The organism is Pyxidicoccus caerfyrddinensis (genome assembly GCF_010894405.1).
Lineage (GTDB): Bacteria > Myxococcota > Myxococcia > Myxococcales > Myxococcaceae > Myxococcus > Myxococcus caerfyrddinensis.
In genome coordinates, this window is record NZ_JAAIYA010000007.1 from 226,568 (window position 1) to 284,238 (window position 57,671).

47 protein-coding genes (2 of these 47 running past the window's edge) are annotated in these 57,671 nt (G+C 70.1%); 18 read left to right on the top strand and 29 right to left on the bottom strand.

Translation table 11 applies throughout. The features are described from left to right. The 8 genes from G4D86_RS18745 to G4D86_RS18780 form a co-directional block, all read left to right on the top strand. Positions 1-152, top strand: the end of a protein-coding gene (locus tag G4D86_RS18745; protein WP_163995340.1) for a MotA/TolQ/ExbB proton channel family protein. Its footprint begins 559 nt before the window's first position; 152 of the gene's 711 nt are visible here — the last part of the coding sequence; the start codon falls outside the window, past its left edge; it ends in the stop codon at positions 150-152. A 12-nt stretch (positions 153-164) separates the two neighbouring features. Next, entirely contained in the window at positions 165-632 is a 468-nt protein-coding gene (tolR, locus tag G4D86_RS18750; protein WP_163995341.1) for a protein TolR, read from the top strand. Positions 633-635: 3 nt separating this feature from the next. After that, positions 636-1,424 carry an energy transducer TonB gene (locus G4D86_RS18755; RefSeq protein WP_163995342.1) on the top strand — a complete coding sequence of 263 codons (789 nt, stop codon included), beginning with the start codon at positions 636-638 and terminating at the stop codon, positions 1,422-1,424. Further along, complete coding sequence (gene tolB, locus G4D86_RS18760; RefSeq protein WP_163995343.1) at positions 1,421-2,713, top strand: Tol-Pal system beta propeller repeat protein TolB; 1,293 nt, start codon at positions 1,421-1,423, stop codon at positions 2,711-2,713. The genes G4D86_RS18755 and tolB overlap by 4 nt, the downstream gene beginning before the upstream one ends. Positions 2,714-2,829: 116 nt before the next feature. Beyond that, positions 2,830-3,390 carry a hypothetical protein gene (locus tag G4D86_RS18765; protein ID WP_163995344.1) on the top strand — a complete coding sequence of 187 codons (561 nt, stop codon included), beginning with the start codon at positions 2,830-2,832 and terminating at the stop codon, positions 3,388-3,390. Between the two features lie 91 nt (positions 3,391-3,481). Then, complete coding sequence (locus tag G4D86_RS18770) at positions 3,482-4,666, top strand: aminotransferase class V-fold PLP-dependent enzyme (RefSeq protein ID WP_163995345.1); 1,185 nt, start codon at positions 3,482-3,484, stop codon at positions 4,664-4,666. Positions 4,667-4,680: 14 nt separating this feature from the next. Then, on the top strand, positions 4,681-5,616 hold the full coding sequence (locus tag G4D86_RS18775; RefSeq protein WP_163995346.1) for a Ppx/GppA phosphatase family protein: 936 nt from the start codon (positions 4,681-4,683) through the stop codon (positions 5,614-5,616). Further along, positions 5,613-6,878 (top strand): spinster family MFS transporter, encoded by a 1,266-nt coding sequence (locus tag G4D86_RS18780; RefSeq protein ID WP_163995347.1) that lies wholly within the window; start codon positions 5,613-5,615, stop codon positions 6,876-6,878. Before G4D86_RS18775 ends, G4D86_RS18780 begins: the two co-directional genes overlap by 4 nt. Positions 6,879-6,882: 4 nt before the next feature. Here the strand turns inward: G4D86_RS18780 and G4D86_RS18785 are convergent, their stop codons facing one another. Next, positions 6,883-8,211, bottom strand: coding sequence for a lysophospholipid acyltransferase family protein (locus tag G4D86_RS18785; RefSeq protein ID WP_163995348.1), 1,329 nt, complete (start codon positions 8,209-8,211; stop codon positions 6,883-6,885). A gap of 567 nt (positions 8,212-8,778) precedes the next feature. Here G4D86_RS18785 and G4D86_RS18790 point away from each other — a divergent pair. Continuing rightward, the gene (locus G4D86_RS18790; RefSeq protein WP_163995349.1) at positions 8,779-9,243 is read left to right on the top strand and encodes a hypothetical protein; all 465 of its coding nucleotides are present in this window, start codon (positions 8,779-8,781) and stop codon (positions 9,241-9,243) included. A 14-nt stretch (positions 9,244-9,257) separates the two neighbouring features. Here G4D86_RS18790 and G4D86_RS18795 read toward each other — a convergent pair whose 3' ends face one another. The 22 genes from G4D86_RS18795 to pilA form a co-directional block, all read right to left on the bottom strand. After that, positions 9,258-9,773: a hypothetical protein gene (locus G4D86_RS18795; RefSeq protein WP_163995350.1), complete on the bottom strand. Its 516-nt coding sequence runs from the start codon at positions 9,771-9,773 to the stop codon at positions 9,258-9,260. A gap of 19 nt (positions 9,774-9,792) precedes the next feature. Next, complete coding sequence (locus tag G4D86_RS18800) at positions 9,793-12,873, bottom strand: POTRA domain-containing protein (protein ID WP_163995351.1); 3,081 nt, start codon at positions 12,871-12,873, stop codon at positions 9,793-9,795. Between the two features lie 11 nt (positions 12,874-12,884). Then, on the bottom strand, positions 12,885-16,814 hold the full coding sequence (locus tag G4D86_RS18805) for a translocation/assembly module TamB domain-containing protein (protein WP_163995352.1): 3,930 nt from the start codon (positions 16,812-16,814) through the stop codon (positions 12,885-12,887). A gap of 5 nt (positions 16,815-16,819) precedes the next feature. After that, entirely contained in the window at positions 16,820-17,764 is a 945-nt protein-coding gene (locus G4D86_RS18810) for an ExeA family protein (protein ID WP_163995353.1), read from the bottom strand. 24 nt (positions 17,765-17,788) lie between these two features. Beyond that, the gene (gene sgmX / locus G4D86_RS18815) at positions 17,789-20,908 is read right to left on the bottom strand and encodes a type IV pili formation protein SgmX (RefSeq protein ID WP_163995354.1); all 3,120 of its coding nucleotides are present in this window, start codon (positions 20,906-20,908) and stop codon (positions 17,789-17,791) included. A 189-nt stretch (positions 20,909-21,097) separates the two neighbouring features. Then, a complete protein-coding gene (gene accC / locus G4D86_RS18820; RefSeq protein WP_163995355.1) occupies positions 21,098-22,483 on the bottom strand; it encodes an acetyl-CoA carboxylase biotin carboxylase subunit in 1,386 nt (461 codons plus the stop codon). Positions 22,484-22,560: 77 nt separating this feature from the next. Then, positions 22,561-23,145: an acetyl-CoA carboxylase biotin carboxyl carrier protein gene (gene accB / locus G4D86_RS18825; RefSeq protein ID WP_163995356.1), complete on the bottom strand. Its 585-nt coding sequence runs from the start codon at positions 23,143-23,145 to the stop codon at positions 22,561-22,563. Positions 23,146-23,186: 41 nt separating this feature from the next. Further along, complete coding sequence (efp, locus tag G4D86_RS18830; RefSeq protein WP_163995357.1) at positions 23,187-23,765, bottom strand: elongation factor P; 579 nt, start codon at positions 23,763-23,765, stop codon at positions 23,187-23,189. A gap of 136 nt (positions 23,766-23,901) precedes the next feature. Next, entirely contained in the window at positions 23,902-24,264 is a 363-nt protein-coding gene (locus G4D86_RS18835; protein ID WP_163995358.1) for a roadblock/LC7 domain-containing protein, read from the bottom strand. A 48-nt stretch (positions 24,265-24,312) separates the two neighbouring features. Continuing rightward, positions 24,313-24,996 (bottom strand): hypothetical protein, encoded by a 684-nt coding sequence (locus G4D86_RS18840; protein ID WP_163995359.1) that lies wholly within the window; start codon positions 24,994-24,996, stop codon positions 24,313-24,315. 36 nt (positions 24,997-25,032) lie between these two features. After that, positions 25,033-27,831: a type IV pilus secretin PilQ gene (locus G4D86_RS18845; RefSeq protein ID WP_163995360.1), complete on the bottom strand. Its 2,799-nt coding sequence runs from the start codon at positions 27,829-27,831 to the stop codon at positions 25,033-25,035. 57 nt (positions 27,832-27,888) lie between these two features. Continuing rightward, positions 27,889-28,452, bottom strand: a complete 564-nt coding sequence (locus G4D86_RS18850; RefSeq protein ID WP_205519631.1) for a pilus assembly protein PilP — start codon at positions 28,450-28,452, stop codon at positions 27,889-27,891. A 43-nt stretch (positions 28,453-28,495) separates the two neighbouring features. Beyond that, the gene (locus tag G4D86_RS18855) at positions 28,496-29,095 is read right to left on the bottom strand and encodes a type IV pilus inner membrane component PilO (protein ID WP_163995362.1); all 600 of its coding nucleotides are present in this window, start codon (positions 29,093-29,095) and stop codon (positions 28,496-28,498) included. Positions 29,096-29,108: 13 nt separating this feature from the next. Further along, positions 29,109-29,792, bottom strand: coding sequence for a PilN domain-containing protein (locus G4D86_RS18860; RefSeq protein WP_163995363.1), 684 nt, complete (start codon positions 29,790-29,792; stop codon positions 29,109-29,111). A gap of 28 nt (positions 29,793-29,820) precedes the next feature. Continuing rightward, the gene (gene pilM / locus G4D86_RS18865; protein WP_205519632.1) at positions 29,821-30,903 is read right to left on the bottom strand and encodes a type IV pilus assembly protein PilM; all 1,083 of its coding nucleotides are present in this window, start codon (positions 30,901-30,903) and stop codon (positions 29,821-29,823) included. Between the two features lie 220 nt (positions 30,904-31,123). Continuing rightward, on the bottom strand, positions 31,124-32,563 hold the full coding sequence (locus G4D86_RS18870) for a sigma-54-dependent transcriptional regulator (RefSeq protein WP_163995364.1): 1,440 nt from the start codon (positions 32,561-32,563) through the stop codon (positions 31,124-31,126). 75 nt (positions 32,564-32,638) lie between these two features. Further along, the gene (locus G4D86_RS18875; protein ID WP_163995365.1) at positions 32,639-33,760 is read right to left on the bottom strand and encodes a sensor histidine kinase; all 1,122 of its coding nucleotides are present in this window, start codon (positions 33,758-33,760) and stop codon (positions 32,639-32,641) included. After that, complete coding sequence (locus G4D86_RS18880) at positions 33,757-34,794, bottom strand: prepilin peptidase (RefSeq protein WP_163995366.1); 1,038 nt, start codon at positions 34,792-34,794, stop codon at positions 33,757-33,759. Before G4D86_RS18880 ends, G4D86_RS18875 begins: the two co-directional genes overlap by 4 nt. Positions 34,795-34,820: 26 nt before the next feature. Further along, positions 34,821-35,588 (bottom strand): ABC transporter permease, encoded by a 768-nt coding sequence (locus G4D86_RS18885; protein ID WP_163995367.1) that lies wholly within the window; start codon positions 35,586-35,588, stop codon positions 34,821-34,823. Further along, positions 35,588-36,595, bottom strand: coding sequence for an ABC transporter ATP-binding protein (locus G4D86_RS18890; protein ID WP_420821861.1), 1,008 nt, complete (start codon positions 36,593-36,595; stop codon positions 35,588-35,590). Before G4D86_RS18890 ends, G4D86_RS18885 begins: the two co-directional genes overlap by 1 nt. Next, entirely contained in the window at positions 36,592-37,503 is a 912-nt protein-coding gene (locus G4D86_RS18895) for an ABC transporter (RefSeq protein WP_240360334.1), read from the bottom strand. The genes G4D86_RS18890 and G4D86_RS18895 overlap by 4 nt, the downstream gene beginning before the upstream one ends. A 90-nt stretch (positions 37,504-37,593) precedes the next feature. Continuing rightward, positions 37,594-38,235 carry a type IV pilin protein PilA gene (pilA, locus tag G4D86_RS18900; RefSeq protein ID WP_163995369.1) on the bottom strand — a complete coding sequence of 214 codons (642 nt, stop codon included), beginning with the start codon at positions 38,233-38,235 and terminating at the stop codon, positions 37,594-37,596. Between the two features lie 387 nt (positions 38,236-38,622). On the opposite strand from pilA, the gene G4D86_RS18905 reads away from it, so the two are divergent. Genes G4D86_RS18905 through G4D86_RS18915 form a run of 3 tightly spaced genes read left to right on the top strand, consistent with a single transcriptional unit; the run spans position 38,623 to position 42,685 of the window. After that, a complete protein-coding gene (locus tag G4D86_RS18905) occupies positions 38,623-39,255 on the top strand; it encodes a fused MFS/spermidine synthase (protein WP_163995370.1) in 633 nt (210 codons plus the stop codon). Then, the gene (locus G4D86_RS18910) at positions 39,252-40,769 is read left to right on the top strand and encodes a fused MFS/spermidine synthase (RefSeq protein WP_163995371.1); all 1,518 of its coding nucleotides are present in this window, start codon (positions 39,252-39,254) and stop codon (positions 40,767-40,769) included. Before G4D86_RS18905 ends, G4D86_RS18910 begins: the two co-directional genes overlap by 4 nt. Next, positions 40,760-42,685, top strand: coding sequence for a sulfatase (locus G4D86_RS18915; protein WP_163995372.1), 1,926 nt, complete (start codon positions 40,760-40,762; stop codon positions 42,683-42,685). Before G4D86_RS18910 ends, G4D86_RS18915 begins: the two co-directional genes overlap by 10 nt. Before the next feature lie 46 nt (positions 42,686-42,731). On the opposite strand, the gene G4D86_RS18920 is transcribed toward G4D86_RS18915, so the two are convergent. From G4D86_RS18920 to G4D86_RS18945, 6 genes are all read right to left on the bottom strand, one after another. Next, positions 42,732-44,162, bottom strand: a complete 1,431-nt coding sequence (locus G4D86_RS18920) for a sigma-54-dependent transcriptional regulator (protein WP_476705409.1) — start codon at positions 44,160-44,162, stop codon at positions 42,732-42,734. Beyond that, complete coding sequence (locus G4D86_RS18925) at positions 44,159-45,727, bottom strand: two-component system sensor histidine kinase NtrB (RefSeq protein ID WP_240360335.1); 1,569 nt, start codon at positions 45,725-45,727, stop codon at positions 44,159-44,161. Before G4D86_RS18925 ends, G4D86_RS18920 begins: the two co-directional genes overlap by 4 nt. Positions 45,728-45,752: 25 nt before the next feature. Next, positions 45,753-47,009 (bottom strand): type IV pilus assembly protein PilC, encoded by a 1,257-nt coding sequence (gene pilC, locus G4D86_RS18930; RefSeq protein WP_163995373.1) that lies wholly within the window; start codon positions 47,007-47,009, stop codon positions 45,753-45,755. Positions 47,010-47,066: 57 nt separating this feature from the next. Next, positions 47,067-48,188 (bottom strand): type IV pilus twitching motility protein PilT, encoded by a 1,122-nt coding sequence (locus tag G4D86_RS18935; RefSeq protein WP_163995374.1) that lies wholly within the window; start codon positions 48,186-48,188, stop codon positions 47,067-47,069. Between the two features lie 39 nt (positions 48,189-48,227). Continuing rightward, positions 48,228-49,928: a type IV-A pilus assembly ATPase PilB gene (pilB, locus tag G4D86_RS18940; protein ID WP_163995375.1), complete on the bottom strand. Its 1,701-nt coding sequence runs from the start codon at positions 49,926-49,928 to the stop codon at positions 48,228-48,230. A 209-nt stretch (positions 49,929-50,137) separates the two neighbouring features. After that, on the bottom strand, positions 50,138-51,064 hold the full coding sequence (locus G4D86_RS18945) for a bifunctional riboflavin kinase/FAD synthetase (protein WP_163995376.1): 927 nt from the start codon (positions 51,062-51,064) through the stop codon (positions 50,138-50,140). A 92-nt stretch (positions 51,065-51,156) separates the two neighbouring features. Between G4D86_RS18945 and trmB the strand changes: the two genes are divergently transcribed. From trmB to G4D86_RS18975, 6 genes are all read left to right on the top strand, one after another. Then, entirely contained in the window at positions 51,157-51,777 is a 621-nt protein-coding gene (trmB, locus tag G4D86_RS18950; protein ID WP_163995377.1) for a tRNA (guanine(46)-N(7))-methyltransferase TrmB, read from the top strand. A 108-nt stretch (positions 51,778-51,885) separates the two neighbouring features. After that, a complete protein-coding gene (locus G4D86_RS18955) occupies positions 51,886-52,929 on the top strand; it encodes a diguanylate cyclase (RefSeq protein ID WP_163995378.1) in 1,044 nt (347 codons plus the stop codon). 59 nt (positions 52,930-52,988) lie between these two features. Continuing rightward, positions 52,989-53,405: a hypothetical protein gene (locus G4D86_RS18960; protein ID WP_163995379.1), complete on the top strand. Its 417-nt coding sequence runs from the start codon at positions 52,989-52,991 to the stop codon at positions 53,403-53,405. 442 nt (positions 53,406-53,847) lie between these two features. After that, positions 53,848-54,729, top strand: a complete 882-nt coding sequence (locus G4D86_RS52945; RefSeq protein WP_275899123.1) for a hypothetical protein — start codon at positions 53,848-53,850, stop codon at positions 54,727-54,729. A gap of 52 nt (positions 54,730-54,781) precedes the next feature. Then, complete coding sequence (locus G4D86_RS18970; protein ID WP_163995381.1) at positions 54,782-55,213, top strand: cupredoxin domain-containing protein; 432 nt, start codon at positions 54,782-54,784, stop codon at positions 55,211-55,213. 54 nt (positions 55,214-55,267) lie between these two features. Then, positions 55,268-57,671: the 5' portion of a helicase C-terminal domain-containing protein gene (locus G4D86_RS18975; RefSeq protein WP_163995382.1), read on the top strand. 557 nt of this gene lie beyond the right edge of the window; 2,404 of the gene's 2,961 nt are visible here — the first part of the coding sequence; its start codon is at positions 55,268-55,270; its stop codon lies beyond the right edge, outside the window.

A 57,671-nucleotide genomic window follows, 5' to 3' on the forward strand; every position in this document is an offset into this window, starting at 1 on the left:
CGCTGTTCGCCACGGCGGCGGGCCTGTTCGCGGCGATTCCGGCGGTGGTGGCCTACAACTCGTTCGTCAGCCGCATCAAGGTGTTCGACACGGAGATGGCGAACTTCTCCGCGGACTTCCTCAACATCATCAAGCGGCACTTCTTCCGCTAGGCGAGGACTGCCATGGGAATGGGCGGAGGCAACCGCGGCGGTGGCCGCACCACCATGAGCGAGATCAACGTCACGCCCATGGTGGACGTGATGCTGGTGCTGCTCATCATCTTCATGGTGACGGCGCCCCTCATCCAGCAGGGCGTGAAGGTCAACCTGCCGGAGACGAAGGCCGCGCCGGTGGAGGCCACCGAGAAGAAGCTGGTGCTGTCCATCGACGCCGGGCGCAAGGTCTACATCGGTGATGCCGAAGTCGCGCTGGAGGAGCTGGCGGAGAAGCTGACCGCCAACGCGAAGGCCCAGGCCGACAAGGAAGTCTATCTCCACGCGGACCGGGACGTGCCGTACGGCGTGGTGGTGGAGGTGATGGCGGCGGCGCAGCGCGCGGGCATCAACAACGTGGGGATGATCACGGACCCTTCGGGTGGGGCCAAGACGTCCAACGAGAAGAAGGGCAAGTCGAAGGAGGCGAAGCGCTAGCCCATGACGGACTCCGCGGTGGCCCACAGCCTGCTCGTCTCGCGTCCCACGCGGCTGTCGCGCTTCGTGGGGGCCTCCGTCGTGGGGCACATCGCCGTGCTGCTGGCGGCCGTGCTGTACGCGCGCTTCAATGCCGGCCCGACGGTGGACCTGGATGCCAAGCCCATTCGCGCCACGCTGGTGCGGCTGGGCAAGCCCCGGGACTCCAAGCTGCTGCCGCGCAAGGAGCAACTGCCGCCTCCGCCCAAGCAGGTGGACGCGCCCAAGCCCGCCCCGGACGCGCCACCTCCGCCTTCGTCGGCCGCGGTAGCGGTGCCCATTCCGGGCGTAAAGCCCGAGCCTTCTTCCGCACCGAAGCCCACGCCCGTGAAGGGTGAGACGTCGGGCGAGGACCGGCGCAAGCGGCTGTTCGGCGCCTTCGACAAGACGGCCAAGGCGGCCGAGCCCGAGGAGGCCGAGGGCGCCGAGGATGGCGACCCGGACGGCGACTCGGCCACGGCCGAGGGCGAGCGCTACTTCGGCCTGCTCCAGTCGCAGGTGCGCCGGCACTACAGCGTGGCGGACACCATCCCCGAGTCCGAGCGCCTCCACCTCAAGGCCATGGTGGCGGTACGCCTGGGCCGCTCCGGCGAGGTGCTGGACGTGAGCCTCACCAAGGCCAGTGGCAACGACCTCTTCGACTCCGCCGTCGTCACCGCCGTGCGCAAGGCAGCGCCGTTCTCGCCTCCGCCGGACCACCTCCGAGACGCTCTGCAGAAGAGCGGCGTCAACCTGGTGTTCAACGCCCTATGAAAGCCCTGCTCCTTTCCCTGGTCCTCCTCCCGCTCGCGGCGCTCGCCCAGGCGCCGACGATTGAAATCTCCGGCGCCAACTTCCGCCCGCTGCCGGTGGCCGTACCCGCGCCGGTGACGCAGAACGAGGGTGGCAAGAAGCTGGCGCCCGCCTTCGACACGGCCTTCAGCTTCGACCTCGCCGCCTCCGGCATCCTCCAGGTGCTGGACCGCAAGGGCTTCACCGCGGACGCGACGGAGGGCATGACGGCCGGCAGCATCAACTTCAGCCGCTGGGCGGATGTGGGCGCCGAGGCGCTCGTGAAGGTGTCGCTGGCGCAGGACGGTGGCGTGCTGCGCGGTGAAATGCGCCTGTTCAACGTGGGCACCGGCCGTGAGGACTTGAAGGTGTCCAAGGACGCCCCGGCGGACAACGCGTCGCTGCTCGCGCACCGGCTGGCGGACGCGCTCTACCGGCACTACACCCGCGAGCCCAGCCCGTTCCTGTCGCGCATCACCTACGTGCGCAAGTCCGGCCAGAATCGCGACGTCGTGGTGTCGGACTGGGACGGCGGCAACGCGCAGTCGCTCACCAAGGGCGGCATCAACATCCTCCCCGCGCTGAGCCCGGACGGTGCGCAGGTGGCCTTCACCACGTACCGCAAGGGCCAGCCGGACCTCTTCGTGCAGAAGCCGGGCGGCGAGGCCCGCTCGCTCGTCTCCGCGGGGCAGATGGTGACCGGCGCGGCGTACTCGCCGGACGGCAAGCGCCTGGCCTACGCGGTGGCGGACGGGGAGAGCGCGCAAATCTACGTGGCCAACGCGGACGGCAGCGGCGCGAAGGCCGTCACCGACACGCCCTATGGGCTCAACACCAGCCCCGCCTGGTCGCCGGACGGCAAGCGGCTCGCCTTCGTGTCCAACCGGGGCGGCAGCCCGCAAGTCTATGTGATGAACGTGGACGGCTCTGGCGTGCGGCGGCTCACCTTCCAGGGCAACTACAACCAGACGCCGGACTGGTCCCCGCGCGGAGACCTCATCGCCTTCACCGCGCGCGACGAGCGCAACGCCTTCGACCTCTTCACCGTCAACGTGGAGACGGGCAAGGTGACGCGCCTGACGCAGGACCAGGCCAACAACGAGGAGCCGGCCTTCTCTCCCAACGGGCGGCTCATCGTCTTCACCTCCACGCGCAACGGCGGCTCGCAGCTGTTCGTGATGACGGCGGACGGCAACAACCAGCTCCCGCTGCGCGCCGAGAAGGGCGCCCTGCAGACGCCCGACTGGGCGCCGCTCGCGCAGGCGGAGTAGCCCCGAGGCACTGGCATCGGGCCCCACCCTGGGTGGGAGCCCGGTGCGCCCCTCGACGCCGGGGCGGGGAGCGGGTGTAGCCTTTCCGCTCTCCGCTTCCGCTCGAGGTCGCCGTGATGAAGCCCGCTTCCCTGTTGTGGGTTGCCGCCGTGACGTTGCTGGGCGCATGCGCCACCGTCCCGCCGCCCACTCCCGCGCCTCCGCCGTCCGTCACCTACACCTCGTTCGGTGATGCCCAGCTGTCGAAGGACGCGCACGTGGTGCAGCGCTATACGGGCGACTACATGAAGCGGAACCCGGGCACGCGCACCGAGAACCGCCTCGCGCGCATGCGCACGCCTCCGGGCGAGGAGCTGCCCGTGCGCGTCCTCATCGACGCACTGCCCGAAGGCATCGAGGCCCGTGAAGGCAGCCTCCGCGTCTCCGAGGGCTCTCCCCATGTGCTGCTCGGGTCCGTGGTGCTGCGCGCGCCCGGGGCCTTCGCCATGTCCCGCGAGGAAATCGTCGAGGAGCTGAAGCACCTCGCGCTGGAGGCCGGTGGCAATGTCGTCGTCGTGAGCTTCCTCGGGGGAAACCAGCAGGAGGCACCCGGTGCCACCGGCTACGTGCTCAAGTCCGACCTCTCGCAGGTGGACTTCCGGAAGAGCCGCCCGGGCAAGCTGCCCGTGGAGATCTGACGGAGTGGCGGCAGGCGGAGTGGCCGCCCTGCGAGCACGCCCCGTCTCCGCGCGTTGACAGGGGGCGCCGCGTCGGGTCGAGTGCCCGCGCATGAGCACCTCCTTCCGCACGCACTGGAGCCTGGACCCCGAGGTCCTCTTCCTCAACCACGGCTCCTTCGGCGCCTGCCCCACCGCCGTGCTGCAGGCGCAGTCCGAGCTGCGCACGCGCATGGAGGCCGAGCCGGTGCGCTTCCTCCACCGCGAAGTCGAGCCCCTGCTGGACGCGGCCCGCGAGGCCCTGGCCACCTTCGTCGGCGCGGACGCGGACGACCTGGCCTTCGTCCCCAACGCCACCTCGGGCGTCAACACGGTGCTGCGCTCGCTGCGCTTCGCCCCCGGTGACGAGCTGCTCACCACCGACCACGAGTACAACGCCAGCCGCAACGCGCTGGAGTACGCGGCCTCGCGCTGGGGCGCGAAGGTGGTGGTGGCGAAGCTGCCGTGGCCCATTCCGTCGCCCGACGCGGTGGTGGACGCGGTGCTGGCGCACGTGACGCCGCGCACGCGCCTGCTGCTGGTGGACCATGTCTCCAGCCAGACGGCGGTGGTGATGCCGGTGGCGCGGCTCGTCGCCGCCCTCCGGGAGCGGGGCGTGGAGACGCTGGTGGACGCCGCGCACGCGCCGGGCATGCTGCCCCTGTCCCTGCGCTCGCTGGGCGCGGGCTACTACACGGGCAACTGCCACAAGTGGATGTGCGCGCCCAAGGGCGCGGCCTTCCTCCACGTGCGGCGTGACTTGCAGGCGGAGCTCAAGCCGCTGGCGGTGAGCCATGGCCACAACTCGGGACGGACGGACCGGTCGCGGTTCCGGCTGGACTTCGACTGGACGGGGACGCTGGACCCTTCCGCCGCGCTCTGCGTCCCGCACGCGATTCGCGTGGTGGGTGGCCTGCTACCCGGCGGCTGGCCGGCGGTGATGCAGTCCAACCGGGAGAAGGCGCTGGCCGCGCGCAAGCACCTATGCGCCCGGCTGAAAGTAGAACCCGACTGCCCGGAGGAGATGGTGGGCAGCATGGCGACGGTGCGACTGCCGGACGGCTTCCCCGTGCCCCCCCAGCCTCCGCTCTACGTGGACCCACTCCACCTGCGCCTCTTCGATGAGCACCGAATCGAAGTGCCCATCGTCCCCTGGCCGAAGGCGCCCGCGCGTCACGTGCGCGTCTCCGCGCAGCTCTACAACACACACAATGAGTACCAGGCCCTGGGCGATGCTTTGGAAGCGCTGCTGCGTTGAGTAGGCTCCCGCGCATGCCGCGTTTCGCCACCATCGACGTCGGAACCAACTCGGTGCTGTTGCTGGTCGCCGAGCGCACCCCCGAAGGCCGTTTCGAAGCCGTGCGCGAGCGCGCGGAAATCACCCGACTGGGACGGGGCGTGGACGCGACGCGACGCCTGTCGCCGGAAGGGATGGAGGCCACGCTCGCCGTGCTGGAAGCCTTCGCCCGCGAGGCGCGCGAATTGGGCGCACAGGACATCGCCGTCTCGGCCACCAGCGCGGCGCGCGACGCGGAGAACGGCGCGGAGTTCCTCGAAGCGGCGAAGACGCGCGCGGGCGTGACGGTGGAAATCATCTCCGGCCAGCTGGAGGCGGAGCTGTCCTTCGCCGCCGTCCACGCGGACTTCGCGTCGGAGGCGGCCGGCCCGCTGCTGGTGCTGGACATCGGCGGCGGCTCCACGGAGTTCATCTACGGCAACCCCGCCGGGCACGTGGACTTCCGGCACAGCTTCGACGTGGGCGCGGTGCGGCTCACTGAGCGCTTCGTGCGCTCGGACCCGATGAGCGCCGAGGACCGCGCCCGCATCGAGGCGCACCTGCGCGACACCTTCAAGTCGCTGCCGTCGCCGCCGCCCGGCGCGGTGCTGGTGGGCGTGGCCGGCACCGTCACCACGCTCTACGCCGTCGAGTACGGCATCGACCCGTATGACGCCGAGGAGGTCCACGGCGGCACCATGTCGGTGTCCGAGCTGGCGGCGCTGGCGGACCGGCTGTGCGAGATGCCGCTGGAGCTGCGCCGCACCCTGCCCGGCATGCAGCCCAAGCGCGCGGACGTGATTTCAGCGGGTGCGCTCATCCTCCTCGAGTCGGTGAAGGCGCTGGGCCTGGACGCATGCCGCGTGAGTGACAGGGGCCTGCGCTGGGGATTGCTCGCGCACCGCTTCGGAGCCGGAGCCACCTCGACATGAACGCCACTTCCGCCACGGCCTCGCCGGCGGTGCCCACCGCGCCCGCGGCGAACGCCGGCTTCGCGCTGTTCATCCTCACGCTCATCAACCTCGTCAACTACCTCGACCGGTACATCGTCGCGGTGGCGCTGCCGGACATCCAGAAGGAGTTCGGCATCAACGACACGCAGTCCGGCCTGCTGGGCACCATGTTCATGGTGGTGTTCATGCTGGCCTCGCCGCTGGGTGGCTACCTGGGAGACAGGTATCCCCGGAAGCTGCTGGTGGCGGGCGGCGTGCTGCTGTGGAGCCTGGCCACCGGAGCCAGCGGACTGGCCACGTCGTTCATCACGCTGCTGGTGGCTCGCTCGGTGATTGGCATTGGTGAAGCGGGCTATGGCGCGGTGGCACCGAGCATCATCTCGGACCTGTACCCGCGCGACATGCGCACGCGCATCCTCGCGTTCTTCTACACGGCGATTCCGGTGGGCGTGGCCGCGGGGTACGGGCTGGGCGGGTGGCTGACGGAGCGCTACTCGTGGCACGTGGCCTTCTACGTGGGCGGCGTGCCGGGGCTGGCGCTGGGACTGATGGCCTTCTTCATGCCCGAGCCCCAGCGCGGCGCCATGGACGGGCCGGACGCACAGACGAAGATGCCCTTCCTCGTCGGGCTGAAGGGGCTGGGGAAGAACCCGGCGTTCTGGGCGGTGACGGCGGGCTACACGCTGATGACGTTCTCCATTGGCGGGCTGGGCTTCTGGATGCCCACGTACCTGGTGCGCGAGCGGGGCATGGCCCAGGGCGACACGGGCACCACCTTCGGCGCGATTACGCTCGTGGCGGGACTGGTGGGGACGCTGGTCGGCGGGTGGCTGGGCGACAAGCTGGACCGCAAGCGCGAGGGCGGCGGGCTGTGGATGTCGGGCATCGGGCTGCTGCTGGCGGCGCCGGCCATGTACCTGGCCACGAACATCCAGAGCACCGTGTTGACGTTCGCCGTGATTGGCGTGGCGCAGTTCCTCATCTTCCTCAACAGCGGCCCCATCAACGCGGCCATCGTCAACTGCGTGCCGCCTGCGTTCCGCGCCTTCGCCATGGGGCTGAACGTGCTCTTCATCCACATGCTGGGCGACGCGATTTCCCCCACGCTCATCGGAAGCATCGCGGACGCGTACAGCCTGCACACCGCCATCGAGCTCAACGCCCTGCCCGTGCTGCTGGGCGGTATGGCCTTGCTGGTAGGCGCGAAGATGTTCCGCGAGGCCGTTCCGCGCGCGCGGTGACGTCTCAGGGCGCCACGGGGGCGGCCGTGCCTTCGAGCTTCGGCCGGTACTCGCCGGCCAGGCGCTCCACCTCCGAGGCCAGCCGCTCGCCGTCAGCGAGTAGCAGCGCCTTGAGGCGCGCGCGATTGCCCAGGGTGAAGAACACGCTGATGTCGCGACGGAGCGACTCCCAGCGCTCGGCGAAGTAGAGGGTGAAAAGGGCCAGCGGCGGCACCGAGAGGAAGGTGGCCACGCCCCAGGGCACTCCGGCCCACCAGCCCGCCGCCACCGTCAGCGCGCCCCACCACACGAGGGCCACCACGAAGGCGGTGAGGAACTTCACCGTGGCCTGCACGTCCAGCTCCGCCTTGCGGCTGGCGGTGCGGGGCAGCTGGTACGGAAGCCAGAACAGCACCACCCCGAGCGCGAACAGCGGCAGCCCCAGCACCAGCGCGAGCAGGTTCTTCACGACGAAGGGCACCACGTTGCCGGGCCGGTACACGAGCGCGAGGTCCTTCGGGCCCGCCGCCTGCACCAACTCCATGCGGTGCTTGAAGGACGCGAGGTGGGCGCGGATGCCCTCGAAACGCTCGGGCTCCTGCGCGCGGAAGAGCTGCACGCCGCGAGCCCACAGTCGCAGCCGCTCCGCATCCAGCGCCCCACCCTGCTTGAAGGCGTAGAGCTGCTCGGCGAGCTGCACCAGCGGCAGGTCCGCCCACTGCTCCAGGTTGAGCGTGACGGCGCGAAGGCCTTCCGCGATGCGCTCGGTGAGGCCCCGCACGGCGTCGGGCTCGGATGCGGCGTCCTTCGGGAGGAAGGCCTGCACGTCGATGGCGGGGCCCACGTCGATGAGCACCTCGCTGCGGAAGACGTGCTTCTCCGCGTAGGTGAGGCCCACGGGGACGATGCGGACGGGAGCGCCCTCCTTCGCCGCGTTGAGGGCGATGCGCGCGGCACCGGTCTTCAGCTCCGCGAGCCCGGGCTCCGAGTGGCTCTTGCCCTCGGGGAAGATGGTGATGGCGCGGCCGTGCACGAGCGCGCCCTTCGCGGCGTCCAGCGTCCCTTCGTTGCCGCCCATCTTCGAGGGGTCATCCTGCTTGCGGTACACGGGGAGCGCGTCGAGCCCCCTGAGCAGCCAGCCGATGACGGGCATCTTGAACAGCGGCGCCTTGGCGAGGAACGTCACCTTGCGGCGCGTGAGGATGAACACCAGCGCGGGGTCGATGAGCCCGTTGGGGTGGTTGCCCACGAAGAGCACGGAGCCTTCCGGCTCCGTCGCCAGGGCATTCACCTTCACCCGGTAGAAGAGCCGCAGGAACAGCGCGACCACCGCACGTACGCACGCGTAGAACACGGTGGGGACTGTAGCGCAGGCAGAGGAGACATTCCCCGGGGCCTCCCGCTACCACTGCCCGCTTCGGGACTTCCCCATGAGTCCTGCCGGCCTCCCGTGGAGCCCCTGCTACGCTGGGAGCATGCGCGTATCCCTGCGAGTCGCACTCTGCTGCTTTTGGCTCGCGGGCTGTGCCAGTGGCTCACGTCCACTCCGACAGAGCGTAGGCCCCGGTCCGGGGCCGGGTTGCGCGAGCTCGCTGGACTGCTCATGCAAGAACGGCTCGGAGGCGGCCTGTGAGCAGTTCGGGACGGCACCCAAGACGCCAAAGCCAAAGGCACCCAAGCCACCCAATCCGGGCCCGGTCATTCCGCCACAAGCGGCGGAAGGCCAGGGTGAGGGAGACAGTAAGCCCTACGACCGCTGCACGGACCTGTACACGAAGTGTATGGAGCAAGCGAAGGTGGCTAACCGCCCGAACTCGGGTGACTGGGGAGGGACCGTCTGCCAACAGTGCCTCAAGCTCTGCAGGGACCGTGGCTACTGGCCAACCAGGACGATAGGCGGAAGAAAATGCCCCGAAGTCGAATGAGCCCTCAGCGAAGACTCGAACTGGAATTCACTGACGCGAGTATTCGTCTGGAGATTTCCCTGCGCAATCAGGGGCACGAACCCTTCAGGGCCGAAATGCTCCGGTTCCTCCGGAGAATGCAGGCCCGGGCGCACTCGACCTTCGTGAAGCGAGAAATGGCAAGGCGGATTGAAGAGGCCATTTTGTCCAGGGCCTGCATGCTGCCCGAGCCGGAGGCGACCCTGCTTGCTGAGCTCAAACGCATGACCCGGCTTGGGTTCTCCAGCGTCGAAAAGAGAGTACACATCGCCGCCATGCTCGGCAGGTGGATTCAACTTGGCAAGCTGGATTCGCCCGTGGTCCGGCCGTTCATCGCGGAGGCTGCTTCACGGGTTCAACGGGTGCGCAAGGGCCGCTACAGGAGGGCCCTGCAGGAATCCATCGAGCTCGCCATGGTCCGCACCGGCATGAAGCCGGGCTGAACCCCGCCACGGACTCACGGATACCGGTCCACCACCTGGATGATGCCCGTGTTGTCCTGCACGACGGAGAAGCCCTTCATCGGGCTCGGGTAGGCAATCAGCCCCTCGCCGTCCCTGTCCCACCGTGCGTCGAGCAGGACTCCGCAGAAGGGCACGGACATCGCCCCGCTCTCTGGCAGGAAGATGCGGTCATACCGGCCGAACACCCGGTGCTTCGTCACGTACAGGCGCCCGCCGATTCGTGCCCCCGGCAGCTTCTTCTCTCCATCCTCCCGGGGCAGCGCAATCACGAAGCTGTAGTTGTATCGCGCCGGCCCCGGGTGGTCCTGGATGGCGTCCACGATGACGGGGACCTTGTCTCCCGGCTTCAACCCCAGCCGCTCCATCTGCAACAACGCCCCGCGTGGGCAGTCGCCTTCGGGTGGCATCCACTTCGGACGCTCCGCCTTCACGCCCTCGCCCTGGGTGTGCCGGCAGCCCGCGAGGAGCCCCAGCACCACCCACGCCGCCATGTATACCGGCCCGCGCATGCGCACCCGTGTGCCTCCTTCAGAACGTGCCGATGCTGAAGTGGAACTGCGTGGTCGCCTCGTTCACCGCTTCGTCCGGGTCCAGGTTGAAGCCCACGTCGAACGCCAGCGGACCCACCGGCGTCACGTACCGCAGCCCCGCGCCCGCCGCGTACCGCAGCCGCCCCGGGTCGAACGACGTCCGGTCCAACCACAGGTTGCCCGCCTCGAAGAACAGGCCCAAATCCAACGACGTCAGCGCCGGCAGCCGCAGCTCCGCCTTGCCCAGCGTGAAGAGCTCACCACCCTGGCTCGCCGGCACCTGCCCCGCCAGCACCGCCTTCAACTCCGCCGAGCACCCCGCCGGCGTAATCAGCGCCCGGCACTCCCGCAGCCGCTGCTGCAGGGCGCCGCGCACGTCCTCCGGCAGCACCCCGTCCTCGCGGAAGCCGCGCAGGCTGGACGAGCCGCCCAGGTAGAACAGCTTCGAGCCGATGGCCTGCGCGTCCTTCTCCAGCGGGATGATGGTGCCCGCGCGCGCCGACAGCGCCATGCTCGCCCGCCGTCCCAGGGGGATGTAGCCGCTCAGGTTGCTCGACAGCTTCACGCCGTCAATCGGGTACCCCTCCACGCGGTTGCCCGCCACGTCCGTGGGCTTCACGCTCAACCCCCGCGTGAATTCCGCGCTCGAGATGAACACCACGCCCCTGCGCGGGTTCGCCGGGTCGTCCCGGAAGTCCAGCGTCGCCGAGGGCCGCAGCGAGTGCAGCGCGAAGTCTCCGAACGGGTAGCGCAGCCGCTCCTGGTCCGCGCGGTTGAGCAGCTCCAGCACGCCCGCGCGCGAGCGCAGCCGGTTGTTCTCCACCTCGTACGACAGCGACACGTTCAGCCAAGGCGCCGCTGCCCAGTCCAGCGCCGCCGCCGCGGCGAAACGCGTGGACACGTACGACGGCCGGTGCACGCGCTCGCCAATCAGGTCCAGCCGCGCGCCCACCTCCAGCGGCAGCATGAAGAACAGGCGGGGCTGCGCCAGCGCCAGGTTGCCGCGCCCGCCCAGCCCGTTCAGCCCCTGCAATTCCGCATCGCAGCCCGGAGCCGTACCGCCGTCCACGCCCGGCTGCGAGCAGGCGATGCGCCGGTCCGCGGACAGCGCCTCCGCGCTCCAGCCCGCGTAGTTCACCTTCCCGCGCGCCAGCAGGCTCAGGCCCATGCCGTCCAGGTTGCGGTAGGCCGTGTCCAGCGCGATTCGCGGACCGTCCACGAGGAAGTAGCCGCCGGACACCTCGCCATCCAGCCGGGGCCGCTCCTGCACCGTCACCAGGACGTCCTTCGTCTCCTCACGCCGCGTGGGGTCCGCCAGTGAAACGTCCACCTGCCGGAACACCCCCAGCCGCGCCAACCGCCGCTGGCCCTCCGTCAATCGGTCCAACGCAACGGGCTTGCCCTCCTCCAGGGCCAGGTTCGCCAGCACCAGGTCCGGGTCCGTCCGCGTCAGCCCCTGCACGAGAATCTTCCCCACCCGCACCTGCGGCCCCGGGTCCGTGCGGAACACCACCGTCGCCGCCTGCCCGTCCTCGCCCACGCTCGTCTCGGTGGTGGTCCGTCCGAAGAGGTAGCCCCACTGGGCCAGTCCGTGCTCCAACGCCTGCCGTGCCTCCTCGACCTTGTCGAAGCTCAGGGCCTGGCCCTTGCGCAGCGACAGGCCCACCGGCACCAGGGACACGTCCTTCGGAACGCCCTCGAAGCGCAGGTCCGTGACGCGCGCCTGAGGGCCCTCCTCCACGTCGAAGTCGGCCACCGCCGTGTGGCCCGTCACGTCCACCGTCAGCCCGCGGAACGACACCGCCGAGGAGAGGTAGCCCCGCTCCCGGTACAGCTCGTTCATCGCATCCACGGCGTCCAGCCACGCGTCCTCCACGTACACCGTGGACGGGTCCGGCGGCGGCTCCAGCGAGCCCTGCTCCGGGCCGAGGCGCCCCTCGGCGTCCAGCGGGTCATCCAGCAGGCGCAGGTCCAGCTCCGGGCGTGGCACTCCCGCGCGCACACGCTCCGTCAGCAGCGCGCGCAACTGCTCCGACTCCAGCCCCTGGTTGCCGTGGAAGCGCACCTCCGTCACGCGCAGCGGGTGTCCCTCCTCCACGTCGAAGGCCAGCGCGGCCAGCTCTCCGTCCGGCCGCACCACCTCACGCGGCCGCACGTGCACGTCATGGAAGCCGCGGTGCCGGTAGAAGGCCTCCACCCGCCGCGCCAGCCGGCCCGCCACCACCTCGTCCAGCGACTCCGCCACGTCGTGCGCCAGCACCCGCTCCAGCAGCGTCGCCGGGAAGCGGCGGTTACCATGGAAGCGCACCAGGTACCGGGGCCCCGCCGACAGCGGCACCGCCACCGTGGCCGCGCTGCCCTCCACCAGCACCGAGGGCGTTCCCACCTGCGCGCGCCAGTGGCCCGCCTCGCGCAGCAGCGTGCGCAGTCGCTCCAGGCCCGCGTCCAGGCGCACCCGGTCGAACACCTCGCCGGGCCGCATCTCCAGCACCTCCAGCAGCCGGGGCAACGCGAAGCCCGGGCTGCCGGAGAACGTCACCATCCGCACCCGCGTGGGCACGCCCTCGTCCACGGTGAGCGACACCGAGACTCCGTCCGTCACCGGCTCCTGCCGCACCGTCACCTTCGCCGAGTCATAGCCCTTGCGCTGGTACGCCTGGAGGACGGAGGACACCGCGCCCTCCAGCTCCTCCGCGTCCAGCGGCCCGCCCTCGAGCAGGCCGCTCGCCTCGATGAGCTCGCCCTCGGACAGCACCGCGTTGCCCAGGAAGCGCAGCCGCGCCAGCCGCGCCACCGGCGTGAGCTGGAACACCAACCGCACGCCGCCCGGCACCTCCACGGTGCGCGCCACCACGTCCGTGAAGCGGCCCGTAGCCCACAGTCGCTCCAGCGAGCGCCGCACCGCGCCGGGCGCCAGCGTCTGCCCCTTGCGCACGGCCACGAGCCCCGTGAGTCCCTGCGCGTCCGCGCCGCCCGGCAGGTGCAGCTCCACGGCCACGACTACCGGCTGGGACTCACCCTCGGGCTGCGCCGCCGCCGCGCCCGCCACGAGGACGCACAGCAGCAGCACCCACGCCATGAGGGCGCGGGCTACTCGACCTCCCAGCTCAGCTTCAGCTCGAGCCCGAGGTTGCCAAACGAGGCTTCGCTGTTCTCGTTGTCCCACTGGGCCTGAGCGGAGAGTCGGTCGTCGAAGCGGTACTCGGCGCGCGCCCGCGTGCCGCGCCCGCTCACCGGTTGTGTCATGCCGATTTTAAGCTGCTCGCTCAGGAACTTCGACTCCAGTTGTGCGGTCGGCTCCGCCTGCCGGGTGGCGTCGTTGTAGGTGGTGGCGATTTGTAGCGACAAATCCCGCAACACCGGGTTGCTGGGGAGGAAGCGCTGGAGCTGCCGGTCCAGGCCCGACACGTTGAAGAGGGCCTCGGCCGCCAGGCCGGCGCTCGCCGTGGCCGCCGTGTCCCGGTCCGACGAGGTGAAGCCCAGGGTGAGCAGCGAGACGATGTCCCCCTCCACCAGCGCCGGCTCCGAGGAGAGCAGAATCTGCGGGTCCGCCGGCTTGCCGAAGGCGTGCAGCTTCACCGTGTACTCGCGCACCTGCGTCTGGGCCTGGACCTCGAAGACGGGGTCGATGCCGGTGGCGTCCTGGAACTCGACCTGCCCCTGGTTGATGGTGAAGGGGTTGTTGCGGAAGAAGGCCTGGCTGCCCTCCGCCAGCTCCACCCGCCCCAGCAGGCCCGGCCGCAGGTCCGTGCCCGTCAGCCGCACGTCGCCCAGCAGGCGGGCCTTCGCCAGGTTGTTGTCCACCCGGACGTCGCCGAAGTGCACGTTGACGTCCCAGATGACGAGCGGCTTCGGGGGCTCCCCCGTGGAGGACGTCACCGGCGCCGAGGGCGTGTAGGTGCGCTTCTGGAGGGACTTGAGCATCGACTCCACGTCCAGGGCCTTCTGGTAGCGCATCTTGACGATGTCCAGCCCGCCCGTGACGGTGAAGCCGTGGGGCGGACCGCTCACCTGGAGCAACCCGGAGAAGGTGGCGGGCAAATCCTCCGTGAGGCGGTAGGGCACCTCGTCGAGCTGCACCGTGAGGCCCAGCCGCGTCGGCAGGAAGCGCTCCAGCCGCACGTCGCCGCGCGCGGACACGCGCCCCTCGTTGAGCTGCCCCTGCAGGTGCTCCAGCAGCACGCGCTGGCCGGTCAGCTCCAGGCGCCCGGACATACCGCGCACGTTGACGGGCCAGTCCCGCAGCGCCAGCCGTAGGTCCAGCAGCTCCGCGGTGCCCACCACGGACGGTGACGCCGGCGTGCCGGTGACCTCCGCATCCACGGTGACGCGGCCGGTGGCGCGCTCCACCATGGAGGGCAGGAGCGACTCCAGCATGCGGACGTCCCAACCGCCGCGCAGGGTGACGTCCATGCCACGCGGCCCCATCCACCCGCCCAGCGACAGGTCCACGTACGGCCCCAGGAAGCGGAAGGGCTGCACGTCCAACCGTCCCCCCGCGTAGGCCAGGACGATGGGGACCGTGTTCTCCCCGTGCACGTCGTCGCGCGAGAGCACCAGCTTGTCCACCGTGGCGCTCACCTCCGAGCCGGCGGGCTCCAGCAACTGCCCCTTCGCGCTCAGCGTGCCGGAGAGCGAGCCGGACACGCCGGCCCACAGCGGCTCGGCGGGCAGCAGCGGGCGGATCTCCGGCAGCGACAGCGAGCCCTGCGCTTCATAGGGCCAGTTGTCCTTCACCTTGAAGCCCAGCCGCCCGGTGGCGTCCTGGAACGGATGGCCCCGCACCTCGAAGTCCTTGCCCACCAGGCGCCCGGTGAGGTCCATGGCGCCCAGGTTGCGGTCGGCGAAGGTGACGCGCGGCGCGCGCAGCGTGGCGTCCACCACCGGCACGTCGGCGGTGCCGGACACCTTGCCGTCCATCACCATGGTGCCTTCGATGCCCATGCGCTCGGCCAGCTCCGGCCCCACCGTCTCCGCCAGCGACAGGCCGTCGCCGCCGAAGCGGTAGTCCAGCCCGCCCGCGAAGGTGAAGGTGCCGTCCGCCCACGTGCGGCCCAGCGGGCCCTTCAGCACGGTGCGCTCCAGCACCATCGCCTTGCCGTCCACGAAGCGCAGGCGCATGGCGCCGTCGCCCAGGCGGCGGTCGTAGTAGGTGGTGTCCTTCACGTCGAAGGCCACCAGCCCCTCCAGCTTCTCCACCGGGCTGTCCACCTCCACGCGCCCGGTGGCCGTGCCGCCCAGCGTCCCCCGCATCACCTCCAGCGAAGGGCTCAGTCCCGCCACCACGTCCACCAGGTCCTCGGTGCGCCCCTGCGGGACATTCACCTCCAGCCGCAGGCCGAGCAGCCGCCCGAAGGACACCCCCGCCTTGCCGTAGTACTGCGTGCGCCCCTTCTGGCCGGTGAAGGCGGGGAAGGCCAGCACCCCGTCCGAGTACCCCAGCTTCCCCTGCAAGACGCCCAGCGAGAGGTTCCAGAAGACGAAGTCGCGCATGGACAGGCCCGCCTCCACCTTCACCTCCGAGGCCGGGCCCGTCACCGAGTACGTCGCGCTCCCCCGCCCCGCCCACTGCAGGCCGGCGATGTGGCCGAAGTCCGCGAGGTCCAGGTCGCCGTGGCCGTGGATGTCCAGCCCCAGCCCGTCGCCGATGAGCAGCCCCACGTCGCCGTGCACGCGCGAGCGGCCCGACTCCGCGGTGACGTGATTGAACGACACGCGGTCCGACTGAATCTTCACCTGCGCCTGGGCGCGGCCCTTGTCGAACTCGAGGATGGTGAGCCCCGTGTCCTCCGGCGCGTCGTACGCGCGCGTGGCCAGCACGAAGGGGCCGGTGCGCAAGTCCAACGGGCCTGCCAGCGAGAAGCGCGGCAGCAGATTGCCGTTGAGCTGCGCGTCCAGCGTGGCCGGGAAGTCCACCCATGAGCCCTTCACGCCCGCCCTGTCGAGGATGCGCCCCAGTGAAGCGTCCTCGGTGGACAGCGACACCTCCAGCGGGAAGTGCGGCGTCAGCCCGAGCCGCGCCGTGGCGCGAACCTTCCCCGCGCCCACCGGCACCACCAGGTCCTCCACCCGCACCTCGTCGCCCGAGTACGACAGGCGCGCGGTGAGGTTGGTGGGGCCGAAGCGGTCATACCCGAGCCCGCTGCCGGACAGCTCCAGCGACACCGCGGGCGCGGACGGCTTGCCTGCAATCGACACGCGGGACCAGAGGTGGCCGGTGGCCGGCTTCGGCACCAGGTGCGCCTGGGACAGCGTGCGCAGCGGGAGGAACACCTGCGCGTCCAGCGCCAGGTTCGGGTCGCACAGGTTCTCCACGCGGCCGGACACCGTGGTGGTGATGTCGTCGAGCGACACCTCCGCGCGCTCCAGCTCCAGCAGCGCCTCGTCCGGGTCCACCGCGCCCGCCACGGCGAGCTGTCCCAGCGCCAGCTCCTGCCCGTCCGGCCCCAGCCGCACCAGCCCGCGCCGCGCCTCCACGTCCAGCTCGATGACGCCCCAGCGCTCCGCCCAGCGCACGTCCAGCTCGCCCACCTCCACACGCCGGCCCTGCGGCAGCGCCAGCCGCAGCTCCGCCCCGGTGATGTCCAGCTTCGCCACCCGCAGCCGCTCCAGCGGGTCCAGGAAGCAGCCCTCGGACTTCTTCGCGGGCTGCGCCGACGGCTGCGACAAGTCGAGCGTCACGCGGGGCCGCTGGGCCCGCACCAGCGCCAGCGACAACCGGCCGGAGAGCGGACGCAGGAAGCCCAGCTGCACCTCCGCCATGTCCGCCGCGACGAGCGGCGTGTCCGTGCCCGGAAGGAAGAGCGAGAAGCCGTGCACGAGGACGCGCGAGTTCAGCGGGTCCAGCTCACACCGGCCGATGCCCACGTCCAGCCCCAGCACGTCCGGCAGGTTCCGCCGCGCCAGCGTGCAGGCCACGTCCCACGACACCTGCATCCGCAACAGCAGGATGCTCCCCGACAGCAGGAGGAGCACCACCAGCAGCGCCCTGCGCGCACTGTTGCGATTCGGGGAGGACAAAGCCCCTACAGCTTACCCAGCCCTTCGAGGTAGCGGTCGATCTCCGCCAGGTCCACCTTGCTGTTCGCCGTCCGGGGCAGCGCCGTGACGGAAGCACCCGCTCGCTCGCCTGCCCCACTGGCGGGCGTGTTCACGCCCTGCAGGCCCAGGTTCTTCCCGATGCGGTGCACCAGCTCCCCGGAGACGGTCTCCTGCCGCGCGAGGAAGGCCTCGAAGAGGGCGTTGTCGCACAGGGTGTTGATGACGCGGGGCGAACCCGACGAGTGCTCGTGCACCGCGAGCAGCGCCTCCGGAGAGAAGGGCATGCGCGGGCACCCGGCGAGCCGCAGGCGGTGCTTGACGTACGCCTCCGTGGACTCGGCGGTGAAGGGCTCCAGCTTGTAGCGCATGGCCACCCGCTGCGCGAGCGGCGGGTCCAGCTTCAGGTTCTTCTCAATCTCGGGCAGGCCGAAGAAGACGAAGGAGATGAGCTTGCGCTCCGGCACTTCCAGGTTCAGCAGTCCCCGGAACTCCTCCATCAGCTCCCGCGTCTCCAGCATCTGCGCCTCGTCGATGAGGACGACGGCCTTCTTGCCGGACTCATAGATTTGCAGGAGGCGCTGGTAGAGCTGCGACAGGAGCGCGAGCTTCTCCTGCGCGGGGTTCTCCACGCCCAGCTGCAGGGCGATGCGCCTCAGCAGCCAGTTGGCGGTGATGCCGGAGTGGATGATGACCAGCAGCGCGGCCTCGTACTCGGACTCGGGCAGCGAGTCGAGCATGCGGCGCGCCAGCGTCGTCTTCCCCGCGCCGATGTCCCCGATGAGGATGGACAGGCCCTTCATGTAGCTCACCGCGTGCATCAGCCGGGTGAGCGCCTGCGAGTGCTGCGCGGAGTTGTAATAGAAGCGACTCACCGGAGCGTTGGAGAAGGGCTCCTGGGTCAGCTCGAAGAAGTCGAGGTAGGTCGTCATGGGCTCGCCGGACCTCGGGGGTGACTACAGGTAGCCGACCTTGCGCGCCTTGGACGCGCCAGCCGCCGGCATCGGGGTGGGCGCCACGGCCGCCGCGGGAGCGGGGGTGCCGTTCGCCTTCGCTCCATTGCCCGCGTGCGACGGCAGCGGGTCGTCCTCCGGCTCCACCGAGGCAGCCAGCCGGTTCATCTGCGACGACACGTCGCGGTACTTCGCGTCCACCGCGGAGACACGCTGGTAGTGGTACAGCGCCTTGCCCGGCTCGCCCAGCGCCTCGTAGGCCGCCGCCAGCTCGAAGCCGAGCGCCTTCGTCTGCTCCGCCGTGGCCTGCGCGCTGGACAGGCCCTCGCGGAAGACCTCCACCGCCGCCGCGGCGTCACCGCGCAGCAGCTGCAGCATCCCCATCATGGTGATGCAGTCCAGCTCGCGCTTCGTCCCCGCGCTGCCCTGACGGGCCACGTCGAACTCGTGGAGCGCGTCGTCGAGCAGGCCCATTTCCTTGTAGGCGATGCCCAGGTCGTAGTGCGTGTCCACGTCCTCGGGCTTCACCACCTTGGCGAGGCCCTTCTTGAACTCGGAGAACACCTCCTCCACCGAGTACTGGAAGTCCTCCTCCACCGGCGCGGCGGCCGGGGAGTCGTCGCCCAGGTTGTCGATTTCGCCGGCCAGCTCCGCCGCCAGGTCGAACGCGTCGCGCTCGCCTTCCGCGTCGAGCACGGGCTGCACGTGCGGCACGGACACCGGCTCCGCGGGGGCCTCCTCGGCCTCCACGCCACCGCCGGCCTCGAGCGCCTCCAGCCGCGCCATCAGCTCGCTGGCGCGTGCGTGGCCCGGGAAGGCAATCATCACCGTCTCGAGGATTTCCCGCGCCTCCTCCAGCAGGCCCTGGTCGAGGAAGAAGGACGCCTCGTCGCACTCCTCCGCCGCCGGCTCCTCCTCCTCGGGCACGGCCTCGGCTTCCGCCTCGGGCGCATCCTCCAGCGCCGGCTCCGAGACGGCCTCGGCTTCCGCCTCGGGCTCGTCCGCGAGCGCGGGGATGGCGTGCGAGGCGGTGGGCTCCTCGTAGTCCAGCGGGTCGCCCAGCGCCGTCGCCGTGACTTCGGCCTCGTCCTCCTCCAGCATGGACGGGTCCAGCGCGGCGATGCCCACGCGCGTGGGCATGTCCTCCATGTCCAGCGGAGGCGGCTCCGCGAAGGCCTCGTCCGCCAGCGCCTCGTCCTCCTCCAGCGCGGGCAGCTGCCGGGTCTGCGGCACGGCCTCCTGGAGCAGCGCCCGCGTGGGCGCGCGAATCATGGTGGGCGGCGGGTCGTCCTCGTCCCCGAGCGACAGCGCCTCCATGGACGTGGCCGTGGCCTCGCCCCCCAGCGACTCGTCCTCGAGCGAGTAGCTCGACGTCGCGCCCAGGTCGTCATCCGGGGCGACGAGCGGCTCGTCGTCCACGAGCGACATGCCGGGCTCGTCGGTCAGCACCAGCCCGTCGTCCTCGGCCACCAGCGTCTCGTCCGAGTACGCCGCCGCCGCCAGGTCCTCCGGCGCGGGCGTGCCGTACATGTCGTGCTCGCTGGAGACGGCCTCGCCGACGAGCGCCTCCTCGCTGACGACGGCGGAGTCACCGTCGTCGTCGATGACCTCGTCGGAGTCGCTCGAGGGCAGCGTGGTCAGCGCCAGCTCGTCCCCGGGCGGGTGCAGCAGCGCGTCTTCCGGCGGAGGGGCGACGAGAATCTCGTCATCGCTGGAGTCGACGAGGATGGCGTCCTCACCCACCGACTCCACCACCGCCACCGACGGAGCCGCCGCCACCGGGCCGTCCGTGCGCAGCACCGACAGGAACGCGGGCACCTCCGGATGCGCCGGGTTCTCGTTGAGGATGGTGGCCAGGTACGGCTGCGCGCGCTGCACGTCCGCGGCGCGCGTGCACAGCCGCAGCACGTTGAGCAGCTGCTCGGACGCCTGCGCCGCGTTCCCCGAGGCGACGTAGATTTGATACGCCTTCTCGTGCGCGTCCAGGTTCTCCGGGTCGACCGTGAAGACCTTGCGCAGGTGCTCCAGCGCTTTGTCGTGGAGCCCGTACTTGACGTAGACGTCCGTCTCGGTGAGCAGCTTGGCCAGCTGCTCCCGGTTCATGCCCGACGCGGGCGGCGGCGCCACCGGGGCGGGCGTGGGCTGCGGCGCGGGCGTGGCCGCCTGCGGCGCGGCGCGCGGCGAAGGCGTGGGCTGCGGGGCCGCCGCGACAGGCTGGTGCTCCACGGGCGCCGAGGCGGGCGCGCGGCGCGCCTGCAGATCCGGATCCTCGGGGTCCAGCACCTCAATCTGCGTCCAGACGGCCTCGGCCTCGGTGAGCCGGCCGCGCTCCTGGTGGATCTTCGCCAGCTCCTTGTAGACGGACACCGTCTTGGAGGTCTGCCCCAGCCCCTGGAACGCCTGGGCGAGCAGCGTGAGCGTCTCCACGTCCCGGCCGTCCGCCTTGAAGCACACCTGCAGCTTCGCGAGCGCGCGCTTCTGGTCGCCGCGCTGCAGGTAGGAGACGGCCAGCTCCTTGGCCAGCGGCAGGTTCTCCGGCTCCAGCGTGGACAGCCGCTCCGCCACACGGAGCCAGTCTTCCGCGCGGGCATTGCGCTTGAGGTACTCGGCGGCGCGCTTGAACTCCTGCGCGGCCTCGCGCGTCATGTTCTCCCGCGCGTACAGCTCCGCCAGCTTGATCTTCGACGCCACGTTCTCCGGGTCGAGATCCACCATCTTCTTCAAGGTATCGAGCGACGCCTTGGTGTCGCCGGCCTTGTCGTAGTGGTTGGCGACAATCTGGAAGTACGCCATCGCCTCGGACATCAGCCCGAGCTGCTGGTGGAGCTCCGCCAGCTTGAGGTTCACCTCCAGCAGGTTCGGATTGAGCTTGAGGACCTGCTTGTAGAGGGCGACGGCCTTGAGGAAGAAGCCGTCGGAGGAGTAGCTCTCCGCGACCTTGGTGAAGAAGTGCGCCGCCTGGGCGTTGTCGTTCTTCTTCTGGTACAGCTCCCCCATCTTCTGGAGGACCCGGATGTCCTTCGGGTCGACCTCCAGGACCTTCTGGTACTCCTTGATGGCCTTGTCGTAGGCGCCCTTCGCGACCAGCTTCGCGGCGGCTTCGATGATCTTGTTCTTGTCCATCGAGCGGTGGGCTTCCAACAGGCCGAAACCCCTTGAACTTCGCGGGTTTCCATCCTCAGTGGTGGGGAGTGTCGGAGGCTAACGGAAAGCTCCGACGCGGGTCAAGAAACAGCCCGGCTCCCCCCGGTGCCAGATCACCTGCTCGCGCGGCCCCCCGACAGGCAGGAGGCCGTAGTAGGTGGACGTGCGCTACGGCGTCTCTTCAACGGCCTTCTTCAGCCGGCGGGTGCCCGTCTCGCTCGCCAGGAGGCGCTCCACGAAGCGGGTGTCGTAATGGCCTTCCTGGAAGGACTCCTCCGCCAGCGCGGCCCGGTGGAAGGGGATGTTGGTGCGGATGCCCTCCACCACGTACTCGCCCAGCGCGCGCTGCATGCGGCGGATGGCCGTCTCGCGGTCCTCGGCGTGGACGATGAGCTTGGCCAGCAGGCTGTCGTAGTACGGCAGCACCGTGTAGTTCTCGTAGGCCGCCGAGTCCACCCGCACGCCGTAGCCGCCCGGCACGCTGTAGCCGGTAATCTTCCCCGGCCAGGGGGCGAAGGTGATCGGGTCCTCCGCGTTGACGCGGCATTCAATCGCGTGGCCGCGAATCTGGATGTCCTCCTGCTTGAAGCGCAGGGGGTGGCCGTAGGCCATGCGGATCTGCTCGCGCACCAGGTCGATGCCCGTGACGAGCTCCGTCACCGGGTGCTCCACCTGGATGCGCGTGTTCATCTCCATGAAGTAGAAGTCGCCGCGCTCGTCCAGGAGGTACTCGATGGTGCCCACGTTGTTGTAGGCGAGCTTCTTCATCGCCTGCACGGACACCTCGCCCATCTTCCGCCGCAGCTCCGGCGTGAGCGCGGGCGACGGGCTCTCCTCGATGAGCTTCTGGTGCCGGCGCTGCACCGAGCACTCACGCTCATTGAGGTGGATGATGTTGCCGTGCTCGTCCGCCACAATCTGGATTTCGATGTGGCGCGGCTTCTCCACGTACCGCTCGATGTAGAGGTCGCCGTTGGCGAAGGACGCCACGGCCTCCGCCTGCGCGGTGGAGAACGCCTGGGCCAGCGCGCCCGGCTCGCGGACGATCTTCATCCCCTTGCCGCCACCACCGGCGGCCGCCTTGAGGATGACGGGGAAGCCAATCTCCCGGGCAAAGGCCTCCGCCTCACGCGGGTCCTTCACCGTGCTGGGGCTGCCGGGCAGCAGCGGCAGGCCCGCCTCGCGCGCCGCCGCGCGGGCACGGACCTTGTTGCCCATCAGCCGCAGCATCTCCGGCCGCGGGCCGATGAAGCGAATCTTGCAGTTCTCGCACACCTCCGCGAACTCGGCGTTCTCCGACAGGAAGCCGTAGCCCGGGTGGATGGCGTCCGCGCGGGTGATTTCGGCCGCGGAGAGCAGCTGCGGGATGTTGAGGTAGCTCTCCTTGGACGACGGCGGGCCAATGCACACCGCCTCGTCGGCGAAGCGCACGTGCAGCGCGTTGGCGTCCGCCGTGGAGTGCACCGCCACGGTGGCAATGCCCAGCTCGCGGCAGGCGCGGATGACCCGCAGGGCAATCTCCCCGCGGTTGGCGATCAGCACCTTCTTGAACACGTGGGTGTCTCCCCGTCAGGGGCCGGGCCTGGGGCGCGCGCCGCTCGCACAGGACGCGAGAGCGGCGCGCCAGGCGCTCAGGCCGGCTCGATACGGAACAGCGCCTGGCCGAACTCCACCGGGCGGCCGTTCTCCACGAGGATTTCCGCCACGCGGCCGGACACCTCGGACTCGATTTCGTTCATCAGCTTCATTGCTTCGATGATGCAGAGCACCTGGCCCTTCTTCACCACCGAGCCCACATCGACGAAGGCGGGCTGGTCGGGCGCCGGCGTCCGGTAGAACGTGCCCACGAAGGGGCTCGTCACCTGGTGGCCGGGCTTCTCCGCTGCCGGCACGGGAGCCGCCGCCACGGCGGGAGCCGGTGCGGGCGCGGTAGGCCGGGAGGCAGTGGGGGTGGTGTACTCCACGCCCGGACCCACGGGAGCCGAAGCCGGCGCCGCGTGGTGGACGATGGTGGTCTCCGGTGCGTGGCCGCGGCGGATGAAGAGCTTCTCCTCGCCGCGCTTCCACACCAGCCTCGTCACGTCCGAGGCCTCGAGGATTTCGACGATCTGCCGCAGGGCATCCACGTCCAGGGACGTGTTGCCTGAATCGCGCGCGCCACCGGTCGGCGCGCTCGCGGGCGCGTCCGCCCGGGTCGACTTGCGCTTCGTTGCCATTCTCGCGTTCCCCTCCGTCCGAAGTCGCCGTGCGCGGCGGGCTAGCCGCCGGTGGCCACGCGCGTCAGGTACTTGCCGTCACGCGTGTCGATCTTGAGCACGTCGCCCTCGTTGATGAAGAGCGGGACGCTGACGGTGTAGCCCGTCTCCAGCTTGGCGGGCTTGAGCGCGCCGGACACCGTGTCACCCCGCACGCCCGGGTCGCATTCGGTGACCTTCAGGTCCACCGAGTTGGGCATGTTCACGGCGATGGCCTTGCCGTTCCAGAAGACCACCCCGACGGTGATGTTCTCCTTCAGGAAGTTCTTTGCATCTCCGAGCACCTTCTCACCGAGGAAGGTCTGCTCGTAGTTGCGGGTGTCCATGAAGTAGAAGTCCTCGCCCTGGACATACAGGAACTGCATGTCCTTCTCCTCGATGTCCGGCACGCCCACCTTGTCGCCGGACTTGAGGGTGGGCTCCAGGACGCGCCCGGAGAGGAGGCTGCGAATCTTGGTGCGCACGAAGGCGGAGCCCTTGCCGGGCTTCACGTGCTGGAAGTACTCGATTACGAACGGCTCACCGTCAATTTCGATCTTCAGACCATTGCGGAACTCGGACGTATCGACAAACCCGGCCATGGGGAGCCACTCCTTCACACTCAAAGCTTCGAAAGCTTGAAAAGTCGGGGGTGTGTAGCCCATGCCCCCCTTCCATGGGAAGGGGAAAGGAGCGACCGGTTCTGTCGTCCGGACGACTGCCTGACAGGGCGCGCGGCTAGAGCTCGGCGCGCACCTTGGGGGCCGTCACACGCAGCACGTAGCGGCCCTTGCCGAAGTTGCCGTCCGCGCGCAGGGCGAGCACCAGGAAGTACTCCGGTGACACCAGCCGCATCACGGTCAGCACCTTCTCACTGTTGACGCTGACCTCGCTCACCGCGCCCGTCTTGAGGACTTCCGCGGCATGGCGGAGCTGGGTGAGGAGGTTGGCGTACTCCACCCAGGCGCCGCCCAGGTCCAGCTCCGCGGCCTCGTCCCGCTGGAAGGTGTCGACGGAGATGCCGTCGAAGCCCATCACGCTGCAGGCGAGGGCTCCGTCCACCTGGTTGACCACCGACTCGAGGTGCGTGCGGAAGGACATGGTCTTGGGCTCTTAGGAGGCGGGCGGCGGCCGGTCAAGCGCGATGGCTCAAGGAGTCGTCGGGATGTCTTCGCACACGGGCACGACGTTGTTCAGACCGCGCTGGTCGCAGGGCTCGGTCGGCGCCGCGAACCGCTTGCCCGGCCCGCAGACGCCGGCCTCGAGGCTGGCGGCGGGGACGTTGTAGACGGTGACGGGGAAGACGATTTCGTTGGAGTCCAGCTCGTCGCCCGAGGCGCGCTCGCCCTTGAGCTGCACGGTGACGAGGACTTCAGCGGACTCCCCGACCCCCACGAAGTCCTTCACGTCCTGGAAGGTCTCCGCCGTGAACAGGTTGATCAGGAGGTTGCCCTCGTCGGTCAGCGTTCCGTAGATGGGGACGCTGGAGCTGGAGTCGGTGAAGGTCAGGCCCGCCGTCGGCGACGAGTAGCTCAACACGAGGTGGGTGATGTAGATGGTGTTGAGGTCCTCGTCGGCGCCCACCGGCTGCTCCCCCACTTCAAGGGGGATGCTCTGCAGGTTGGAGGTGACGGCCAGCACCAGCGGGTAGCCCCCCACCGGGAAGCCCAGGTTGACGGTGCCCCGGAGGAGCCCGGTTCCGGTAGCCGTCGTGATGTTGCAATTCGCAGCCTGCGCGGAGGCGCTTCCAATCTGGAGGGAGGGCGTGCTTTCGACACAGGCGCTCATACCAAGCGCCAGCAGGGCCGAGATGACCGAGTGCTTCATCTTCATAGGGCGAACGCTTTCCTGGAGAGGCCGCACAAGCCCTTAGAGGCTCTGCGCAATGGTCTGCCGGTTGAGGATGCGGGGCGTGATGAAGATGAGCAGCTCCTGCCGGTCATCCCGCTCCGTGTGGTTCTTGAACAGCAAGCCCAACACCGGGATGCTCGACAGGAACGGAACCCGCGAGGTGGAGGTGCTGCCACGACGGACATAGATGCCGCCGATGACGGTGGTGTCGCCGTCCTTGACCAACACCTGCGTGTTCGCCTCCTTGCGCTGGATGGAGGGCTGACCATTGGCGCCCGTGCTGCCCGGGTCCGGCTGGTTGTTGGAGGCGTTGATGGACATCAGGACGCTGCCGTCCTGGGTGATGTGCGGCGTCACCTCGAGCGACAGGCGGGCCTCGATGAAGGTGGTGTTCACACCCTGGGCGGACGTCTGGCTGAACGGAATGGACACGCCCTGGCTGATGCGGGCGGTGTTGTTGTCCAGCGTCGTCACCTTGGGCGCGGAGATGGTCTTCACCGTGCCCTCGTTCTCCGCCGCGGACAGCCGCAGGTTGAGCTGCAGCGCTCCGCCCGCGGAGCCGAACACGAAGCCCAGCGCGCCACCGGCGCCCTCACCCACCGAGGCCGGCAGGTTGACCGCGAAGTTCGGCGTGGAGGGCAGGCCGTTGCCGCCCGTGCCCGGCGAGCCACCGGTGACAGCCACCGAGTTGGGGAAGATGAGGCCGGTGGAGTTGCCGGCCGCCGCGGTCGCGAGTGCCTGGCCACCCCACTGCACGCCCAGCTGGCGGCTGAAGGTGGTGTTGGCCTCCACGATGCGGCTCTCGATGAGCACCTGCGGCGTCTGCGTGTCCAGGCTGCGCACGAGCGCGCGGGCCTTCTCCGTGTTCGAGCGGACGTCCTTGACGATGAGCACGTTGGTGCGCTGATCCACCGTCACCGAGCCGCGCTCGCTGAGCACGTCCTTCACGCGCGAGGCCATGTCGCCGGCCACCGCGTAGTTGACGGGGATGAGGTTGACCAGCAGCTCCTCCAGCTGCTGGAGCGACTTCTTGCGCTCCTGGCGCAGCCGGGCCTCCTCCTCCAGCGTCTTCAGCGGGGCAATGCGGATGATGTTGCCGAACTCCTCCTTGCCCAGCTGCTTCGTGCGCAGGATGAGGTCCAGCGCCTGGTCCCAGGGCACGTTGCGCAGCCGGATGGTGACCTTGCCGCTCACGTCATCCGCCAGCACCACGTTGCGCTTGGAGATCTCCGCGATGACGCGCAGGAGGTTCTGGATGTCGATGTCCTTGAACTCGAAGGAGACGCGCTTGCCGCGGTAGCGGGCCTGCTGCGGCGCGCCCTCGGCGGCGTAGGCGGGCGCCTCGGCGGTGAAGCCCGCGGTGCGCGGCGCCACGGCCACCTGCTCCGTCTTCACGCCCTGCACGTCCAGGCGCCAGGACAGCGTGCCACCGTTCTGCGTCACCTTCTCTTCGATGGCGCCGTCGGCGGCCACCACCACGCGCACCCGGCGGCCCTCGCCCGGCACGCTGAAGGCGCTGACCATCTTCACCGGCGTCTCCAGCGCGCTGGTGTCCAGGCTGCGCTCGAGCTTCTTCGGCAGGCGCGCGTTGTCCAGCGTCAGCACCGCGCTGCGCGGGTCCGGCCGGTCCACCTTCCACGCCGCGGTTCCGGACAGCTTCAGCACCACGCGGCCACCCGCGCCGCTCTCCTCGAAGGAGAGGTCCTTCACCTCGACCGCCGCCGTCGTGGCCGGCGCCGCGGTCGGCTCGGGGGTGGAGCGCAGGGGCTCCACCTCGGTCACCGAGGCCATCATCTCCGTGGGCTCCGGCGCGGGCGCCGCCTTGCGCGCCACCGCACCGCCCAGCACCACCTCCAGGCCCCGGGAGGCCCGGTCCACGCGGTAGGCCGGCATGTTGCCGCGCACGTCCAGCACCAGGCGCACCTTGTCCGAGTGCGCGCCCACGCGCACGTCCTTCAGGGCGCCGCCGCTCACGCGCGGGGCACGGGCCGCGAGGCCCACGCCGTACAGGTCCACCGCGAGCCGCGGCGGGTCCGCCAGCTCCAGCACCTCGTAGCGGGCGATGTCGCCGTCCGCGCGGATGCGCAGGGTGTCGTCGGCGAAGGTCAGGCCGGTGATGCGCTGCGCCGGGTGGGCGACCTCGCGCTCATCGGCCTCGGCCGCCACCACGTTCTCCGGCAGGGCCTGCTTCGCGGCGGGCGCCTCGGGCTTCACGGTCTCCCGCGGGGCCTCGGCCACGACGACGGCGGGCTCGGCCGGCTTCACGGCGGCGACAGCCGCCACGGCCACCGGGGCCTTGATTGCCTCGGGCTCGGCGCGCTTCGCCGGGGTGGGCGCGGACGCGACGGCCGCGGGCGCCTTGACGGCCTCGGGCTCGGCACGCTTCGCCTCGGCGGGAGCAGGCTGGGCGACACCGTCCACGGAGATGACGATGCGGTTGCCGTCGGCGCGGACGTCGTACTGGGACGCCTTGTCCAGCGCCAGCAGCACCCGGCCGACGCTCGCGCGCTCGTCCGAGAACTGCGACGCCACCACGCCCGCCACCGGGCCGGAGCCCTCGTGGTGGCCCTTGATGCCCGTGGCGTCCGCGGACGACAGGTCCACCACCAGCCGCTCCGGTCCGCTCAGGCGGAACACGGTGAAGGTCGGCGGACGGGTGCCGGTGACCACGACCTGGGCCCCGGAACCCGTGCGCGACACATCCAGGTCGCGCAGCGTATTGAGCTCGGCGCCCTGTACCCTGGCGCCCACAAGAATGACGGCCCACGCGGCCGCCAACATCCACTTGCCCCTCGTCACAGCGCTCTTCTCGAGCATGCGTCCCCTCAACAAGTTGGAAGCGGGCGACCGCCCGCGGGAGCGCCTTTGGGGGCGCTACTCCCCGTAGTTCTTGCCCGTCATCATGTTGTAGGCGGGGTCCTGCTTATCGTCGGGCTTGAGCTGCAGCGTCACCGGATTCTTGATGATTTCGCCGTTGCCCGAGAACACCTCGGTCACCGTCACCGAGTCACGGAGGATCTGCGTCACCTTCCCGCCCTGGCGCCCCACGCGGGTGTTGCGCCGCACGATATGGCCGCGACCCACCGGGTCCTCGACCATGGCGATGGGGTTGGCGTCACCCGTCACGACCGCCACCAGCTTGAGCTGGTCCAGGTCGAAGGCGCACAGTGGCTCGTTGCACGAGGTCACCGGGCTGGGCGTGATGGGCCCGATTTCATCCACCGGGCTGCGGAACGGGTCTCGCTTGCCCACCGGGTTGTACGTGTACACGTACGGGACTGCCGCGGGCTCCGCCACCGCGACGGGTGCCGCCTTGGCCGGAGCAGCAGCCGCGGCAACGGGACTTGCCGCTGCCGGAGCCGGCGGCGGCGCGTCGTCGCATGCCGCCAGCGAAAGCGCCAGCGCCGCGGTGGTCATGGTGGCCTTGAACGTCTTCATCCTCAATCCCCTTGTCGCCCTACTTTCCGGGCGGATCAAGTTTCTAGTTCTTCTGAGACCCGTTCTTGGGCTGCTCGACGAAGCGGAACGTCGTGGCCAGGAAGCTGCTCTGGAGGACGACCTTCTCGTTCTTGAGCGCCGGCGAATCGAGCTTGATGTTGTTGACGTTGACGATGCGGCGCATGTTCGCCATCTCCTGAAGGAAGAGGGCGATCTCGTGGTAGTTGCCGCTGACCGTCATCTTCAGGGGGATGCGGGCGAAGAACTCACCACCGCCCACGAACTCCTTGTCCGGCGTCACGCTGGAGATCTCCAGCCCGCTCTTCTTGCCGATGTCGTTGATCTGCGCGAGCAGCTCCTCGATGTCCTTCTTCTCGGGCAGCTCCGTCAGGGCCTCGGCGAGCTTCTGCTCCAGCACGTCCATCTCGCGCCGGCGGTCGTTGAGGTTCTGGGCGATCTCGCTCTTCTCCGCGAGCTCCAGGTCCAGCGTGCGCCGCTCGGAGATGACGATCTTGATGGCGTCCTCGGTGGGCGAGACAGCCATGAAGAAGTTGGCGACGGTCATCAGAATCACTGCGATGGCCAGGCCGCCGAACTTGGTGGCAGGGGGCGCCTTGGCGAACTGATCCAGGTACTTGTCCATGGCGTGGGGCCTTTCAGATGGCGTAGTTGGCCTGCAGCGTGATCTTGAAGTCGACCAGGGCGGGCGCGCCGGGCTGGGCCGCCGCCGCCTTGCTCTGGACCGCGCTGGTCAGGTCGATGTTCTTGAAGAAGGGGGTGACCTGGGTCGCCGGGAACTCCTCGATGGTGGCCTCGGCCGTGAGCAGCTCCACGCGCGCCGTCTTGCTGTCGCGGCGCTGGTCGACGAGGCGGCCCATGCCCTTCGGCGTCCACACCACGCCATTGAGGCCGCGCATGAACTCGGCGACCTCGTCGTGGCTCACCGCGGCGCCGTCAATGGCGACCGCGTTGTTGGACTCGTTGAAGGTCTTCAGCCAGACCTTCTTCGGGGTGGCGGACGCGAGCGCGTCCAGCATGCGCACCGGCCCGTTGCGCCCCTTGCGCAGCGAGTCCAGCACGGCCAGCTTCTTCTCCACCTCGGCCTTGCGGGCGTTGATGTTCTTCACCTCGCCGATGACCTTCTCCAGCTCGGCGATCTTCGCGCGCGTCTGGGTGATGCCCTGACGGTGGCGTGTGAGCTCGTCGTCCCGGTCCGCGTACCAGAAGTAATTGCCAACGCCCGCGCCCACCAGCACGAGGGCGAAGAGGACCAGCACCTGCCGGCCCATCTCCCGCTTCTTCACCGCCCGGACGGGCAGCAGGTTGATGCGAATCATCATGTGCGTCGTCTCCTAAGGGGTGGACCGGTCAGGCAATCTTGTCGCCCGGGCGCCGGAGCGCCAATCCCACGGCCACCGCTGCCATGGGCGCCACGTCCATGATGAACGCGGGGTCGAACTTGCGGTTGTCCACTTCAATCTTGCGGAAGGGATTGAGGATCTCCACCGGCACGCCCGTGCGCGCTTCGATGGTCTTGAACAGCGCGGGAATCTTCGCCGTCCCGCCCGACAGGTACACCTTGCTGAAGTTCGAGTCGGCGGCGGTGCCCGCGTAGAAGTCCAGCGAACGCTGGATTTCACCCGCCACCTGCTCGGCGACGCTGGAGAGCACGCGCTCGACTTCCTGGGGCACCACGGCGTCCGCGTCCGAGCTGTTGCCGCCAATCTTCAGCGCTTCCGCCTCCTCGTAGGAGACGTTGAGCTGCTTCTGGATTTCTTCGGTGAACTGGTTGCCACCGATGGTGACGTCGCGGGTGAACACCGTCACGCCGTTGGCGATGATGTTGATGTTCACCACCGAGGCGCCCGCGTTGATGAGCACCACGGTCTCCTTCTCCGGGAGGTCGTAGTTGACGGAGAACATGTTCTGGACGGCGAAGGCGTCCACGTCCACCACCACCGGCGCGAGGCCCGCCTCGGAGACCACGGTGGTGTAGTCGTTGATCATGTCCTTCTTGGCGGCCACCAGCAGCACGTCCATCTGCCCGGTGGCGTCGTTGCCGCCGCCGTCGAGGATCTGCGTGTCGATGTTCACGTCCTTCACATCGAACGGGATGTACTGCTCCGCCTCCCACTGGATGCTCTCCTCGAGCTCGTCCTGGGACATGCGGGGCATTTGAATCTTCTTGATGATGACCGAGTGGCCGGACACGCCGATGGCGACGTCCTTGCCCTTCACCTTCAGCTCGGACATCAGCTCCTGCACGGCCTGGACGATGGCCGTGGAGTTCATCAGCGCCCCGTCGACGATGGCCTCCGGCGGCAGCGGCTTCATCCCGAAGCTCTGCAACGCGAAGACGACCTCGCCGCGCTTGCGCTGCTCCTTGAGGAGAATCATCTTGATGGACGTCGAACCGATGTCCAGGCCGAGTGCCAGTTTGCCCTTCGCCATGCTTGACTCCGTCGAGAGGCGGCCAGCGTAACACTGGCCGTCAACCCCTCCTAAAAAGTGCCTGGAGCCCGCCTGCCCTCCGGACGGACGGAAGCCGCGCACCAGTCCTGCGTCGGGCCCCTCAACACCGTCGCGAAGGCCCGATTTTCCGGCCCCGGGCGTGTTCCGTCAAATGCAGGCAGGCAGGCGATGTCCGGGGAGAGGCCACGCCCCAGGCCCTTCAGCCCCGCTCCGCCTCGGCGTCCGGGTCGATGCCGTACTCCTTGATCTTGTACAGCAACGCACGGTGGCTGATGTCCAGCAGCTCCGACGCGCGGGTGCGGTTGCCCTTCGTCTTGCGCAGGGCCGCCCGGATGTAGGACTCCTCTAGGTCACGGATGGCGCGCTTGAGCGACAGGTCCGTACCTGCCTGTAGCGCGGCGCCCGCCGACGCACCCGCGGGCCCCGACGCCGTGCCCGTGGGTCCGGGTGGGGGCGCGGCCCACAGCTTGTCGGGCAGATTGGACGGAAGGATGAGGGGTGTGTCCGCCAGCAACACGGCGCGCTCCATGGCGTTCTCCAGCTCGCGCACGTTGCCGGGCCAGGCGTACGCGGCCAGGAGGGCCTCGGCGTCCGGGGAGAGCCCCTCGACGGGCGGCTCGCGGTTCAGCTCGCGGTTGAAGCGGGAGATGAAGGCGCGCGCCAGCAGCGGCACGTCCTCGCGGCGCTCGCGCAAGGGCGGCATCCGGAGATTGACGACGTTGAGGCGGTAGTAGAGGTCCTCGCGGAACTCGCCCTTCTCCACCAGCTTGCCCAGATCCCGCAGCGTGGCGGCCACCACGCGCACGTCCACCTTCTCCACCCGGCTCTCCCCCACCGGACGGATTTCCCCCTCCTGGAGCACGCGCAACAGCTTCACCTGGGCGGACAGCGGCAGCTCGCCCACCTCGTCCAGGAAGAGGGTGCCGCCGTCGGCCTCGGCGAAGAGGCCGCGCTTGGCGGAGCGCGCGTCGGTGAAGGCGCCCTTGGCGTGGCCGAACAGCTCGCTCTCGATGAGGCCAGAGGCGATGGCGCCGCAGTTGACGGCGACGAAGGCCATGGCGGCGCGGCGGCTGCGCGAGTGCAGCTCGCGGGCGATGAGCTCCTTGCCGGTGCCGCTCTCCCCGCTGATGAGCACCGTGGTGTCCACCGGGGCCAGGCGCGCCACCTGCCGGAGCACCGCGTGCAGCGCGGCGCTCCCGCCGAGGATGTGGCCGTCCGGCGCGGAAGGAAGGCTGGCCTCCTTCAGCCGGCGGTTCTCCCGCACCAGCCGCTCGCGCTCCTCCGCCTTGCGGAGGACGAAGACGATTTCCTCCGGCTTGAAGGGCTTCTGGACGTAGTCGAACGCACCGGCGGAGACGGCCTCCAGCGCCTGCTCCTGCGAGCCGTAGGCACTCATCACCACGGCGGTGAGGCCCGGGTGCAGGGCGAGTGCCTCGCGCAGCACGGTGAGGCCGTCCTTCTTCGGCATCCGCACGTCGCACAGCAGCACGTCGTAGTCGCGCGCGGCCAGCTCGCGCAGGGCCTCGTCGCCGTCCGCCACCGCGCGCACGTCATAGCCGCGGTCGGTGAGCACCAGCGTGAGGATGTGGCGGATGGAGGGCTCGTCGTCGGCGACGAGGATGGTGCGGAACAAGGACATGGCCGTCTCCGGGGCATCATCCCCCAGCGCGACGGGGGCCGATAGCTCCTGGCCGGTAGGGGGGCCCTTTTCCCCTCACGGGGCAGGCAGGGACACGGTGAAGCGAGCGCCGCCTTCCGGGGCATTCTCCGCCAGCAGCCGCCCGCCCATCACCTGCGCGAGGCGCAAGGACACCGCCAGCCCCAGCCCGGTGCCCTCCCGGCCCTTGGTGGTGAAGAAGGGCTCGAACAGGCGGGGCATGACGTCCGCGGGGATGCCCGGCCCCATGTCCTCCACCACCAGCCGCGCTTCGTCCCCTTCGCGGTGCGTGCGGACGCGCACGCTCCCCTGCCCTCCCATGGCCTGCGCGGCGTTGAGCAGCAGGTTGATGACAATCTGGGACAGCGGCCCCGGGTCCGCCCGGGCGAGCAGCCCCGGCTCCAGCGCCAGCTCCACATGCACGCCGGTCAGCTCCGGCGCGGCACGCACCAGCCGCACGCACGTCTCCACCACCGTGCCCAGCTCCACCGGCCCCAGCGAGGCAGCCCCGGGGCGCCCCAAATCCAGCAGCCCGCGGATGATGCGGTCGATGCGCTGCACCTCGTGGTCGATGCGCTCCAGGAAGTCCTTCAGCTCCGGCGTGGTGGCCTTCATCCGGGCCAGCGCCACGTAGCCCAGGATGCCCGACAGCGGGTTGCCCACCTCGTGCGCCACGCCCGCGGCCAGCCGGCCCACCGTGGCCAGCCGCTCCGAGGACACCAGCTCCGTCTGCGCGCGCGCCAGCCGGGCGTTGGCCTCGCGCAGGGACGCCATCTGCGAGCGCGTGAGGGATTGCTCCGTGCGCAGCGCCTCCGCCATGCGCTGCAGCGCGCGCTGGATGCGCGACATCAGCGGGCCGCCCTGGGTGGGCACCAGGTGCGGGTCCAGCTCCAGCCGGCCGAACTGCTCCACCACCGCCTCCGTGCTGCGCAGCGGGCGGCCCACCGTCAGGTCCAGCACCACGTACGCCAGCACCGTGAGCACCACCAGGTCCAGCCCGAGCGCCAGCGGCAGCAGCGCCTTCACCCGCCCCAGCGCCTCCGCATCCGCGCTGCCGTGCGGCGCCAGCCGGCGCACCGCGTCCATCAACCGGATCAGGAGCGGCTGCACGGACAGCCAGGTGAGCCCCGTGGACAGCGAGCCCAGCAGGAAGGCCACGCTGGCGATGCGCCACTTCATCCGCCGCCCAGCATCATCGCGATGTCCGGAGGCAGCACCCGCGCCAGCCAGGGGCCCAGCAGCAGCAATTCCAGCCCCGCCAGCGCCAGCCACGGGCCGAAGGGAATGCTGGTGCGGTCCGGCACCCAGTCCTCCTCCTGCCCCTCCTCGTCCAGCGGCGCGTCGGGGATGGGCTGGAACAGCAGGCAGAACGGCACCAGCACGAGCCGCTTCCACAGGGGAAGTCCGGGCCGGGTGAAGTCCCAGGTCATCGTGAGCGGAGGCCCGTCTCCTGACGCTTCGTCCGCGGACGGCTCGTCACCGGACGGCTTCACTGGGGCCGGCGGCTCCTCGGTGCGCGGCCCGGCCCGGCCCGTCAGGGCCAGCATCAGGATGCCCACCACCGCGCCCTGCATCGAGGCGAAGAGGAGGATGCCGAGCAGCGCGCGCCAGGACAGGAACGCGCCCAGCATGGCGACGAGGTACTTGTCCCCCGCGCCGAGCGCCTCCTTCTTGAAGACCTTCCAGCCCACGTACTCCATCAGCCGGAAGGCCAGGAAGCCCGCCGCCGCGCCAATCACCGCGTCCCAGAAGGCCCCCATGCCCCTTGGCACCGCGAGCGCCACGCCCGCGAGGGTGCCCGACACCGTCATGGACAGCGGGAGAATCCAGTGGTCCAGGTCGATGAAGGTGAGCGGCACCAGCAGCGTGACGAGCACCAGCGCGGGGACCAGCTCATACGTCCAACCGAAGCGGCGCAGGCACGCGAAGTAGAGCAGCCCCGTGAGCAGCTCCACCAGCGGGTAGCGCGCGGAGATGGGGGTGGCGCACCCGCGGCAGCGCGCCCTCAAGGCCAGCCAGGACAGCAGCGGGATGTTCTCGTACCAGGCGAGGACATGGCCGCACTTCGGGCAGCGCGAGCCCGGCCGGACGATGCTCAGGCCCTCCGGGACTCGCGCGATGACGACGTTGAGGAAGCTGCCGATGCACAGCCCGAGCACCAGGAGGAAGAGGGTGAAGATGGGCTCAATCCAGCCTGATGGGAGGGTCGGCATCGCGTGGCCGCGATTCTACAGCGCGCTCAGCGGAAGTCGCGCCGCTCGAACACGAGCGTGGCCAGCACGCAGAACAGCGCGCCCCAGCCCAGCGCAAAGAGCGTGGCCGTGGCGAGCTCGGACGCCGCCACCGGCAGCACGTACGTGGCGCGCGGCCGGAAGTTCAGCCGCTCCAGGTTGGGCAGGGCGTAGTAGGTCGCCTTGCATATCCACGCGACGAGCTCGCTCTTGGACCTCGTGCCCAGGTTGTAGATGTCCGCGCTCAGGTGGCCCGCGAAGTACAGGCCCGTCGTCACCAGCGCGGACACCAGCTGGCTGGCGAAGGTGGACAGCAGGAAGCCGGCACTGGTGAGCACGAACAGCTCCAGGTACAGCCCCCACAACGCGGCCAGCTGCGGCTGGGTGATGGGCGCGAGGTTCAGCACGAGCTGCAGCCAGAACAGCAGCGTCATGGCCACCAGCAGCACGCCCAGGGTGAGCATGTTGCCCGCCAGCCGCGCCAGCAGGAAGCGACTGCGGGACATGGGCTTGGACACCATCAGGAAGATGGTGCGCCGCTCGATTTCGCGGCTGAGCAGCCCCGACGACAGGTAGATGGAGAGGAAGACGAGCAGCAGGCTCATCACCCCCAGGCCGAAGTCCGTCACCACGCGGTCGAACGTGCTGACGGTGACCTCGGTCACCAACGTGGTGGCGAACAGCAGCACCAGCGCGAAGGCGCCCACGAGCACCGTCACCCGGTTGCGCCGCGCCTCGCGGAAGCCGTTCCACGCCATGGCGGTAAAAGCACCCATCACTGAATCTCCCCACCCACGGTCTGTCCACCCGCCTGCTTCATCGCTTCCAGGAAGAGGTCCTCCAGCGAGAAGCGCGCGGGCTGCACCCGGTTGATGCGTCCGCCCCGGTTGATGATGGCCTGGAGCAGGGGGTGCGCATCCGCGTCCGGCACCCGCAGCATCACCCGGCCGTCCAGCTGCTGGGCCTGCTCGTACACGAAGCCCAGCGACTGGAGCTGCTCCAGCGGCAGTCCCTGCACCACCATCTCCACCGAGGGCGCCCGTGCCGAGACGAGCTCCTGCACGCTGCCCTCCTGCACCCGCCGCCCCCCCACCAGCACCGCCACCCGGTCGCACAGGGCCTCCACGTCCGAGATGATGTGCGTGCAGAAGAGGATGGTCGTCCCCTTCTCGCGCTCGGCGAGGATGATGTCGCGCATCTGCCGGCGGCCCAGCGGGTCCAGGCCGGAGGTGGGCTCGTCCAGCACCAGCAGGCGGGGCCCGCTGATGAGGGCCTGGGCCAGCGCCGTGCGCTGCACCATGCCCTTGGAGTAGCGGCGGATCTGCAGGTCCGACGCGCGTCCCATGCCCACCTCGCCCAGCACACGCTCCACGCGCTGGTCCAGGTCATGCCCGCTCAGCCCGAAGATGCGCCCCGCCAGCGTCACGAACTCGCGCCCGGTGAGGTACTCGTAGAGCGAGGGGTTCTCCGGCAGGAAGCCCACCTGCCGCCGCACGTGCGGGCGGTCCGGGGACTCACCGAAGAGCAGCGCCTGCCCCTGGGACGCGCGCACCAGCCCCATGAGGAGCTTGATGGTGGTGGACTTGCCCGCCCCGTTGGGACCGAGCAACCCGTAGACCTGCCCCGACATGATGTCCAGGTCCAGGCCCTGCAGCGCCTTCACCTGCTTGTTGAGGAAGAAGCCCACCCGGTACGTCTTGGACAGGCCGCGGATGCGAACCGGCGCGCTGCCCTCGGACACGAGGGGCTCCGCCGGAGCCGCCATCATCGAAGCCGCCGTCATCGTGCATCCTCCGACTCGCCGAACACGATGCCACCGGCGGCAAGGTCTTCCTTCAGTTCCTTCTTCTTGGTGTCGTCGTACATCTCCAACCTGTACAGGCCCGACGTGGAGCGCGCGCGCCCCCGCCGGTCGATGAAGAACTGGCCCTCCAGTGGGTCTTCGGGCGGGGCCTTCAGATAGCCCGTGCGCACCAACTCCGGCACGGTGCGCGGGCGCTGGCCGCGGTCCTTCGCGAAGGACTCGATGGCGTGGTCAATCTCCGTGAGCACCCGCTCACGGAGGATTTCCTTGATGCGGTACTCATAGAAGGCCCGCGACTCTTCGTCCTCGGCGCTGTCGCGCAGCATCTCCGCCATGCGCAGGCCGGAGTCGAAGCTGCCGGCCTGGGCGTACAGGCGCGTGGCGAGATGGGCCACGTAGGGCGGCGTGTCCGGGAACTTCGAGAGGGCCGTGAGCAGCTCCGCCGCGCCCTTGTAGTCCCGATCGTACGTCATCTTGTTGTACGCGAGCTGGAACAGGAAACGGCGGTCGTCCGGGAACACGGACAACCCCTTGCTGAGCAGCCGGGAGGACAAATCCGTGTTCACCCACTGCTCGCGCCCCAGGTTGAAGGGCGTGGCGACGCCCCCCCACTCGTAGACGTAGCGGAACTTCGGGTCGAGGTCGGTCGCCAGGTCCGCGTAGAAGAAGACGTCGCGGTACTCGGTGTCCGTATTGGCGCGGCCCATCTGCTGGATGGCCTGCAGCCAGTAGAAGTCCGCCAGCAGCGGCTTCTGCGCGGCCCCCAGCACCTCGAGCATCTCCCGCCGGGGCAGGATGGGGCCGTCCTTCGTTCTCAAGGGCTTGGCCGGCTTGTCCGCCATCAGGGCGATTGAGCAGACAGCCAGGCACAGCACGACAATCCGCATGAGCATCCTGGAACTCTGAAAAGGCGAAGGGCCGCCCTCCGGAAGGAAGGCGGCCCGAAGAACAGTGGTCGGGCCACCGTTCATTCCATATCAGTCGCAGGCGACGTCGTTGCGCGTGTTGTACGGGGTGCCGGAGGAGACGTTGCCTTCCTCGGAGCAGCCGCCCACGATGCCGTGACCCTCGAAGCCGGCGATCACCCAGTCATCGAAAGTGGGCTCGTTGTCCGCGTTGCCCTGCGCACCCGCGAAGAAGTTGCAGTTGGGGCAGGTCGCCACGTCCGGCTGCACGCCGAAGATCTTGGTGGCGTTCGCGGTATCCGGGGCGTAGTTGGCCACGGAGGGGGCCGGAATCGAGGTGGTGCCCTTGAAGCGGAACACGTCGAAGGAGATGCTCGACACGCCCTGGCCCGCGGGGTTGGTGATGGTGGCGAGGGAGCGGTCCTCGTTCGCACCGTTCAGGCCGACGAGGTAGCCGTAGCGATTGCCGCGCTCGGGCGCGAAGCCGAGCTCGTTGGCGAACATCGAGTAGCGGTCCTTCTCGGAGAAGAACGACTTCTGCGCGGTGTACAGGGCCTTGAGGTTGGTCTTCGCCTCGGACTGCTTGGAGCGCGCCTGGAACTTGAGGAAGTTCGGGATGGCGATGGCGGCCAGGATTCCGATGATGGCGACCACGATCATGAGCTCGATGAGCGTGAAGCCACGGTTGCGGGGGTTGAAGCGGGAGACGCGCATTGGGGGTCCTCGGGGAGGTTTTGGCAAGGGCACTGCGCCCGGCGCGAACATTAGCACTCGGCATGCCAGGAGGATCAACATGCCCAAGTGGCTGAATTCCGTGGAGCGAGAGCCGGGGCTCAGGAATCGGGAATGCAGGGCTGACAAAATTGGGCAGCGGGACTGACGAGAACTGTCGCTCGCCACGTAAGCGGCGGTCGTCCCCGGTGACGTCTCCTCGAGATGCGGCGGCGAGTGCCCGGGGCCGTGCGGGTGTTTCGCGCCTGCCGGTGGTGCGGGCCGACAGGCGGCCCGCACCGGTCACGGGACGCATCAGGCAGGAAGAGAGGACATAGGATGCGGGCCACCTTGTCCGCACCCGAGCCGCTCGTCCCAGAATCCCCCGTCATGGACCCTCTCGCCGAGCCACGGTCCGCGGCCGGCGTGCTCCCACTCCGGTGGGTGGCGCCGGTCTTCTTCGCCTCCGGCTTCTCCGCGCTGCTCTACCAGACGGTGTGGCAGCGGGCGCTCTTCACGCACTACGGAACCAACGTCGAGTCGGTCACCGTCATCGTCACCGCCTTCATGGTGGGACTTGGCGCCGGGAGCCTGCTGGGGGGCGTGTACTCGCGCGACCCGCGGCGCCCGGCGCTCCTGGCCTTCTGCCTCGTCGAGGCCGCCATCGGGCTGTTCGGGCTGGTGTCCCTGCCCCTCATCGAGAAGGTGGGGGCGCTCACGCTGGGCATGGGCACCCTGGGGACGGGGGTGGTGTCGCTCCTGCTCGTGCTGGTGCCCACGACGCTGATGGGCGCGACGCTGCCGGTGCTGGTGGCGTTCGCGGTGCGGCTCTGGGGCAACGTGGGGCGGTCGGTAGGGGCGCTCTACTTCGTCAACACGCTGGGCTCGGCCGCGGCCTCCTTCGCCGCGGCCTTCTTCGTCATGAGCCACCTGGGCCAGGCGGGCACGGTGCAGCTCGCCGCGGGGCTCAACCTGGGCGTCGCGTTGCTCGTCTCCCTCGTCTTGCGGCGGGGGCGGGCATGAGACTGCTCGTCGCCCTGGCGGTGGCCGCCTTCTCCGGGTTCGTCTCGCTCTCCTACGAGCTGCTCTGGTTCCGCGTCTACGGCGTGGCCAACGGAGCGCTGGCCTCGAGCTTCCCGCTCCTGCTGGGGACGTACCTGCTGGGGCTCGCGCTGGGCTCGCTGTGGAGCCAGGTGCTCTGCCGCGACACGAGCCCCACCACCGGCACCCGCCCGCTGCGGCTGGTGACGGCCTTCTTCGTCTTCGCCAACGGGGTGGCCTACCTGTCCATCCCCGGGTTCGCGGCCGCGTGCACCTTCACGGAGGGCTCGCCCGCGCCGTGGATGGGGCTGCTCACCATCTTCCTCGGCGCGCTCTTCCCCCTGGTGGCGCACTTCGGCGTCCCCGCGGACACCCGGGCGGGCGCGCGCGTCTCGTACCTCTACGTGGCCAACATCGTGGGCTCGGCGGCCGGCAGCCTCCTGACCGGCTTCTGGCTGATGGACGTGCTCTCCACGGCGGGAATCTCCGCGGTGCTGCTGGGCGGCAGCATGTTGGGGGCGGCGCTCCTGCTCGCGGGCTGCGGCCTCACACGCCGCCAGCTGGCGGGGGCGCTGGTGGCGGTGGGGGTGGGAGGCGGCGGGCTGCTCGCGGCGGGGCCGGTCCTCTTCGACCGGCTCTACGAGCGGGTGCAGTTCCAGGCGAAGACGGAGCCGGGCTTCCGCTTCACGCACGTGGTGGAGAACCGCAGCGGCGTCATCACCGTGGCCCCCGACGGCACCATCTACGGTGGAGGCACCTACGACGGTGTGTTCAACACCGACCCCCGGGGCACGGACAAGAACCTCATCTTCCGCGCATACGCGCTCTCCGCGCTCCACCCCGCGCCGCGTCGCGTGCTGATGATTGGCCTGAGCTCCGGCTCCTGGGCGCAGGTGGTCGCGAACCTGCCGGGCGTCGAGGAGCTCACGGTGGTGGAAATCAATCCCGGGTACCGGGACCTGCTGGCGCACTACCCGCAGGTCGCCTCGCTGGCGCACAACCCCAAGGTGCGAATCGAGTTCGACGACGGGCGGCGCTGGCTGACGACCCATCCCGACGCGCGCTTCGACATCATCGTGGCGAACACCATGGTGCATTGGGCGGGCGGCTCCGCGCACGTGCTCTCGCGCGAGTTCAACGAGCTGGTGAAGGCCCACCTCTCGCCCGGCGGCGTCTACTTCTTCAACACCACGGCGTCACACCGGGCCTCGCGCACGGCGACGGACGTGTTCCCGTACTCGGTCGGGGTGGCGCATTGCCTCGCCGTCGCGGACACCCCCATCCAGGTGGACCTGGAGCGGTGGCGCGCGGCGATGCTGCGGATGCGCATCGATGGCGTCCCGGTGTTCGAGGCCGGGCGCGAGGAGGACCGCCGGGCGCTCGACGCGCTCGAGGCCCGCGTCTCCGGGTCGTTGGAGGCGCGTCCCCGGATGTTGCGCCGCACGGACGCCGCGGTGCCGGTGACGGACGACAACATGGGGCATGAATGGGACTGAGGTGGCGCGGTGGAGGCGCGCCCCGGCCGGGGACCGCGCTGGCCGTGCTCGCCGTGCTCCACGCGCTGGCGAGCGGAGCCCTGCTGTGGGGTTACCTGGGCTACGCGGACCTCGCGGGGCTGCCCTGGCCCGTGGCGGTCGCCGTGAAGGTGGTCCCCGTCACCCTGGGGCTGCTGCTGGGGCTCAGCGTGCTGCTCGCCGGGCTCGTGGCGCGGCCGCTCCTGCCCGGGTGGGGCGCGCTGGGGGCGTCCGCGGCGCTCGCCTGGGGCGAGCTGTGGCTGCTGCTCCTGGACCGTCCGCTCTTCCACCTCACCCGCCTGCACCTCGATGGCCAGACGCTCCAGGCGCTGCGACAGCCGGACGCGCTCGCGCAGATTGGCCTGCCGCCCACGGCCCGCGCGCAGGCGCTGCTGCTTGGGGCAGGGGCCCTGGCGGCGGCCTGTGCCCTCGCGGCCGCCGCCGGGTGGTTGTCCCGCTCCGCGCACGCCACGGCGATGCGCACCTGGGCCCGGAGGCTCGCGCTCGTGGCCACGGCGGTGGCGCTCGCCGAGCGCGGGGTCTCCGCCGCGGCGTCGGTGGGGGTGTACACGGAGCGCTCGGACCCGGCGACGCTCTTTCCGCTCGCGAGCTGGGTGGCCTTCCAGTTTCCCGCGGACGCGGTGGAGGCCGTGCTCGGGTGGAAGGGTGCCTATGGCCGGGACGCGGCGGTGGACCGGGAGGCGCAGCCGCGCCCCAGCACCTTCCGCTACCCGGCCCCGGAGCTCGAGGCGTGGCGGCCGCCAGAGGGGGCTCCCCGCTACAACATCCTCCTGGTGGGCATCGAGAGCCTGCGGCCGGAGCAGGTGGACCCGGAGACCATGCCCCACCTGGCCGCGCTCGCGCGCCGCTCCTGGTGGGCCGAGCAGCACTACTCCTCCTCGAACTGCACCCACCTGGGGCTCTTCTCGCTGCTCAGCGGCCTGTCGCCGCGCGCATGGGGGCCGATGACCGACGCGCGCCGGCCTCCGGTCCCCTACGCGCTGCTCGAGCGCGCGGGCTACCGGGTGACGGCCACCAGCTCGGTCGCGCCCACCTGGTTCGGGCTGGACCGGCACGTGCTGCGGCGGGAGCTCGCGCTCGGGGGGCACTGGGGCTTCCCGAATCAGGACCGCGGTATGGTGGACGAGGCGAAGCAGTTCCTCGTCTCGCGGCCCGAGCCCTTCTTCGCCTTCCTCTTCTTCAACGGCACCCACTTTCCCTACGAGGTGCCCGCGGACGGGGAGGTGTTCCGGCCGAGCGCGGGCGCTGACGTGGCGCTCTCCGACCCGGGGCTCGTCGAGCGGCGGACCGAGCTCCTCAACCGCTACCGCAACGCCCTCCATCGGGTGGACGCACTGCTGGGGGAGCTGCTCACCCGGTTGCGCGAGAGCGGGCTGGAGGAGCGCACCATCATCGCGGTGACGGGAGACCACGGGGAGTCGTTCTGGGAGGATGGACGCTTCAGCCACACCTCGCTCCTGTCCCGGGCCCAGCTCCACGTCCCGCTGGTGCTCTCCATCCCCGGCCAGGCGCCGCGCAGGCTCGAGCAGCTCACGCATCACGTGGACGTGATGCCCACGCTCCTGGACGCGGCGGGCATGTCACCTCCGCCCTCGCAGTACTCGGACGGCGTGTCGCTCCTGCGCGAGTCGGGCAACCCCCGCGCGCTGTCCATGCAGTACGACCGGGAGGAGCCGAGTGAGTACGCCCTCCTCAGCCCTCCGCTCCTGCTGCGCTTCCGCCTCCGCCACGGCAGCGTGCGGTGGGACGGCGGGGAGTGGCTCGACGGGCGGCGGAGCACCCCGGAGGAGCTCCAGCGGGCGATGGAGTCAGGAACAGGCGCGCAGCTCCTGCCGGCACTGAGGGACGCGAACCGCTGGTGGCCCTCGTCCCCGTGAGCCGCGATCCCCGGGCGCCACGCCCCTTCCCCATCCTGGTCCGGGCTCAGGCCTCGGCGGACCCGCCCGGCTCCAGGTCGTCGGTCAGGCCGTGCTTGGCCAGGCGATAGCGGAAGGAACGGAAGGACAGCCCGAGCAGCTCCGCCGCGCGCGTCTTCACCCCGCCGGCCTGCTTCAGCGCGACGAGCAGGTAGCGCCGCTCGCTGTCGTCCAGGTGGCGCTCCAGGTTGAAGCCCGCGCCCAGCCGCGGCTCGCCGCCATCGTTGGCGGTCACCGCCGGCTCCGCCTCACCGCGCACCGCCGGGGGCAGCGTGGCGGGGCCCAGCAGGTCCGTGTCGGACAGCGTGGCCGCGCGCTCCACCATGTTCTGGAGCTGCCGCACGTTGCCGGGGAAGGAGTAGCGCTCCAGCAGCGCCAGCGTCTCCGGCGCGAAGCGCAGCGCCGGCCGCCCCAGCTCTTCCGCCAGGCGCGACAGGAAGTAGCTCGCCAGCAGGGAGATGTCCCCGGCGCGCTCGCGCAGCGGGGGCAGCTCCAGCGTAATCACGTTGAGGCGGTAGAAGAGGTCCTCGCGGAAGCGCCCCGCCTTCACCTCCGCCTCCAGCCGCCGGTTGGTGGCGGCGATGACGCGGGCCTTGAAGGGCACCTCCGCCGCGCTGCCCACCGGCTTCACCTTCCGCTCCTGGAGCACGCGCAGCAGCTTCACCTGCGTGGCCGGCGGCATCTCCCCCACCTCGTCCAGCATGACGGTGCCCTCGCCCGCGGACACCAGCAGCCCCGCGCGCTCGTGCGTGGCCCCGGTGAAGGAGCCCTTCATGTGGCCGAACAGCTCGCTCTCCAGCGTGCCCTCGTTGAGAGCCGCGCAATTGAACGGGAGGAAGGGCTGCGAGGCCCGGCTGCCCCGCATGTGGATGGCGCGGGCCACCAGCTCCTTGCCGGTGCCGCTCTCGCCCGTCACCAGCACGGTGCTGCGGCTGGGAGCCACCTTCTCCACCAGGGCCCACACCGCCTGCATGCGCGAGCTCTGCCCCACCGCCACGCCGAGGCCGGGCAACAGCCGCGCCCTGAGGCCGCTGTTCTCCTGGCGTAGCAGGCGCTTCTCCAGGGCCTTCTGGACGAGCAGCCGCAGCTCCTCGTTGTCGAAGGGCTTGCAGATGTAGTCGTACGCGCCCTCGCGCATGGCCTCCACCGCGGCGGCCGGCGAGCCATAGGCGGTGATGAGCACCACCTCGGGGGGCTCGGGGCGGGACCGGGCGGCGCGCAGCACGTCCAGCCCGCTGCCGGTGCCCAGCTTCATGTCACAGATGACGAGGTCCACCCCTTCCAGCGACTCACACGCGGGCTTCACGCCGGGCACGCTCGTCACCGCGTAGCCGTCGCGGTGGAGCAATAGCTCCAGGTACTCGCGCATGGACAGCTCGTCGTCCACCACCAGGACGTGCCCGCGCACGCCGCCCTCCACTGCCTGCGGAATCGTCACAGCGGCAACTCCACCACGAACTCCGTCCCCTCGTCCCGGCTCGAGCGCACGCGAATGGCGCCACCGTGCGCCCGGACGATGGAGTGCGCGGTGGACAGCCCCAGGCCCGTGCCCCCGTCCCGGGTGGTGAAGAACGGCTCGAACAAGTGCCCCATCATCTCCTCCGTGATGCTTCCCCCCGAGTCCCAGACGCGAATGCGCGCCTCCTGCTCGGTCCGCGCCAGCGCCACCTTCACCTCACCCCGGGGGCCCGCGGCCTGGAAGCCGTTGCGCACCAGGTTGATGAGCACCTGACGAAGCTGGTCCGGGTCCACCGGCAGCGTCAGCGGCTCCGGAGCGGCCACCTCCATCCGCACGTCCCGCGCCAGCGGGTCCACCCGCAACATGTCCACCGTCTCCACCAGGAGCGCGTCCAGGGCCACCGGGCGACGCATCGGCTCCGGCGGGCGGGCGAAGCGCAGGAACTCCTCCACCAGCCGCGCCAGCCGGTCCGACTCGCGCAGCAGGATGTTGGTGAGCTTGTGCCCCATCTCGTCCCGCGCGTCCTGCGCCAGCAGCTGCGCGGAGCCTCGCATGGCCGCCAGGGGGTTTCGCAGCTCGTGCGCCAGCTGCGCGGAGAGCGCGCCCAGGCTCGCCAGCCGGTCCGCGCGCTTGAGGTCCTCCTCCATGCGCCGCAGCCGGGTGAGGTCCTGGAACACCATGAGCAGCGCCCCCTGCTCACCCTCCAGCGGCGTCACCGACAGGCCGAGGATGCGCCGGCCGCTGCCCGTCCCCACGACGAGCTCGCTGCGGGGCGAGCGGGGCGCCAGCCCGGACACGCCGGGCATCAGCATCTCCAGCTCCATGCCCACGCTGCCCGCCTCCTCCACCTGGAGGATGGCGCAGCCCGCGGGGTTGACGTACGTGACGCGCCCCCGGGCGTCGCACGTCACCAGCCCCGAGGGCATGGAGGAGACAATCTGCCGCTGCAGCCGCCCCAGCCGCCGCAGGTCGGCCTCGCGGGCGGACAGGGCCCCGCCGGTGGCGGAGAGCTGACGCGACAGGTAGCCGGCCAGCACGGCGATGAGCGCGAGCGCCAGCAGGTTGCTGCCCAGCACGAACAGCCCCCGGCTCGACAGGAGCGGGGCCACGGGCGTGCCGTCCGCGAACAACGGCGCCATCACCAGGCCGGAGAAGGACAGCGCGGACGCCGCGGCCACCCAGAGCGCGCCGCGCCAGTCGAGCACCACCGCCGCGCCGATGACGGCCAGGCTGTAGAGGAAGGTAAGGGGCGAGTCCGCGCCGCCGCTGAGGTACACCAGCCCGGTGGCGATGACGATGTCACCCACCACCTGCACCCAGGCGTCCAGCTTCCCCGCCCGCCCCCACCGCAGCCGCAGGCCCACCACCACCGTGGACACGTACGCGGCGATGATGACCGCGAGCGACAGCGTGTCCGTGCGGCTGGGCTCCTGGTAGGGCTGCAAGAGCAGGCGCGCCACCGTGATGACGAGCGAGAGGCTCGCCGCCACGGTGCGGAACAGCACCAGCCACACCAGGCGCGAGCGGACACCTCCTGCGTCCACCCCGCGCGCGCCTGGAGCCGGAGAACTACTTGATGGCACCGGCAATGGAGAAGATGGGCAGGTACATGGCGATGAGGAAGCCACCGACCACGCCGCCGAGGAACACCATCATGATGGGCTCAATCATGGAGGTGAGCGCACTGATGGCGGAGTCCACCTCGTCGTCGTAGAAGTCGGCGATCTTGTTGAGCATGGTGTCCATGGCGCCGGTGGCCTCACCGACGCCAATCATCTGCACCACCATGGAGGGGAACACCTTGGTGTCCGCCAGCGGGCCCGCGATGTTCTTGCCCTCGGAGATCTTGCCGCGCACGTAGTAGATGGCCGCTTCCACGGTGCGATTGCCGGCCGTCTTCGCCGTCACGTCCAGGGCATCGAGGATGGGCACGCCCGAGGAGAGCATGGTGCCCAGCGTGCGGGTGAAGCGCGCCACCGCGACCTTGCGGAGCACCGGCCCGAACAGCGGCATCTTCAGGAACACCTTGTCCCAGAACACGCGCCCCCGGGGCTGCCGGTAGCTCCAGGTGAAGGAGACCACCACCGCGGTGACGGAGCCGGCGACGTGGAGCCAATACGTCTGGGCCCATTCGGACATGTCGACCACGAACTGGGTGGGCCCCGGCAGCTCCGAGCCGAAGTCCGCGAACATCTTCGCGAACGTGGGCGTCACCTTGATGAGCAGCAGCGACACCACGCCGAGGGCCACCACCAAGACGATGGCCGGGTAGGTCATCGCGCCCTTGACCTTGGCCTTGAGCTTCTCGCTCTTCTCACGGTAGGCCGCGAGCCGGTTGAGGATGGAGTCGAGGATACCGCCCACCTCACCCGCGGCGCACAGCTGGGTGTAGAGCTCGTCGAAGACCTTGGGGTGGTCCTTGAGGGCATCCGCGAAGGTGCTGCCCTGCTCCACCTTGGCCTTGATGGCGAACAACACCTTCTTGAAGGCGGGGTTGTCCATCTGGCTGGCCAGGATGTCGAGGCACTGCACCAGCGGCAGGCCGGCGTCGATCATCGTGGCGAACTGCCGGGTGAAGATGAGGATGTCCTTGCCCGTCACCCCGCCGATGCCGGGCAGGACGATGTCGCCGTCCAGGGCGCCCTTCCTGCGCACCTTGGTCGGGTTGAGGCCCAGGGACTTGAGGCGCGAGTTGACGGCCTCGGAGTCCAAGGCCTCCATCTCGCCCTTCTTGGTCTCTCCGCCCTTGGTCTTCGCCTCCCAGAGGAACTGGGACGTGTTCTTCTTGGGGGCTACGGCCTTCTGCTGCACTGCTGGTGCTGCCATGAGCTGGACCTCCGCGGACGCCGCGCGAGTCTAACCGCTGAATCCAAATTCCAGGAACTAACGACCGCCCGCTCCCCCGGCAGGTCGCTGCTGGGGCAGTCCCGGGAGGCCCTGCCCACCCGTGGCGAGGATGTTGCGCAGCTCTTCCGGGTCGCTGGAGCGGCCGAAGGCCTCGTCCTGGGAGATGAGCCGGCGGATGAGGAGCGCCGCCAGGGCCTGGTTGAAGGTCTGCATGCCGTACTTCGCCTGACCGACCTGCATGGAGGAGTAGATCTGGTGGACCTTGTCCTCGCGGATGAGGTTCCGGATGGCGGGGTTGGGCACCATCACCTCCAGGGCGAGGATGCGGCCCGGGCCGCCCGCCTTGGACACCAGCGCCTGGCTCATCACGCCCTCGAGCACGAAGGACAGCTGGGCGCGCACCTGCGGCTGCTGGTACGGCGGGAACACGTCCAGCACGCGGTTGATGGTCTGCACCGCGCTGTTGGTGTGCAGCGTGGCGTAGCAGATGTGGCCCGTCTCGGCGATGGTGAGCGCGGCCTCGATCGTCTCCAAGTCACGGAGCTCGCCGACGAGCACGATGTCCGGGTCCTGGCGGAGGATGTACTTGAGGGCCGTCTTGAAGTTGCGCGTGTCCGCGCCGACTTCCCGCTGGTTGACGAGGCAGTTCTTGTGCGGGTGCAGGTACTCGATGGGGTCCTCGATGGTCATGATGTGCTCATGACGCTCGGTGTTGATCTTGTCGATCATCGAGGCCAGCGTGGTGGACTTGCCCGAGCCCGTGGGGCCCGTCACCAGGATGAGGCCGCGGGGCTTCTTCACCAGCTCCGCGACCACCGGGGGAAGGCCCAGCTCCTGGAACGTCAGGATCTTGAAGGGAATGGTGCGGAAGGCGCCGGCCACCGCGCCACGCTGCATGAAGATGTTGGCGCGGAAGCGCGACAGCCCCTTCACGCCGAAGGACAGGTCCAGCTCGTTGTCCTCTTCGAACTTGTGCTTCTGGGCGTCCGTGAGGATGGAGTAGCAGAGCTGCTTGGTCTCCACGGGGGTCAGCGGCGCCGTCTTCAAGGGCACGAGCTCGCCGTCCACGCGGAGCTGGGGCGGTGAGCCAGTGGTGATGTGGAGGTCGGAAGCGCCCTTCTCGACCATCGCCTTGAGGAGCTGGTGCAGGTTGGCCACGGGGGGATGTCCTTCGGTGAGGCGTGGGAGGAGGAGTGACTAGAAGCGGTCCGGGGCGGTGTTGCCGACGACCTCTTCGAGGGTGGTGGCGCCGTCCATCATCTTGCGAAGGCCCGACATGCGCAGGCTGCTCATGCCCAGGCGGATGGCCTCCTGCTTGAGCTCGGCGGCGGAGCCACCGTTGATGACCAGCTCCTTGAGGCCGTCCCAGAAGGGCATGACCTCGTAGATGGCCACGCGGCCACGGTAGCCGCGGTCATTGCAGTCGCGGCAGCCGACCTTCTCGTACATGGTGAAGGTGCCAATCTTGTCCGGCGGGACGCCGGCGTCGATGAGGGCCTGCTCGTCCACCTTCTGCGCCGGCTGCTTGCAGGCGGGGCACAGGCGGCGCGCCAGACGCTGGGCGAGGATGAGGTTGAGCGAGGCCGTCACGAGGAACGGCTCGATGCCCATGTTGAGCAGACGGCTCACCGTGCCCGGGGCGTCGTTGGTGTGCAGCGTGGAGAGCACGAGGTGGCCGGTGAGCGCCGCCTTGACGCCGATTTCCGCCGTCTCGAAGTCGCGGATCTCACCAATCATGATGATGTCCGGGTCCTGGCGGAGGAAGGAGCGCAGGCCCGCGGCGAAGTTCAGGCCGATGTCCTCGTGCATCTGCACCTGGTTGATGCCGGCGAAGTTGAACTCGACGGGGTCTTCCGCGGTGCAGATGTTGGTGTCGATGCCGTTGAGGCTGGCCAGCGCCGAGTAGAGCGTCGTCGTCTTGCCGGAGCCCGTGGGGCCCGTCACCAGCACCATGCCGTAGGGCCGGTCGATGGCCTCCTTGAACCAGGCCAGCGGCTGCGCGTCGAACCCCAGCTTGGTCATGTCCAGCTGGAGGTTGCTCTTGTCGAGCAGACGCATGACGACCTTCTCGCCGAAGAGCGTGGGGCACACGCTCACGCGGAAGTCCATCTCCTTGCCGCCGCCAATCTTGATCTTGATGCGGCCGTCCTGCGGCAGGCGCCGCTCGGAGATGTCCAGATTGGCCATGATCTTCAGACGCGACGTAATCGCGTTGCGCAGCTTCATGGGCGGGCGCATGACCTCGTACATCACACCGTCGATGCGGAAGCGGACGCGGAAGTCCTTCTCGTACGGCTCGATGTGGATGTCGGACGCGCGCTTCTTGATGGCGTCCATGAGGATGAGATTCACGAGCTTGACCACGGGCGCGTCGTCCGCGGCCTTGGTCATCTCATCGAGGTTCTCCGCCTCCTCCTTCACGGTCTCGATGTCGTCGGTGACGTCACCGACGATGTCCTCGAGGGAGGGGCCCTTCTCCGCGTAGTAGCGCTCGATGGCCTCGCGGATGGAGACCTCGGAGGCGACCACCGTCTCGATGTTGTAGCCGGTGAGGAACTTCAGGTCGTCCACCGCGAAGATGTTGGACGGGTCGCACATGGCGGCGATGAGCGAAGGGCCCGCGCGGTTGACGGGAATCACCAGGTGCTTCTCGGCCACTTCCTTGGGCACGAGCTTGATGATTTCCGGATCAATGTCGAAGTCCTTCAGGTTGATGGCCGGCACGCCGTACTGCTTGGAGAGGAAGTCGGTGAGCTTCGACTCCTCGATGGCCCCCGTCTTGATGAGGGCGGTGCCGATGCGCGTGCCGTTCTTCTGCTGCTCTTCCTGGGCCTTGCGCAGCTGCTGGATGGAGATGAGGTTCTCGCGAACCAGCAGTTCACCGAGTCGACCGGACATTCGTTGAAGCCTCTTCCTTGAGGAAAAGAAGAACGAGACAGGCTTGAGGGCCCGCCCCGAACTCAGGAGACAGGGGGAGATGCCAGGGGCCACGAGGGCCTCTGGCACGGTTCCTGATACGAATTAGAGGGGAGCCGCGCGCGCGCGTCAAGGCGGGCCCGCCTGCTCCCTTGGCAGGTCAACCCGTTGAAGAGACACGGGAAAAACGCTCAGTCACCCACACCGGCGATGACGGTGCGCGCGGCCTCCACGTCCCGCTTTATCTGCCCGACGAGCTCCGCCACCGAGCCGAAGCGCTGCTCGGGGCGCAGCCGCTCCAGGAACTGCACCCGGAGCTCCTTGCCATAGAGGTCGCCGGAGAAGTCCAGCAGGTGCGCCTCGATGGTGACCTCGGTGCCGCCGAAGGTGGGCTTCACACCGATGTTGGCGGCGCCCGCGTGCCATGTGCCCCCGGCCTCGCCGGGCAGGTGCACCCGGATGGCATAGACGCCGGGAGCGGGGCGCAGCTCGTTCTGCGTGTCCACGTTGGCGGTGGGAAAGCCGATGCCCCTGCCCCGCCCCGCGCCGGCCACCACCGTGCCGTCCAGATCAAACGGGCGCCCCAAGAGCCGCCGCGCCGCGGACACGCGGCCCTCGAGGATGTACTCGCGCACGCGCGAGGACGAGGCCACCACGCCGTCCACGGTGACGGGCGCCACCACGTGCACCTTCGCGCCGCGCCGGGCGGCCGCCTCGCGCAGCGTGGCCACCGTGCCGCCGCGGGCCGCGCCATAGGTGAAGTCGCTGCCCACCACCACGTGCGCCACGCCGAGCGCGTCGAACAGGGCGGCCTCGAAGTCGGACGGGGGCGTGCGCGCGTAGTCGCGGGTGAAGGGCTGCACCACCGCGGCGGACAGGCCGCACCCGGCGAACAGCTCCAGCTTGCGGGGCAGCAGCGTAATCAGCTTCGGCGCCAGGTCCGGCTGGAGCACCTTGCCGGGGTGCGGGTGGAAGGTGAAGGCAGCGGCGCTGGCGTGGCGGCCGGCCTCGGAGAAGAGGGCCTGGTGGCCCACGTGGACGCCGTCGAAGTTGCCCAGCGCGAGCGCCTGGCCGGCCAGTGCCCGGCCCGCCTCGGCCACCGAGTGGAAGACCTTCATGCCCTTCCGTATACCGCAGGCCCGCGGGCAAAGGCCCCAAGCGTTTTTCCCTGGCCAGACCCGGCACCGCCGTGGTTGGAGGCGGCCCTCCCATGGCCCGTCCCCGTCTGCTACCCGAGCCCGTCGGGCTCAAGTTCGTCACCCTGGAAACGCCCCCGGACTGGGACGCGGAGTTCGGCTTCGCCGGCCCGCTGGAGCTGGAGATTGGCTCCGGCGCCGGGGGCCACGCCCTGGAGTACTGCCGGCGCAACCCCGGGGTGCGCTTCGTCGCCTTCGAGTGGCGCAAGAAGTACGCGCGCGACACCCAGTCCCGCGCGGACAAGGCCGGCCTGAAGAACCTGCGCGTCATCGAGGCCGACGCCACCTTCGTCGTGCCCCGCATCTTCGCCCCTGGCTCCCTGGCCGCCATCCACCTCCAGTTCCCCGACCCCTGGTGGAAGCGCGCCCACGCCAAGCGCGCCGTCATCCAGCCCGCCTTCGCCCAGTTGCTGTACGCGAAGCTCGCACCGGGCGGCCTCTTCGACATGCGCACGGACGTCCAGGACCGGGGCGAGTCCATGCTCTCCATCCTGGAATCCGTGGGTTTCCAGAACCCCCTGGGTTCAGGAGTGTTCCATCCTTATGACCCCGAGGAGGTGCCCTCCACACGGGAGCGGCGCTACCTGACGAGCGGGGAGCCGGTGTACCGGGCCCGGCTGCGCAAGCCTGTCTGACATTCGTGAAGACGGGCACTTGCCCGGCCTCTTGGCTTCCTCATCTCGACAGGTGAGAATTGCAGTCATTCCCGCGACGCGGGAGGATTGCACCGGGGGCGAAACACGATGGCGGACGGCGAACGGAAGAGGACGCTGGAGGTCGCGCGTCGTGCGTCCCCCGGAGGCGAGCTCAGCGGCCGCACGGTGCTCATCGTGGATGACGACCCGGCGCACGTGCGGCACGTGCGCGAGGGGCTGACGCCACAGGGTTACGTCTTCAAGGAAGCCAACGACGGGACGCAGGCGCTGTCCGCCATCCGCCAGGCGCGGCCGGACCTCATCCTGATGGATGTGGAGATGCCGGGGCTGGGCGGGGTGGAGGTGTGCCGCATCATCAAGGCGAACTCGGGGGAGGACGGCTTCGGCTTCATCCCGGTGATTCTGATGACGGCGCGGCAGGCGGCGGGGAAGGTGGAGGGGCTGGAGCTGGGGGCGGACGACTACCTGGTGAAGCCCTTCGACATGCTGGAGCTGTCGGCGCGGGTGAAGTCCATGCTGCGGCTGAAGGTGCTGCAGGACGCGCTGGTGGAGAAGAACCGGGAGTTGGACAAGGCCAACAAGGAGCTGGCGCGGCGGCGCGAGGAGCTCCTGGCGCTCAGCCGCACGGACGCGCTCACCGGGCTGTTCAACCGGCGCTACTTCGAGGAGCGGCTGCACGAGGAGTTCGCGCGCTCGCGGCGCTACGGCTCGCCGATGTCGCTGGTGATGCTGGACATCGACCACTTCAAGCGCATCAACGACACCTTCGGGCACCCCTTCGGGGACCAGGTGCTCAAGGTGGTGGCGCAGACGGCGCGCACGCGGCTGCGGGAGGTGGACCTGCTGGCGCGCTATGGCGGCGAGGAGCTCATCGCCATCCTGCCGGAGACGGGGCCGGTGGACGCGCTGAAGGTGTGCGAGCGCGTGCGCGAGGCGATTGCGTCGCTGGGGCTGGAGCCCCCGGGCGCGGACGGAAAGGCGGAGCCGGTGCGACTGACGGCGTCGCTGGGCGTGGCCACGGTGCCCTCGGCCGACCTGGCGAGCGCGGAGGCCCTGCTGATGGCGGCGGACACCAGCCTCTACGTGGCCAAGGGAGCGGGCCGCAACCGCGTCCATCAGCACGCCGCGTGACAGGAATGAAGAAGCTCGGGCTTTCCCCCGGAGGCGCTTTGACCTAAATCCCTGTTTCCATGCGCCTGACCGTGACGATGCCCTGGCTGGTGGCCCTGGTCCTGCTCGGCCTGGGCATGGGCGGCTGCAATCGCCAGGACACCCCGCAGGGCGCCTACCGGGCCTTCCACGAGGGTGTGCGCAAGGGTGATGAGCGCGCGGCCTGGGCGGTACTCTCCAAGAGTACCCAGGACGCGCTCACCGAGCGGGCCCGGGCGGTGGGAGAGGCCTCCGCGGGCTCGGAGAAACCCGAGCCGCAGGACCTCTTCTTCGCGAATGTGCCTCCCCCTCCGGATGTTACGGAGGTCTCGCTGGTCCGGGAGGAGGGCGACACGGCAACCGTGCTCGTGCGCTCGCCCGGCAGCAACCACGAGGTCCGGATGGTACGGGAGCCATCCGGATGGAAGGTGGACCTTTCAGCCTCCCTCCAGCCGTGAAGCCGGGCATGCCCGGAAAACTCGCATCAGGTAACGTACGACTGTGAACGACAGGAAGACACGGCGGGTGGTCCCCGCGGTTGAAGTCATTCGGCGCCCGGCCTCGACGCCCGGCAGCGCACCGGTGACTCCGACCCCCACGGCATCCTCCACCCCGGCGCCAACGCCGCGCCCCACCCCCACGCCCCGACCTCCCGCCGCGGCGCCCACGCCCCGGCCCGCTGTCGCGGCGCCCACGCCCACTCCCGCCCCCCGGCCTGCTGGTACGGCCCCGGCTCCCCTGCCAACCCCCACGCCCCGGCCGGCCGCCGGCGTGGCTCCGACGCCCGGGCCCACGCCCGCGCCGGGTGCCACACCCGCGCCCACGCCGCGGCCATCCACGGGTCTGCCTCCCACGCCCCGGCCCGCCGGCATGGCGCCGGGTGCGGCGGGCGCGCGCCCCATGGGTCCGCGTCCCGGCGGCCCCGGCGGTCCGCCCAGGTCGGGTGGCTTCGGAGGACGCCCCGGCGGCTTCCGTCCCTCCACGCCGCGCCCGCCTCCCACGCCGGAGCAGATCCAAGCGCTGGCGGTGCGCGAGCACGTCCCGGCGCGCATCGCCAAGGGCGAGCTGGAAGGGAAGATGAAGGCCCGCATCTGGCGCAAGCTGCACGCCGAGGAGGCGAAGCGCTTCGACCAGGTCTACGAGCTCATGGGCCAGACGCCCAGCCTGTCCCTGGGTGACGCCTTCGGCGTGCTCCAGAGCGGCATGACGGTGGCGGAGTTCATGGCGCGCAAGGAGCGCACCCAGCGCAAGGCCGCCATCAAGCAGGCCCGCGGCGAGGTGGAGAACGCCATCGTCGCCGAGTTCCTCGCCCACCTCATCAGCGCGAAGGCGGAGGTCTCCGTGGTGCTGGCGGAGCGCTCCCTGCTGGACACGCTGCTGGTGGAGGAGCCCATCGCCTTCACGCTGGAGCGCACCGGGCGGCTGGAGAAGCTGCAGGTGGTGCTGCTGGCCCGCCGCGCGGACTGGGAGCGGCTGCTGCCCGGACTGGAGCGCGACGCGAAGCTGACGCAGAAGCCCGCGGCCGTGGCGCGCCAGCCGGACAAGCGCCCGTACTCGGACCCGCGCGCGTTCCTGGACCACCTGGGCCAGACGGTGAAGCTGGTGCTGCGCAACGGAATCACGTTGCAGCTTCCGCTGATGCACGTGGGCCGGTTCGACCTGCTGCTCGGCGAGAAGGAGCACGAGGTCTTCGTGCCGCTGCACGCCCTGCTCCGCTTCGAGCCGCCGCCGGCCGAGAGCGCGCCCGAGGAGGGCGAGTCCTCCGAGGCCGACGAGGCCTGAGGACCTTCACCTCGCCGGGGCGCCGTCCCCTTCCTTCTACGTGAGACACGCCATGCGCCCCTTCCTCTCCCGCATCATCAAGCCCTGGCTCGCCCTGGCCGCGACAGCCGCCATGGTGGGCGCCACGCAGCAGGGGTGCGCCAAGGACGCGGGCGCTCCGAAGGCGGAAGCCACCGCGCCCTCGGCGCCTTCCGTGCCCGAGAAGCGCGAGGGCGGCGTGCGCGTGGTGGAGCTCACCGTCACGGAGAAGGGCTACGAGCCCAGCCCCGTGAATCTCAAGAAGGGCGAGCCGGTGAAGCTGGTGGTGACGCGCAAGACGGACCAGACGTGCGCCACCGAAGTCGTCATGGACGGCTACGACATCAACACCCCGCTGCCGCTGAACACGCCGGTGGAAATCGCCTTCACCCCGAAGGAGTCCGGCAAGCTCGTGTACGGCTGCGCCATGGGGAAGATGGTTTCCGGCGTCTTCATGGTGGACTGACGCCGGCCGTTTTCTGTCCTCCGCCGTGAGTCGGCCTTACTGTCGGCGCCCTGCATGGGCGGCGCGGCGGAGCTTTTCACCCGGCATGTCTTCCTCGACCTCGAGACCACGGGGCTGGACCCGCGTGTGGACGAGGTCATCGAGCTGGGCTGCATCTTCTACGAGGGCGGGCGCGAGGTGGACCGCTTCGCGCGCCTGTACTCGGCGTCGAAGCCCCTGCCCCTCACCATCCGACGGCTGACGGGCCTGACGGACGCGGACCTCACGGGCCGCCCCCGCTTCGGCACCGACGCCGCGGAGCTGCGCGAGAAGCTCACCGGGTGGACGGTGGTGGCGCACAACGCGCCCTTCGAAAAAGGCTTCCTGCCGGACGTGCTGGGCGCCATCCGCGCCCCGGTGCTCGACTCGTGCGAGCTGATGCACTACCTGCACCCGGAGCTGCCCAGCCACTCGCTGGAGTCGCTCCTGCGCTGGGCGGGGCTGGCCCTGCGCCAGCCGCACCGGGCCCTGTCGGACTGCGACGCCGTGCAGTCGGTGCTGGTGCACGCCATGGAGCGCTGCATCCGCGAAGGCCGCGGCGATGACGTGGCGGACCTGCTGGCCACGCTGGACCCGCGCCCCGGCGCGGAGCTGCGGCTGTCCCAGGTGGACGCGGGCCTCGAGGAGGACGCGCACGGCGCCTTCGACTACGAGGAGTGGCCGCTGGTGGACCTGCTGGCGCGGCTGCGCACGGCGTGCCGGGCGGTGTCCACGCCGCTGAAGCTGGAGGCGCAGGGCTTCTTGCGCGGACGCCCGGAGCGGCGGCGCGCGGGGGGAGCGACGGCCCCGCCCGAGCCGGACGCGGACACGCCGGTGCTGCCGGTGCGCCCGGACGAGGTGGCGGCGGTGCTGGGCGCGGGAGGCTCACTGGAGCGCGTGGGCGAGGGCTTCGTGAGCCGGGCCGCGCAGTTGGACGTGGCGCAAGCGGTGGCGCGCGCGCTGTCGGACGGCGGGCAGGTGGCGGTGGAGGCCGGGACGGGCACGGGCAAGTCACTGGCGTACCTGGCGCCCTCGGCCCTCTTCGCCGCGCGCAATGGGCGCAAGGTGGGCGTGGCGCCGCACACGAAGACGCTGCAGGACCAGCTCCTGGAGAAGGACCTTCCCCGGCTGCACCGGGCCATGAACGGCGGCTTCGGCTACGCGCTGCTCAAGGGGCAGACGAACTACCTGTGCCGCCGCCGCACGCTGGAGGCCACGCGAGTGGAGCCCGGCATGGGCCACGCCGCGCGCGCGCCCCGGGCGTACCTGCGCGCGTACATGCGCCGCAGCGGCGAAGGGGATTTGGACCGGCTGAGCCACTGGTTCCGCGAGCGCTTCCCCGCGATGTTCGGGCTGGTGCCGGCGGTGCGCTCGGAGGCGGCGACGACGCTGGGCGAGAAGTGCCCGCACTTCCACAAGTGCTTCTACCACTCGGCGGTGGCGCAGGCCCGCGAGGCGGACGTGCTGGTCATCAACCAGTCCCTCGCCTTCGCCTGGCCCGCGCGCTACCCGAAGCTGGAACACCTGGTGCTGGACGAGGCGCACGAGGTGGAGGACGTCGCCACCACCGCGCTGGCCGTGGAGCTGTCGGACCTGGCCTTCCAGCGCCTCACCGAGCGGCTGCACGGGCGCGACGGACGGCGCGGCCTCTTCGCGGAGCTGCGGCGAGCCCTGGGCGCACGGGCCGAGTCGCGCACGCTGATGGGCGAGGTGGAGGACGGGCTGCGCCGGCTGCTGGACGAGGCGCGTGGCCTGGGCACGAGCGTGACGGCGCTGTGCGAGCCGGGCGCCACCGCCGTGGGCGAGGACCCGGACGAGAGCACCTACGCGCCGGAGCTGCGGGTGACGGAGGCGGTGCGCGCCCTGCCCGCCTGGGAGCCGGTGAGCGACGGGCTGGTGGCCGTGCGCGACGCGCTCCAGACGCTGCACACGCTGCTCGCGGTGCGGGTGCTGGCGGCCCTGCCGGAGCTGGCGGCGCGCAACCCCGCGCTGGAGCGCGAGCTGTCCGGCGCCACCACGGAGCTGGGCGAGCTGGCGGTGCTCTCGGGAGAGCTGTCCGGCGAGCCCGCGCCGGGGCGGTGCTACGCCGCCACGGCCGAGCCGAAGCGGCAGCGCTGGAGCGTGGGCGCGCAGCCGGTGGATGTGTCCGCGTACGTGTCGCGCGACTTCGCCGCGAGCAAGCGCGCGCTGGTGCTGGCGTCGGCCACGCTGGGCACCGGAGACAGTGTGCCCTTCGTGCTGCGGCGGCTGGGCCTGGACGGGCGTGGTGAGCAGCCCGCGCCCCGCCTGGTGCGCGCCCCCTCCCCCTTCCGGCTGCGGGAGCAGGCGCTGGTGGTGCTCGTCACGGACGCGCCGCGCGCGCACGAGGAGGCCTTCGTGGAGTGGGCCGCGCTCCGGATTTCGGGGCTGGCGCAGACGATGGGCGGGCGCGTGCTGGGAC

Bases quoted from the DNA above. Each gene is read 5' to 3' on its own strand.
- G4D86_RS18960 (WP_163995379.1), top strand. From the start codon at position 52,989: ATGCGCCTGACCGTGACGATGCCCTGGCTGGTGGCCCTGGTCCTGCTC.
- G4D86_RS18855 (WP_163995362.1), bottom strand. From the start codon at position 29,095: ATGGACAAGTACCTGGATCAGTTCGCCAAGGCGCCCCCTGCCACCAAG.
- G4D86_RS18800 (WP_163995351.1), bottom strand. From the start codon at position 12,873: ATGGCGTGGGTGCTGCTGCTGTGCGTCCTCGTGGCGGGCGCGGCGGCG.
- G4D86_RS18970 (WP_163995381.1), top strand. From the start codon at position 54,782: ATGCGCCCCTTCCTCTCCCGCATCATCAAGCCCTGGCTCGCCCTGGCC.
- G4D86_RS18770 (WP_163995345.1), top strand. From the start codon at position 3,482: ATGAGCACCTCCTTCCGCACGCACTGGAGCCTGGACCCCGAGGTCCTC.
- G4D86_RS18880 (WP_163995366.1), bottom strand. From the start codon at position 34,794: ATGCCGACCCTCCCATCAGGCTGGATTGAGCCCATCTTCACCCTCTTC.
- G4D86_RS18910 (WP_163995371.1), top strand. From the start codon at position 39,252: ATGAGACTGCTCGTCGCCCTGGCGGTGGCCGCCTTCTCCGGGTTCGTC.
- pilA (WP_163995369.1), bottom strand. From the start codon at position 38,235: ATGCGCGTCTCCCGCTTCAACCCCCGCAACCGTGGCTTCACGCTCATC.
- G4D86_RS18870 (WP_163995364.1), bottom strand. From the start codon at position 32,563: ATGTCCTTGTTCCGCACCATCCTCGTCGCCGACGACGAGCCCTCCATC.
- accB (WP_163995356.1), bottom strand. From the start codon at position 23,145: ATGGCAACGAAGCGCAAGTCGACCCGGGCGGACGCGCCCGCGAGCGCG.
- G4D86_RS18895 (WP_240360334.1), bottom strand. From the start codon at position 37,503: ATGCGGATTGTCGTGCTGTGCCTGGCTGTCTGCTCAATCGCCCTGATG.
- G4D86_RS18885 (WP_163995367.1), bottom strand. From the start codon at position 35,588: ATGGGTGCTTTTACCGCCATGGCGTGGAACGGCTTCCGCGAGGCGCGG.
- pilC (WP_163995373.1), bottom strand. From the start codon at position 47,009: ATGGCAGCACCAGCAGTGCAGCAGAAGGCCGTAGCCCCCAAGAAGAAC.
- G4D86_RS18790 (WP_163995349.1), top strand. From the start codon at position 8,779: ATGAGCCCTCAGCGAAGACTCGAACTGGAATTCACTGACGCGAGTATT.
- G4D86_RS18755 (WP_163995342.1), top strand. From the start codon at position 636: ATGACGGACTCCGCGGTGGCCCACAGCCTGCTCGTCTCGCGTCCCACG.
- tolR (WP_163995341.1), top strand. From the start codon at position 165: ATGGGAATGGGCGGAGGCAACCGCGGCGGTGGCCGCACCACCATGAGC.
- G4D86_RS18915 (WP_163995372.1), top strand. From the start codon at position 40,760: ATGGGACTGAGGTGGCGCGGTGGAGGCGCGCCCCGGCCGGGGACCGCG.
- G4D86_RS18850 (WP_205519631.1), bottom strand. From the start codon at position 28,452: ATGAAGACGTTCAAGGCCACCATGACCACCGCGGCGCTGGCGCTTTCG.
- G4D86_RS18905 (WP_163995370.1), top strand. From the start codon at position 38,623: ATGGACCCTCTCGCCGAGCCACGGTCCGCGGCCGGCGTGCTCCCACTC.
- G4D86_RS18845 (WP_163995360.1), bottom strand. From the start codon at position 27,831: ATGCTCGAGAAGAGCGCTGTGACGAGGGGCAAGTGGATGTTGGCGGCC.
- pilB (WP_163995375.1), bottom strand. From the start codon at position 49,928: ATGTCCGGTCGACTCGGTGAACTGCTGGTTCGCGAGAACCTCATCTCC.
- G4D86_RS18890 (WP_420821861.1), bottom strand. From the start codon at position 36,595: ATGACGGCGGCTTCGATGATGGCGGCTCCGGCGGAGCCCCTCGTGTCC.
- G4D86_RS18945 (WP_163995376.1), bottom strand. From the start codon at position 51,064: ATGAAGGTCTTCCACTCGGTGGCCGAGGCGGGCCGGGCACTGGCCGGC.
- G4D86_RS18780 (WP_163995347.1), top strand. From the start codon at position 5,613: ATGAACGCCACTTCCGCCACGGCCTCGCCGGCGGTGCCCACCGCGCCC.
- G4D86_RS18875 (WP_163995365.1), bottom strand. From the start codon at position 33,760: ATGAAGTGGCGCATCGCCAGCGTGGCCTTCCTGCTGGGCTCGCTGTCC.
- G4D86_RS18810 (WP_163995353.1), bottom strand. From the start codon at position 17,764: ATGACGACCTACCTCGACTTCTTCGAGCTGACCCAGGAGCCCTTCTCC.
- G4D86_RS18840 (WP_163995359.1), bottom strand. From the start codon at position 24,996: ATGAAGATGAAGCACTCGGTCATCTCGGCCCTGCTGGCGCTTGGTATG.
- efp (WP_163995357.1), bottom strand. From the start codon at position 23,765: ATGGCCGGGTTTGTCGATACGTCCGAGTTCCGCAATGGTCTGAAGATC.
- G4D86_RS18860 (WP_163995363.1), bottom strand. From the start codon at position 29,792: ATGATGATTCGCATCAACCTGCTGCCCGTCCGGGCGGTGAAGAAGCGG.
- G4D86_RS18955 (WP_163995378.1), top strand. From the start codon at position 51,886: ATGGCGGACGGCGAACGGAAGAGGACGCTGGAGGTCGCGCGTCGTGCG.
- trmB (WP_163995377.1), top strand. From the start codon at position 51,157: ATGGCCCGTCCCCGTCTGCTACCCGAGCCCGTCGGGCTCAAGTTCGTC.
- tolB (WP_163995343.1), top strand. From the start codon at position 1,421: ATGAAAGCCCTGCTCCTTTCCCTGGTCCTCCTCCCGCTCGCGGCGCTC.
- sgmX (WP_163995354.1), bottom strand. From the start codon at position 20,908: ATGGACAAGAACAAGATCATCGAAGCCGCCGCGAAGCTGGTCGCGAAG.
- G4D86_RS18775 (WP_163995346.1), top strand. From the start codon at position 4,681: ATGCCGCGTTTCGCCACCATCGACGTCGGAACCAACTCGGTGCTGTTG.
- G4D86_RS18765 (WP_163995344.1), top strand. From the start codon at position 2,830: ATGAAGCCCGCTTCCCTGTTGTGGGTTGCCGCCGTGACGTTGCTGGGC.
- G4D86_RS18835 (WP_163995358.1), bottom strand. From the start codon at position 24,264: ATGTCCTTCCGCACGCACCTCGAGTCGGTGGTCAACCAGGTGGACGGA.
- G4D86_RS18795 (WP_163995350.1), bottom strand. From the start codon at position 9,773: ATGCGCGGGCCGGTATACATGGCGGCGTGGGTGGTGCTGGGGCTCCTC.
- G4D86_RS52945 (WP_275899123.1), top strand. From the start codon at position 53,848: ATGGGTCCGCGTCCCGGCGGCCCCGGCGGTCCGCCCAGGTCGGGTGGC.
- pilM (WP_205519632.1), bottom strand. From the start codon at position 30,903: ATGGCGAAGGGCAAACTGGCACTCGGCCTGGACATCGGTTCGACGTCC.